Source organism: Vibrio amylolyticus (assembly GCF_023145695.1).
Taxonomy (GTDB): Bacteria; Pseudomonadota; Gammaproteobacteria; order Enterobacterales; family Vibrionaceae; genus Vibrio; species Vibrio amylolyticus.
This window is the reverse complement of record NZ_JAJHVV010000012.1, coordinates 1-57,671: the sequence shown is the minus strand read 5'-3', so window position 1 is coordinate 57,671 and position 57,671 is coordinate 1. Positions and strand designations below refer to the sequence as shown.

General features: G+C 42.4%; 41 protein-coding genes and 4 tRNA genes. 24 read left to right on the top strand and 21 right to left on the bottom strand.

The window, feature by feature from the left end:
• Positions 1-156: 156 nt before the first annotated feature.
• The gene (locus tag KP803_RS17705; RefSeq protein WP_248010195.1) at positions 157-2,964 is read left to right on the top strand and encodes a sensor domain-containing protein; all 2,808 of its coding nucleotides are present in this window, start codon (positions 157-159) and stop codon (positions 2,962-2,964) included.
• Positions 2,965-3,067: 103 nt separating this feature from the next.
• Here KP803_RS17705 and KP803_RS17700 read toward each other — a convergent pair.
• From KP803_RS17700 to uvrY, 7 genes are all read right to left on the bottom strand, one after another.
• A tRNA-Gly gene (locus KP803_RS17700) sits at positions 3,068-3,143 on the bottom strand.
• 37 nt (positions 3,144-3,180) lie between these two features.
• Positions 3,181-3,267 (bottom strand) — tRNA-Leu (locus tag KP803_RS17695).
• A 95-nt stretch (positions 3,268-3,362) separates the two neighbouring features.
• A tRNA-Gly gene (locus tag KP803_RS17690) sits at positions 3,363-3,438 on the bottom strand.
• Positions 3,439-3,441: 3 nt separating this feature from the next.
• Positions 3,442-3,515, bottom strand: a tRNA-Cys gene (locus tag KP803_RS17685).
• A gap of 232 nt (positions 3,516-3,747) precedes the next feature.
• Positions 3,748-4,305: a CDP-diacylglycerol--glycerol-3-phosphate 3-phosphatidyltransferase gene (pgsA, locus tag KP803_RS17680; RefSeq protein ID WP_248010194.1), complete on the bottom strand. Its 558-nt coding sequence runs from the start codon at positions 4,303-4,305 to the stop codon at positions 3,748-3,750.
• A gap of 48 nt (positions 4,306-4,353) precedes the next feature.
• Complete coding sequence (gene uvrC / locus KP803_RS17675) at positions 4,354-6,186, bottom strand: excinuclease ABC subunit UvrC (RefSeq protein WP_248010193.1); 1,833 nt, start codon at positions 6,184-6,186, stop codon at positions 4,354-4,356.
• Positions 6,186-6,830, bottom strand: a complete 645-nt coding sequence (uvrY, locus tag KP803_RS17670) for a UvrY/SirA/GacA family response regulator transcription factor (protein WP_102403042.1) — start codon at positions 6,828-6,830, stop codon at positions 6,186-6,188. Before uvrY ends, uvrC begins: the two co-directional genes overlap by 1 nt.
• 456 nt (positions 6,831-7,286) lie before the next feature.
• Here uvrY and KP803_RS17665 point away from each other — a divergent pair, with 456 nt between their 5' ends.
• Positions 7,287-9,650, top strand: a complete 2,364-nt coding sequence (locus tag KP803_RS17665) for a DNA polymerase II (protein ID WP_248010192.1) — start codon at positions 7,287-7,289, stop codon at positions 9,648-9,650.
• Here the strand turns inward: KP803_RS17665 and KP803_RS17660 are convergent.
• Both KP803_RS17660 and KP803_RS17655 read right to left on the bottom strand, forming a co-directional pair.
• Complete coding sequence (locus KP803_RS17660) at positions 9,613-11,784, bottom strand: EAL domain-containing protein (protein ID WP_248010191.1); 2,172 nt, start codon at positions 11,782-11,784, stop codon at positions 9,613-9,615. The two genes, KP803_RS17665 and KP803_RS17660, sit on opposite strands and share 38 nt — an antisense overlap.
• Before the next feature lie 195 nt (positions 11,785-11,979).
• Positions 11,980-12,747: a nucleotidyltransferase domain-containing protein gene (locus tag KP803_RS17655; protein ID WP_248010190.1), complete on the bottom strand. Its 768-nt coding sequence runs from the start codon at positions 12,745-12,747 to the stop codon at positions 11,980-11,982.
• A 130-nt stretch (positions 12,748-12,877) separates the two neighbouring features.
• On the opposite strand from KP803_RS17655, the gene efpL reads away from it, so the two are divergent.
• Together efpL and KP803_RS17645 are read left to right on the top strand one after the other, a co-directional pair.
• Positions 12,878-13,444, top strand: a complete 567-nt coding sequence (gene efpL / locus KP803_RS17650) for an elongation factor P-like protein EfpL (protein ID WP_248010189.1) — start codon at positions 12,878-12,880, stop codon at positions 13,442-13,444.
• Positions 13,445-13,449: 5 nt separating this feature from the next.
• Positions 13,450-13,776 (top strand): HI1450 family dsDNA-mimic protein, encoded by a 327-nt coding sequence (locus tag KP803_RS17645; RefSeq protein WP_248010188.1) that lies wholly within the window; start codon positions 13,450-13,452, stop codon positions 13,774-13,776.
• A gap of 116 nt (positions 13,777-13,892) precedes the next feature.
• Here the strand turns inward: KP803_RS17645 and yqfB are convergent, their stop codons facing one another.
• Positions 13,893-14,207: a N(4)-acetylcytidine aminohydrolase gene (gene yqfB, locus KP803_RS17640; protein ID WP_248010187.1), complete on the bottom strand. Its 315-nt coding sequence runs from the start codon at positions 14,205-14,207 to the stop codon at positions 13,893-13,895.
• Between the two features lie 169 nt (positions 14,208-14,376).
• On the opposite strand from yqfB, the gene hutC reads away from it, so the two are divergent.
• From hutC to KP803_RS17610, 6 genes are all read left to right on the top strand, one after another.
• Positions 14,377-15,090 carry a histidine utilization transcriptional repressor HutC gene (gene hutC, locus KP803_RS17635; RefSeq protein ID WP_248010186.1) on the top strand — a complete coding sequence of 238 codons (714 nt, stop codon included), beginning with the start codon at positions 14,377-14,379 and terminating at the stop codon, positions 15,088-15,090.
• Between the two features lie 108 nt (positions 15,091-15,198).
• A complete protein-coding gene (hutI, locus tag KP803_RS17630; RefSeq protein ID WP_248010185.1) occupies positions 15,199-16,452 on the top strand; it encodes an imidazolonepropionase in 1,254 nt (417 codons plus the stop codon).
• On the top strand, positions 16,449-17,489 hold the full coding sequence (hutG, locus tag KP803_RS17625) for a formimidoylglutamase (protein WP_248010184.1): 1,041 nt from the start codon (positions 16,449-16,451) through the stop codon (positions 17,487-17,489). Before hutI ends, hutG begins: the two co-directional genes overlap by 4 nt.
• Before the next feature lie 89 nt (positions 17,490-17,578).
• A complete protein-coding gene (gene hutU, locus KP803_RS17620) occupies positions 17,579-19,276 on the top strand; it encodes a urocanate hydratase (protein ID WP_248010183.1) in 1,698 nt (565 codons plus the stop codon).
• Positions 19,277-19,378: 102 nt separating this feature from the next.
• Positions 19,379-20,911 carry a histidine ammonia-lyase gene (hutH, locus tag KP803_RS17615; protein WP_248010182.1) on the top strand — a complete coding sequence of 511 codons (1,533 nt, stop codon included), beginning with the start codon at positions 19,379-19,381 and terminating at the stop codon, positions 20,909-20,911.
• A gap of 169 nt (positions 20,912-21,080) precedes the next feature.
• Entirely contained in the window at positions 21,081-21,806 is a 726-nt protein-coding gene (locus tag KP803_RS17610; protein ID WP_248010181.1) for a DUF3581 domain-containing protein, read from the top strand.
• A 93-nt stretch (positions 21,807-21,899) separates the two neighbouring features.
• On the opposite strand, the gene KP803_RS17605 is transcribed toward KP803_RS17610, so the two are convergent.
• Both KP803_RS17605 and ydiJ read right to left on the bottom strand, forming a co-directional pair.
• Positions 21,900-22,361, bottom strand: coding sequence for a methyltransferase family protein (locus tag KP803_RS17605; protein ID WP_248010180.1), 462 nt, complete (start codon positions 22,359-22,361; stop codon positions 21,900-21,902).
• A gap of 121 nt (positions 22,362-22,482) precedes the next feature.
• Entirely contained in the window at positions 22,483-25,512 is a 3,030-nt protein-coding gene (gene ydiJ, locus KP803_RS17600; protein ID WP_248010179.1) for a D-2-hydroxyglutarate dehydrogenase YdiJ, read from the bottom strand.
• 209 nt (positions 25,513-25,721) lie between these two features.
• Here ydiJ and KP803_RS17595 point away from each other — a divergent pair, with 209 nt between their 5' ends.
• From KP803_RS17595 to KP803_RS17570, 6 genes are all read left to right on the top strand, one after another.
• Positions 25,722-26,405, top strand: coding sequence for a DUF3334 family protein (locus KP803_RS17595; RefSeq protein WP_248010178.1), 684 nt, complete (start codon positions 25,722-25,724; stop codon positions 26,403-26,405).
• 223 nt (positions 26,406-26,628) lie between these two features.
• Positions 26,629-27,312: a DUF2786 domain-containing protein gene (locus KP803_RS17590; RefSeq protein ID WP_248010177.1), complete on the top strand. Its 684-nt coding sequence runs from the start codon at positions 26,629-26,631 to the stop codon at positions 27,310-27,312.
• Positions 27,313-27,469: 157 nt separating this feature from the next.
• A complete protein-coding gene (locus KP803_RS17585) occupies positions 27,470-28,492 on the top strand; it encodes a J domain-containing protein (RefSeq protein ID WP_248010176.1) in 1,023 nt (340 codons plus the stop codon).
• A 183-nt stretch (positions 28,493-28,675) separates the two neighbouring features.
• Entirely contained in the window at positions 28,676-28,858 is a 183-nt protein-coding gene (locus tag KP803_RS17580) for a hypothetical protein (RefSeq protein WP_248010175.1), read from the top strand.
• Between the two features lie 212 nt (positions 28,859-29,070).
• Positions 29,071-29,460 (top strand): hypothetical protein, encoded by a 390-nt coding sequence (locus KP803_RS17575; RefSeq protein WP_248010174.1) that lies wholly within the window; start codon positions 29,071-29,073, stop codon positions 29,458-29,460.
• A 225-nt stretch (positions 29,461-29,685) separates the two neighbouring features.
• Complete coding sequence (locus KP803_RS17570) at positions 29,686-30,789, top strand: phosphoribosylaminoimidazolesuccinocarboxamide synthase (protein WP_248010173.1); 1,104 nt, start codon at positions 29,686-29,688, stop codon at positions 30,787-30,789.
• Positions 30,790-30,888: 99 nt separating this feature from the next.
• Here KP803_RS17570 and KP803_RS17565 read toward each other — a convergent pair whose 3' ends face one another.
• Positions 30,889-32,772, bottom strand: a complete 1,884-nt coding sequence (locus KP803_RS17565; RefSeq protein WP_248010172.1) for a methyl-accepting chemotaxis protein — start codon at positions 32,770-32,772, stop codon at positions 30,889-30,891.
• Between the two features lie 250 nt (positions 32,773-33,022).
• Between KP803_RS17565 and KP803_RS17560 the strand changes: the two genes are divergently transcribed.
• The gene (locus KP803_RS17560; protein ID WP_248010171.1) at positions 33,023-34,912 is read left to right on the top strand and encodes a putative nucleotidyltransferase substrate binding domain-containing protein; all 1,890 of its coding nucleotides are present in this window, start codon (positions 33,023-33,025) and stop codon (positions 34,910-34,912) included.
• A 9-nt stretch (positions 34,913-34,921) separates the two neighbouring features.
• Positions 34,922-35,638, top strand: coding sequence for a 3'-5' exonuclease (locus KP803_RS17555; RefSeq protein ID WP_248010170.1), 717 nt, complete (start codon positions 34,922-34,924; stop codon positions 35,636-35,638).
• Between the two features lie 81 nt (positions 35,639-35,719).
• On the opposite strand, the gene KP803_RS17550 is transcribed toward KP803_RS17555, so the two are convergent.
• Positions 35,720-37,297: a BCCT family transporter gene (locus KP803_RS17550; protein WP_248010262.1), complete on the bottom strand. Its 1,578-nt coding sequence runs from the start codon at positions 37,295-37,297 to the stop codon at positions 35,720-35,722.
• A gap of 418 nt (positions 37,298-37,715) precedes the next feature.
• The gene (gene gyrA / locus KP803_RS17545; RefSeq protein WP_248010169.1) at positions 37,716-40,376 is read right to left on the bottom strand and encodes a DNA topoisomerase (ATP-hydrolyzing) subunit A; all 2,661 of its coding nucleotides are present in this window, start codon (positions 40,374-40,376) and stop codon (positions 37,716-37,718) included.
• 283 nt (positions 40,377-40,659) lie between these two features.
• On the opposite strand from gyrA, the gene ubiG reads away from it, so the two are divergent.
• The 4 genes from ubiG (at position 40,660) to yfaE (ending at position 45,631) form a co-directional block, all read left to right on the top strand.
• Complete coding sequence (gene ubiG / locus KP803_RS17540; protein WP_248010168.1) at positions 40,660-41,367, top strand: bifunctional 2-polyprenyl-6-hydroxyphenol methylase/3-demethylubiquinol 3-O-methyltransferase UbiG; 708 nt, start codon at positions 40,660-40,662, stop codon at positions 41,365-41,367.
• A 474-nt stretch (positions 41,368-41,841) separates the two neighbouring features.
• Positions 41,842-44,124: a class 1a ribonucleoside-diphosphate reductase subunit alpha gene (gene nrdA, locus KP803_RS17535; RefSeq protein WP_248010167.1), complete on the top strand. Its 2,283-nt coding sequence runs from the start codon at positions 41,842-41,844 to the stop codon at positions 44,122-44,124.
• Between the two features lie 95 nt (positions 44,125-44,219).
• Entirely contained in the window at positions 44,220-45,353 is a 1,134-nt protein-coding gene (gene nrdB / locus KP803_RS17530; protein WP_248010166.1) for a class Ia ribonucleoside-diphosphate reductase subunit beta, read from the top strand.
• Positions 45,353-45,631 carry a class I ribonucleotide reductase maintenance protein YfaE gene (yfaE, locus tag KP803_RS17525; RefSeq protein WP_248010165.1) on the top strand — a complete coding sequence of 93 codons (279 nt, stop codon included), beginning with the start codon at positions 45,353-45,355 and terminating at the stop codon, positions 45,629-45,631. Before nrdB ends, yfaE begins: the two co-directional genes overlap by 1 nt.
• Before the next feature lie 33 nt (positions 45,632-45,664).
• Here the strand turns inward: yfaE and KP803_RS17520 are convergent, their stop codons facing one another.
• A complete protein-coding gene (locus tag KP803_RS17520) occupies positions 45,665-45,919 on the bottom strand; it encodes a hypothetical protein (RefSeq protein ID WP_248010164.1) in 255 nt (84 codons plus the stop codon).
• A 253-nt stretch (positions 45,920-46,172) separates the two neighbouring features.
• On the bottom strand, positions 46,173-47,408 hold the full coding sequence (locus KP803_RS17515; RefSeq protein ID WP_248010163.1) for a CinA family nicotinamide mononucleotide deamidase-related protein: 1,236 nt from the start codon (positions 47,406-47,408) through the stop codon (positions 46,173-46,175).
• 193 nt (positions 47,409-47,601) lie between these two features.
• Between KP803_RS17515 and KP803_RS17510 the strand changes: the two genes are divergently transcribed.
• Positions 47,602-48,516 carry a DUF3943 domain-containing protein gene (locus KP803_RS17510; protein ID WP_248010162.1) on the top strand — a complete coding sequence of 305 codons (915 nt, stop codon included), beginning with the start codon at positions 47,602-47,604 and terminating at the stop codon, positions 48,514-48,516.
• Positions 48,517-48,697: 181 nt separating this feature from the next.
• The gene (locus tag KP803_RS17505; protein WP_248010161.1) at positions 48,698-49,210 is read left to right on the top strand and encodes a glycine cleavage system transcriptional repressor; all 513 of its coding nucleotides are present in this window, start codon (positions 48,698-48,700) and stop codon (positions 49,208-49,210) included.
• A gap of 151 nt (positions 49,211-49,361) precedes the next feature.
• Here the strand turns inward: KP803_RS17505 and nspC are convergent, their stop codons facing one another.
• The 4 genes from nspC to KP803_RS17485 all read right to left on the bottom strand — a co-directional run.
• Positions 49,362-50,510, bottom strand: a complete 1,149-nt coding sequence (gene nspC, locus KP803_RS17500; protein ID WP_248010160.1) for a carboxynorspermidine decarboxylase — start codon at positions 50,508-50,510, stop codon at positions 49,362-49,364.
• 82 nt (positions 50,511-50,592) lie between these two features.
• Positions 50,593-51,837 carry a carboxynorspermidine synthase gene (locus tag KP803_RS17495; protein WP_248010159.1) on the bottom strand — a complete coding sequence of 415 codons (1,245 nt, stop codon included), beginning with the start codon at positions 51,835-51,837 and terminating at the stop codon, positions 50,593-50,595.
• 93 nt (positions 51,838-51,930) lie between these two features.
• Positions 51,931-54,819: a pyridoxal phosphate-dependent class III aminotransferase gene (locus tag KP803_RS17490; protein WP_248010158.1), complete on the bottom strand. Its 2,889-nt coding sequence runs from the start codon at positions 54,817-54,819 to the stop codon at positions 51,931-51,933.
• A gap of 485 nt (positions 54,820-55,304) precedes the next feature.
• Positions 55,305-57,671 (bottom strand): hypothetical protein (locus KP803_RS17485; protein ID WP_248010157.1); only part of this gene is annotated, 2,367 nt, incomplete at its 5' end.

The following is a 57,671-nucleotide window of genomic DNA, read 5'->3' as shown; positions in this document are numbered from 1 at the left end:
ATCGTTGCTCAGTAAGGTAAAAACCAGAGTTTAGCACTTCGATTAGGCTCACTAAGAGTAAAGTTGCATTGTCTTCTTGAATCTTGAACTAACCACAACTTGATATAACGTACTTGCCTACTAAGCTTTAGTCATTGCTTCCAAGAGCTAGTACCTATGATATCCCAAGCTAACGCAAGTTGGACGAAAACGCTTCGACGTAATATATACCAGCTGTTTTTGATTATTCTAATTTTATCAGCAGCTACTATTGGCTATATTTCTTGGCAGGTTCATTCATCGAACAGTGTAAAAGATCACCTAAATAGCTATCACCAAAAAAGTTCTGAACACATTCTTCGTGCATTGAAGGAAATTCGGTTATACAAATACCATGAAGCCTTCGATCTGCTTGATCAAAACAGCCAAACAAAGTTTGAAATGTATATTGGTCAACCTAATAGTGAATTTAGTAACGTGGCTTCTACCCACATAATAGAAAATGAGATCACACAGCTCTTAGAGATACACCGGCGACATTCAGAAGGCAAATTTGACTCTTTAATCCAAGAACTAGAATCTAAATTTAGCAATTTACTGAAGCACCAAGAAGACGGCGCAAAAGAGACGCTACCGTCTAAAATCATCCTCATCGACCTAGTTAGCTTAATCTCTCCCTTAGATCAACTAGGTAAATTGCATTTTTCTGAACAAGAAATCATTGAAATACAACTTGATGAAATGGAAAAAAGTCAGCTCTGGTTTTTCTATATTTTTACTTTTTTCAGCATACTCATTGGCCTTTTGATCACGAGAAAAGAGTTACGAGCAATAGAAAAACTTGTCAAACAAGAAGTTGATACCTCAGAACGAATCCATCTGCTTTCACTAGCCATTGACCAAAGCCCAGTATCAGTCATGATTACAGATGATAAGATCAACATTGTCTATGTGAATCAACATTTCCAAGATTTAACCGGGTATTCTTCTGATGAGGTTATCGGAAAAAACCCTAATATTCTGCAATCTGGCTTTACTGAGAGCAGTGTCTATAAAAAGATTTTTGAACATATTACAAATGGAGAGCCATACGATTGCGAATTAAGTAACAAGAAGAAAAATGGCGAGATCTATTATGAAAATGTTCATTTTGCCCCTATTTCAGACAGCACAGGCGTAATATACAATTACATTGCAATTAAGGAAGATATTACCGCCAGAAAAAATGCTGAATTAAAGCTAATCAAAAGTGAAGTTAGTTTAAAGAAAGCGCAACAGATTGCTCAGATGGGATCATGGGAATTCGATATCGTTGATGATCATCTTACGTGGAGTGATGAAATCTATCGCATTTTCCAAATTGACAAAAACAAATTTGGAGCAACCTACGAAGCTTTCGTTGAGACGATACATCCAGATGACCGTGACATAGTTGAACACGCTTACTTATCGTCTTTGAAATCAAAAAAGCCCTATAAAATTGAACACCGGCTGCTCATGAAAGATGGAAGAATAAAGTATGTTAGAGAAAGCTGCGAAACCTATTACGACGATCTAGGTAACCCTTTGCGTTCAATCGGGATTGTAATCGATATTACAGAACGAAGAATTCAAGAAGAGCATATTAAACACCAAGCCTACTATGACTCACTGACCAACTTACCGAACCGATTTTTGGTACTCGATAGACTTGAGCAACTCATCAGCGAGTCTAAACGAAAATCAACACTAGCTGCTGTTCTATTTATCGATCTTGATGATTTTAAAAAAGTGAATGACTCATTGGGTCACGATACTGGTGATAAGCTTCTTATAAAAGCCTCCGAACGTTTAGTAAATACAGTTCGAGGGACTGACACTGTCGCTCGTTTGGGGGGAGATGAATTCCTCGTGTTACTCACCTCATTTAAAAAAGTCTCAGACATTCAACCCGTCTTAACGAAAATCATGAAGCAATTTCGGGTTCCTTTTAAAATTGATACACGTGAATTAGTTCTGACAACAAGCATTGGTATTTCTCTCTTCCCTTCCGATGGTGAAAGCGCTTCTACTCTTTTACGTAATGCCGACTCTGCTATGTACAATGCTAAGGATCAAGGGCGTAATCGATACTCATTCTTTACTGACGATATGAACCAGAAAGTCTCGAGACGATTGGCTATCGAAGAGCAATTACATGGTGCGGTTAGCCGAAATGAATTCTCAGTTCATTACCAACCTCAAATAGATATTAAAACCGGACAGATTATTGGTGCTGAAGCGTTAGTTCGTTGGTGCAACACTATCCTTGATGATATTTATCCAGATGAGTTTATTCCTATAGCCGAGCAAACTGGTGCCATTATTCTACTTGGTGAATTTGTTATAACGCAGTCACTCAAACAAATTAGTCAATGGCAACGAACGTTAAACGAAAATTTACAAATCGCTATCAACGTTTCACCGAGGCAGTTTATCGACCCTAATTTTGTAACGTTTGTTAAAGATGCCATCATCCGTTGTAATGTCGCCCCCAGTACCGTTGAAATCGAAATAACGGAGGGAGTCCTATTAAAAGGGCATTCTAATATTAAAAATAGTCTTAATGATCTCAGAAAGTTTGGCATTAAATTGTCAATGGATGACTTTGGAACAGGCTACTCTTCATTAAGTTATTTACGGAACTATCAATTTGATGTTCTCAAAATTGATCGCTGTTTCATTTCGGATATTACCCAAAATACACATGACCAAGCATTGGTTAAAGCAACAATTGTGATGGCACATAATATGGGGCTTCAAGTCGTAGCTGAAGGAGTAGAAACAACCGAACAGCTTTCATACTTACAGAGCGAAAAATGTAATATTGCTCAAGGCTATCTCTTTAGCAAACCTGTACCACATGAGGAAATGACCAAGCTACTTGCTAACCAATACAATAACGGTGATTCGACACTCGACACCAACGTTATGAATTTCTACCAAGGTAACTCAAACCACTCTTGATAAGCCATTAAGTTAAGACACCCGCTGATCTGAATAACTACCTAAATAAGGCATACAAAAAAGCCCTAACATTTCTGTTAGGGCTTTTCGTTTCTTTCGAAATTGGAGCGATACATCGGGTTCGAACCGATGACCTCAACCTTGGCAAGGTTGCGCTCTACCAACTGAGCTAGTATCGCGTTGCTAATACTTTTTAAAAGTAAAAGACTTAATAGATGGTGCCCCGGGCCGGACTTGAACCGGCACAGCGCGAACGCCGAGGGATTTTAAATCCCTTGTGTCTACCAATTCCACCACCAGGGCACGCAAAACTTGTTGCGATGCTTCTAATAATTGCACTCTTTAGAGTGAGTTAGACACCATCTTTGATGCATTATATAAATCTACACCTTAAAATTTGGAGCGATACATCGGGTTCGAACCGATGACCTCAACCTTGGCAAGGTTGCGCTCTACCAACTGAGCTAGTATCGCAAATGGAGGCGCGTCCCGGAGTCGAACCGAGGTCCACGGATTTGCAATCCGCTGCATAGCCACTCTGCCAACACGCCGCCGTAGCCTCAATCAGCTCGCTCTTTAGAAGCGTTCCTCTTGGGTACGGGATGCATTTTACGGATTCAGCCAAATGAGTCAACCCGTTTTTTTGTTTTTTGAATCGTTTGGCTAATTTCCATTCAACACAGCTTATTTTGTACATTTTTCTTGCTGTAAACAGCTGATATAACGAAAGTAAACTAGTTAAAATTCAGATGAAAATAAAAAACGGGCTACTGCCCGTTTCTTCTATTGATGCTCTTCGCTAAGTAAATCGTCTTTAGCGGCCATCAAATACTGAATCATTGACCAGAACGTCAAAATCATCGCAATATAAATAGCAGCGTAACCTAGCCAGATCATCCAATCGTCGTATTGCCATATCAGCACCCATAGAGCAAACATCTGACAGACTGTTTTAACCTTTCCAATCCATGACACCGCAACACTCGCTCGCTTACCAATCTCTGCCATCCACTCTCGAAGGGCTGAAATGATAATCTCTCGAGCTATCATGACGACGGCAGGTATCGTGATCCAAATGGTATGGTAGTCATCAGTAATGAGTATCAGTGCTGTGGCGACCAATACTTTATCAGCTACAGGGTCTATAAACGCACCGAACCGAGATGTTTGACCTAACTTCCTGGCAAGCATGCCATCAAGCCAGTCTGTAAAGCCCGCGACCCAAAAGATCATTGCGGCAGCAAAAGGCGCCCAACTGTATGGGAGATAAAATGCTACAACAAAAACTGGAATGAGAAAAAGTCGTAGTAGAGACAAAATGTTAGGGATATTAAAACGCATATTTTTTAAAGCTCTTATTCATTGCGCGTTTATGTTGCGGGATTTTTGCTATTGTTTCAATGCTTGATAAATGTTTTCTGCCAAAGAATGGCTTATACTCGGCACTTTGGCTATTTCTTCTACAGTTGCGCGCTTTAATTCTTGCAATCCGCCCATGTACTTTAATAACGCTTGGCGACGTTTAGGTCCAACCCCTTCAATTCCTTCCAATGCACTGGTTTTTCGAGTTTTACCACGTTTCGCTCTGTGACCCGCAATTGCGTGATTATGACTCTCATCTCGTATGTGCTGCATTAAATGAAGAGCAGGAGCATCACTTGGTAAATGAAACTCTTCTCCGTCTGTTGTAATTAACGTTTCTAAACCAGGCTTACGAGTTACACCTTTAGCGATGCCCAGTAATTTCGGTTGTTTAGGCCAGTCTCCCCAGTATTGACTCACTATCTCTAACGCTCGGTTGAGTTGTCCCTTACCACCATCAATAAAGATAATGTCGGGAATTTTCTCTACATCAAGCTGCTTAGAATACCGGCGGTCTAGCACTTGGCCCATCGCTGCGTAATCATCTCCACCGGTAATCCCAGTAATATTGTATCGGCGATACTCTTGTTTAACGGGCCCTTCATGATTAAAGACAACGCACGATGCAATCGTACTTTCCCCCATAGTATGAGAGATATCGAAACACTCCATTCTAGAAATAGAATCGAGATCGAGAACCTCTCTTAACGCTTTAAAACGTTGAGAAATCGTCATCTTATGATTGATCTTTGTGGTAATTGCAGTCAACGCGTTAGTATTAGCCAGTTTTAGATAACGGCCTCTTACACCAGTTGCGTTAAGATGAAAATTCACCTTTCTCCCCGCTATATCCGCAATCGCTTCTTGAAGAGAAGCCGTATCAGAGACCAAACCACCATTAAAGACAATACGATTAGGGACGGAACGTGCTTCATTATGGCTCAAATAGTACTGACTTAAGAAGCTGTAAAAGACTTCTTCTTGTGTCGTATTATTAGGGATTTTAGGGAAATGGCTACGACTTCCTAGAACTTTACCTTGTCTAATCATCAAGATATGGATGCAAGCGATACCGTTCTCTTGAGAGAACCCAAGTACATCCATGTCTTCCATACTGTCGTCTGAGACAAACTGCTGCTCTTGAACACGGCGAATCGCTTGAATTTGATCGCGAAATTTAGCTGCATCTTCAAAACGAAGTTGTGAACTCGCCTTCTCCATTTTTTGAATTAGAAGCTCTAAGACTTGCCCGTCTTTTCCCTGGAGGAATAAACGCACGTAATCGACAATCTCATCATAATCATCTTTTGAAATGATACTGGAGACACACGGGCCAGCACAGCGACCAATCTGATACATCAAACACGGGCGTGTTCGGTTACTGTAAACCGTATCTTCGCACTGTCTTACGGGAAAGATTTTTTGTAGAAGATGAAGTGTTTCTCTGACGGCCCCTGATTCAGGATAAGGCCCAAAGTACTCTCCTTTTTTCTTTTTCGCCCCGCGGTGAATCGATAACCGAGGATGCTTATGAGCACTGATAAAAATATAAGGGTATGACTTATCGTCTCGTAATAACACATTATATTTGGGCAGGTACTGCTTAATATAGTTATGCTCGAGAATGAGGGCTTCGGTCTCAGTATGAGTAACCGTTACATCAATTTTATCAATGTTAGATACGAGAGCTTTGGTTTTCTCACTATCTACATTTTTACGGAAGTAGCTCGTAAGGCGTTTTTTAAGATCTTTTGCCTTACCAACATAGATCACGACAGCCTCGGTGTTATACATTCGATAAACACCGGGCTGATCAGTCACTGTTTTCAGAAAAGAAACAAAATCAAAAGATTGGGGCACTATAATGTCTCTGTATCGAGCATCCCGTGCCTTATCGCTAAATGTGTCAGCTCTACATCGCCACTAATATCTAACTTACTAAAGAGGCGATAGCGATAACTATTGACTGTTTTAGGGCTTAAATTCAACTGCTCTGAAATGTCGGTAACCTTCTGACCTTTGGTGATCATCATCATAATCTGAAGCTCGCGCTCAGATAAATCGGCAAAAGGGTTTTCAGACGCTGGAGAGAATTGACTCAATGCCATCTGTTGTGCAATTTCAGGGGAAATGTAGCGTTGACCGCTATTTACCATACGAATTGCATTCACCATTTCATCGGGGCCAGCACCTTTAGTCAGGTAACCTGCAGCTCCGGCTTGCATCACTTTCGTTGGAAACGGATTCTCTGTATGAACAGTCAAAACAATGATTTTGATATCTGGATTAAAACGTATAATTTTCTTGGTTGCTTCAAGGCCACCAATACCAGGCATATTCATATCCATTAAAATGACGTCAACATGATTGTTGCGACACCATTTTACTGCATCCTCACCGCTTTCAGCTTCCCCTGCTACGTTCATACCACGGACGTCTTCAATAATACGTCGTATCCCTGTGCGAACCAGCTCGTGATCATCTACAAGGAAAACACTTATCAAACTTGTATCTCCACACTCGTTAATTGGCTCTGCACCCACCGATTTCTGTGGATTACAGCTTCATTACTTTTTCAAATCTAAGTTTAACTTATTCAGAGCACTTTCGTTACTCAAAAAGCGTTATTGGCTTTAGGAAACGAAGAACAACTAGAAAGAAGTGACATCGAATATGAGCTTAAACGATAACTTTATCAAGTAGAATTTAACTCACATACTGTTGATGCACATATGAAACTAAGATTCTAAAGCCTAGACACATTAACAGAAATTTTGTAATAAAAGGGAGTTCTAGCTCTATTATTTCAACTTTAAGCGCCACATATAAATCACTTGCTTACTTATGCATCAAGAAAGTTGGTTCGGTTGTTTACCCCTTCCTCTATCGACATAGTTTGCTACTATGTGGCGCAGAAAACGTATCACTGCAGCGACACAGCGTAAGGAAAAGGACATTTTTTGAGTACATCACAAGGCTTTCTACTGACGCGTCAAGCTCGAGATATTGGAAATCAAACCCAAATAGAGTTATGGCTTTCCACTGAGCAAGGCCCAGCGCAATTAGTCATCACTCAAGAAAAACCGGTCTTCTTTATCCCTCAAACGCTTTCACAAAAAGCATTTCAGCTTTCCCAACAACATAATATTCAGATGATGTGCAAATCGCTGGATCTAAAAACCTTTGATTCTGAGCCTCTAGCCGGCTGCTACTTTCATACCACCAAAGACAGTCAGCAAATGGTCACCCTTTTCAACTCAAATGATATTCCAACTTTTGAATCTGACATTCGTCTCGCTGATCGCTACCTAATGGAGCGTTTTATTCAAGGTGGTATCGAATTTACAGGGACTGAAGCCTTGAAAAGTTCATATAGAAAAGTGACGAACACTAAATGTCGACAAGGACACTTTTCTCCAAACTTAAAGGTCGTGTCACTCGATATAGAATGTTCAGAGAAAGGCATCCTCTACTCTGTTGGGTTAGATAGTGCTATGGATAGCCGAGTTATCATGATTGGAACTAAGCAAGCTAGTGATACACCTATTGAATGGGTAGACAATGAATCTTCCCTACTAAAAGCATTAGTTCAGTGGTTTGAACGCTTTGATCCTGATGTTATTGTCGGCTGGAATGTGATTGATTTTGACTTTCGGTTGTTACATAAGCGAGCTCAATTCCACCAACTAAAGCTGAAGATTGGTCGAGGGAGCCAGCAAAGTTACTTCCGCACCTCCTCAACAACTCAGCAAAGTTTCATTACGATACCCGGGCGTGTTGTGATGGATGGTATTGATACACTTAAAACGGCCACTTATCATTTTCGTTCTTGGTCTTTAGAGTCCGTCTCTCAAGAGATGCTCGGTGAAGGTAAAGTCATTCACAATGTCCACGACCGAATGGACGAAATAAACCGAATGTTCCGCCAAGACAAAACCGCTTTAGCAAAATATAACCTGCAAGATTGTGTTCTTGTTAACCGAATCTTCGAAAAAACACATTTAATTGACTTTGCTATCGAGCGTTCACGTTTAACGGGTGTAGAACTCGATAGAATTGGGGGCTCAGTTGCTGCCTTCAGCAACCTATATCTACCACAAATACACCGAGCAGGATACATAGCGCCAAATCTAGAGCCTGAAAACTGGATGGCGAGCCCAGGCGGATACGTTATGGATTCTCAACCCGGCCTATACGACTCTGTATTAGTTCTCGATTTCAAGAGCCTATATCCATCCATTATTCGTTCTTTTTTAATCGACCCTATGGGTCTAATTGAAGGACTCAAACAAGATATTGGAACGGCTGACAATCAAGCCGTGCCAGGCTTTCGAGGTGGACAATTTCATCGGGCCAAACACTTTCTACCTCAAATGATCGAAACCCTTTGGCAAGCTCGTGATGTAGCTAAACGCAACAATGATAAAGCGTTCTCACAAGCCATTAAAATTATCATGAACTCATTTTACGGCGTACTGGGCTCTTCCGGTTGTCGTTTTTTCGATACAAGGCTTGCCTCTAGTATCACGATGCGTGGTCATGAAATAATGAAGCAAACTAAGGTGCTTATAGAAGAGGAAGGCTATCAAGTGATCTATGGCGATACAGACTCAACCTTTGTTTCGCTTAACTCCGCATGCGCTTCAGAAGACGCTAATAAAGTTGGTCAAAATCTCGTAAAGAAAATAAATGCATGGTGGACAAATCACTTACAAAAAGAGTACCAACTAAACTCGATATTAGAGCTTGAGTATGAAACCCATTATAAAAAGTTTCTAATGCCCACTATTCGAGGTGAAGAGAAAGGCTCGAAAAAACGCTATGCCGGGCTTATTGGTGACAAAGACAATGAGAAAATCATTTTTAAAGGGTTAGAAAGCGCAAGAACCGACTGGACACCTCTCTCACAGGTATTTCAACAACATTTATATCAACTCATTTTCCACGGAAAGTGTCCAAAGCAGTACGTGCGCTCTTTCGTTGAAGAGACACTCGCGGGTAAATACGATGACCAGCTCACTTACCAAAAAAGATTGAGACGTAAACTACACGAATACCAAAAGAATATTCCACCTCAAGTGAGAGCAGCCAGACTGGCTGATGAGATTAATCAGCAGCTCGGAAGACCTTTACAGTACCAAAATAAAGGTAGGATCGAATATCTGATCACCATCAATGGGCCAGAGCCAAAAGAGTACGTTAAAAGCCCTGTTGATTATCAGCACTACATCGATAAACAACTTAAGCCCATTGGTGAAGCGATTCTCCCTTTTATAGGGTTAGATTTCACTCGCTTAACCGAGCCTCAACTTGGCCTTTTTTAACCTTATTCCCTTCGTTTCGCTCACTTCGAAGAAGAGTATCTGCAACCTCAAAAACCTTATTTTTATTTTGATTGACGATATAAGCCTGCAGGTTGTCATAAGGCAACGATTTACTGTAGTACCAACCTTGAATTGAGACCCCATTTTTTCTAGGAATGTGGTTTATTTGTTCTTTAGTTTCCACACCTTCAATGACCGTCGCCAATTCTAGCTCTTCTGCGACACCCAATAGCCCATGAAAAACCTTTCGTCCTTTTTCTTTGTCTAGTGCCAGAGCAAAGCTGCGATCAATCTTAATGGCATCTATATCGTACAAGCTTAAATAACCGAGCGATGAAAAACCAGAGCCAAAGTCATCAATATAGATGCTCGCGCCTACCTCTCTAAATGCATTAATCGACTTTTGAATAGAACGATGGTCTTTCAACAGGCTCTCTTCTGTTATCTCTATATTGATGTATTTGCCTACAGGAGCTATATGACGGCAAAGCTCTTCAACCAATGCGTGGTTTAGGAGTGTTTCAGGGGTAATATTAACACTGGTTTTTAGCGCCCAACCTTGAGAACGTGCCTTTTTTACATCGCTAACGACCTGTATCACTGCCCAGCGGTCAATATCCATCATCATTCCGGCTTTCTCAAACCAAGGTAAAAAGCTGCCTGGGTACTCTTTATTACCCTGAGCATCAATCGCTCGAATTAATGCCTCACACCCAGTCACTTGATGTGTGTTAGCACATATTTGTGGTTGATACTCTAAGCAAAACTCTTTGCGGCTGATGACTTCTAGCTTTTGTTCCAGACCAACCTGACGCTGTCGAATACTACGAGCGGCCACAACTCTGTCACTTTTGAGTACGAGTGCTTCTTCTTTTCGACGCGAATAAACGGTATCAAGTGAGTTAAATTGAATTGTTTTTTCATAGTTATCACGATTCATTGCTAACACAAACGGGCTATAAACAAGTAACGAAGCAACAATATTGATCATCTGAAGCAGTGGTGCATTCGTATCACCGCCGGTGACTAGCCAAGAGTTGAACAAGATAGGACTGCTAAATGGGAGCGCTGTGATTGGAACCGATACGTAGCCTAAGGAAATGGTCATGTACGCGATAAATAGATTTAGAACCGGCGCTAATATAAAAGGAATAAACAGACGTGGATTAAATATAATGGGTAACCCAAACAATAATATCTCATTGATGTTAAGTAAGCCCAATGGAAGACTCGCTAGAGCAATTAAACGCAGCGGCTTTTGTTTAGAAAACAATAGCAAAGATAAAACCAACCCAAGGGTCGCTCCACTACCACCAACAAAAACAAACGCCCCCATAAATGAAAAATTCACCGCATAGTCAGTAATCTCGCCCAACATTGCATTGTGCTGAGCGAGGGGAATAGCTTGTTCTAATATCGATATCCAAGGAAGTAAAGCATAGTAGCCATGAATGCCAATAAACCAAAGTAAAGAGTTAACGGCCGTAAATATGACACCGAAAGACAGCGGCGATTCATCATAATTCACCTCCATAAAGGATAATAAATTCGCCGTATCAAACGCGATAACCACGGCACTGTTTAGACTGATCACGGTTAAGCCAACCAAAATTGATGGCAAAATCAAATTGAGTGATTCTCTAACAATCTGTCCAATGTGATTACTAGAAACTATTTGAAAAAATCGATGACGAAATAGAACGGCTAACAGTGGAATGGAATAAAGCGGTGTCACCACAGAAATAACCAACTCGACTACCTCCCCACTTTGAGTACCTTGAAACAGTCGGTTAAATATCGCTAGGTAAACAATAGAAATTAATGCGACTGGGGGCCGAGGTAATCGCCAATGCATGGCTAAAATATACGAGAGAGCAGCTGTCAGCAAGATAGGAAAAAGATCATTTAGATAGTGGTAGATTAGGTAACACATCTCAACCCAAGGTTGATTTGGGCCGATAATAAATTCACTTACAGAACCTACAAAAAGGAGCAATGATGAAATCATCAAGCACGGGAGAATCCAAAGTAGTCCCTCTCTAATTGCCTGAATCTGAACCGCTAAGGTGCGATAAATCTTACCAAGAGATTTCTTAGTTTCTACTTTAGAATCAGAGCCTTTCATCACATTCATTAATATGCACTTGGTTTCTATTGAAATCGGTGACACAGTAACGAATTATCTATTTTTACTCAATATATTTGCATGAAATATCAAGATTAAGACAATCCGATGTTTCCATATAGTGACCAAGTGTGATTTTGTACGCAATAATATTGCAACGTTCTCAACATAAACGCTAAGTGGAGCGCCCTTTGAAGCTAACTATTAGCCAATTCTAAACTCAGTTTTTTTATACTGCTTCACTAACCAATCCCCGAAACTGTCTAAAATCCCTACCACAGAACGTTTTGGAATCGCTCGATCCATCAGTAAGATGTTCAACCTTTCTATATCGACTGTTTTTTCCGGATGAAATCGCAGAAACTGCTTGCCACACTCGGTTGGATCGTCAAACCACTTTTTGTCGCGATGCATCACCAAAGAGTGACTCGCTCTCAGTAGTTTTTTTGCAATTATCTTTTGTGCTTTTATTTGCTCTTCTGCGGAACTAGAACGAGCAATTCGGTTTCGATATACAGCCAACCAGTCTTCGACATCCATATTCCAATGCTTGGCTATTTCCCAACTAGGCTCATAGTCACCAAAACACTCAGATAAGTCTTCACCATAAATACAGACAGAACAGTGTTTAAGCTGAAAGCCCCAAGAAAAAATACTCTCTAACGTCGCAACCTCTGAACTCAAAACCGTTTTGATCGAAACTTCGGTTATATGTTTAAAGCTCTGCTGAAAGCGCCATTTAATGGTATTGAGCAGTGTCGTTCTGGTGTCACTAAATGAACGTTTTGTCACGACGATAACATCAATATTCGACTTTCCAGGTTTCGCCGTTTTTCTTGCAACACTTCCATATAGATAAACACTGTGGAGGTTCTCTCCTAAGCCGCCACGTAAAAATTTCAATAGATCATTGATGGCTGGTTGATATTCGCTCTGAAAAGGTTGTTTCGGGTCGATAACTTGAAGAGTCATGGAAAAGGTCAATATGCTCAGTGATGAAAACAAGCTTAATGGTCGCTCACAGAAGGAATTCGATCAAGAGATTCCTTCTTGTCACTTAGTTGGTATAATGCCCCCAAACTAAATACAAAGGACCTCTCTGATGCCTAGAGCCAGTGAAATTAAAAAAGGTTTTGCCATTGAATCAAACGGTAAGACACTACTTGTTAAAGATATTGAAGTAACCACTCCAGGTGGCCGTGGCGGAACTAAGATCTATAAAATGCGTTGTACTGACATCGCAACAGGTGCTCGCGTTGATGAGCGTCTAAAAGCAGATGAAGTTATCAATACAGTTGAAATGTTCAAGCGCCAGTCAACATTCTCATACGTTGATGGCGAAGAGTATATTTTCATGGATAACGAAGATTACACTCAATACACATTCAACAAAGCCGATATCGAAGATGACCTGCTGTTCATTAACGAAGACACCCAAGGCATGCATGTGGTTATCGTAGACGACAAAGTAGCCGGCCTTGAACTACCTTCTACCGTTGAGATGGTGATCGAAGAGACTGACCCTTCAATCAAAGGCGCTTCAGCTTCAGCTCGTACTAAGCCAGCTCGTTTTGCAACGGGCTTAACGATTCAAGTTCCTGAGTACATCGCAACTGGCGACCGCGTTATTATCAATATCGCTGAACGCAAATACACAAGTCGAGCTTAATGACTATGTCTGAAGAAAACCTAATCTCATACGACGATGCTATTGATGTGGCATACGATATTTTCCTTGAAATGGCGCCTGACAATCTAGAACCTGCAGATGTGATCATTTTCACCGCTCAGTTCGAAGATCGTGGTGCTGCAGAGTTAGTGGAAACGGGCGACGACTGGGGTAGTCATGTTGGCTTTGACGTAGATAAAGAAGTCTACGCTGAAGTTCGAATTGGTCTAGTTAACGAAGAAAATGACACGCTCGATGATGTGTTCGCACGTATGCTAGTTAGCCGTGACCCAGACAACAAATTCTGTCACATGCTTTGGAAACGTGATTAATTCGTTTTTGTTTAAACGTTTATCGATACATATAAAAGCGCCAACCTTAACGTAAGGTTGGCGCTTATTTTTTGTGTTCATTATTACTCAAGCACTAGAACGTTCTAAAAAACAATCTAAGCAAGCTCGTAGCTAATCACGTAGAGCTGCTCTGTACCTGGGTATATCTCATTGATCACGCCTTTCAGCACAGCTAATGTCATATTCTCTTGCTCTGCGTGAAAGTCATTAAGTTCACTAAATAGAATAGGGTCTACAGCGTTTATCTTTAGTTTACAGAATCGACGCCCCGCTTCTAGGGTTTTTACGTCCACGACACTACCGACGCGGTAATCTCGTTCACTTTCATCTCGAATCGTTATCGTTTTCTTACCAGACAAAATATCCGCTTCGAAGCGTTCAAAAAAAGTCATCTCTGTAGGATAAGGCATCATTATCTCTCTGTTATTTTCGTTATATTTAATCGGGTAATGTCACCTTACCCATCAGCGCTAATTAAAATGCAAGACTTAAGTCGTTCATCATAATTCTCCTAACGACAGTTGCAATCTCTTATTAATTGACACACTATTTGTATAGTCAATTATTTCGAGCTTGTATATGCCTAGTTCACCGCTTTATATTCAAATCAAACGTTTTATATCAGAACAAATCGACTCTGGGCGCTGGCCCGTTGGTCATCGTATTACCACTGAAATTGAATTGACCAAGCAATTTGATGTTAGTCGTATGACGGTGAATAAAGCCATTCGAGATTTAGTGAATGAAGGAAAGCTACAACGAAAGCCTCGTGCAGGTACCTTTGTTTGCCAGAGCCCTGAAAAAGCAGAGTCTCCCCTACTCGATATTCGAAATATTGCAGATGAAGTGGCACAACGTGGAAGAAGCTACCGCAGTGAAGTCCTAAAACAAGTTGCTATCAAAGCAGATGACAGAATCGCTACTCAATTAGGGGTCATGTTCGGTAAAGACATTTACTTTAGTGAAATCATCCACTTTGAAGATAACACACCTATTCAGCTCGAACTTCGCTGGGTAAACCCCCTCTACGCTCCAAGCTATCTACAGCAAGATTTTTCAGCGATAACCCCTAATCAATACCTCTCAGACAATTGCCCTCTCAGCGCGATAGAACATACTGTGGAAGCGATCATCCCCGAAGATAATGTCAGAAACGCTTTGGCCTTAAGCTCTGTCGAACCTTGCTTGCTACTCAACAGACGAACGTGGAGCCACGACAAGCTGATCAGCACAGCATTACTCTACCATCCCGCCTCAAAATACAAATTAAGCTCTAAAATTTTACTTCAATAGAGCATAATAGACTATTGTTTGATCACATATTTATAACATCCATCTTGCCCTCATACGCGTCTTGAACTATTAATTGTATATACATTTAAATTAAGATTGAGACAGTTAATGGAATCCAGCTACGATCTAACACTTGTAAATGCTCGTTTAGTGTCGATGACACCCAACGATCAAGGCTACCAAGTAAGCTCACCTAAAACCCTTCAGATAAAGTCTGGAAAGATCGTAGCGATATCCAATTCAGAAGCAGTTTCTGCCTCTCCATTAAAACCAGAAGAGCAATCTAAAGTCGTTTACAACTGTAAGGGTAAATTAGTCACGCCTGGGCTGATCGACTGCCATACGCACTTAATCTTTGCCGGTAACCGCTCCAACGAATTTGAAATGCGCCTAAAGGGGGTTCCTTATACTGAAATTGCCAAGCAAGGCGGTGGAATATTATCAACGGTTCATGCCACCCGAAATGCGACGGTTGATCAGCTAACAGAACTCGCGGTTCCACGCTTAACTGGGCTTATGCAAACGGGAGTGACATCCGTTGAGGTTAAATCTGGTTATGGGTTAACACTTAAAGATGAAATTAAGATGTTACGATCAGCCAAAGCTCTAGAACATCATGCACATATTAAAGTTGAAACGACTTTATTAGCCGCGCACGCTGTTCCGCCTGAATTCAAAGACAATGCAGATCGGTATATAGACCTTGTTTGTCAGGAAATCATTCCGCTCGTCGCCGAGGAGAATCTTGCCTCATCGGTCGATGTATTTTGCGAGTCCATAGGTTTCAACCTTGAGCAAACCGAAAAAGTTTTCCAAGCCGCTAAACAAAATGGACTGCATGTAAAAGGCCATACCGAACAGCTTTCTAATCTAGGTGGAAGCGCTCTAACGGCTCACTATTCGGGTTTATCGGTTGATCATATTGAGTTTCTTGATTCATCTGGTGTTGAAGCTCTGGCCAGTTCCAACACGGTCGCTACCCTACTTCCTGGCGCTTTTTACTTCCTTCGAGAAACTCAACTTCCTCCTATTGAGCTATTGCGTAAACACAATGTGCCGATGGCGATCGCAACGGATTTCAATCCTGGTACCTCACCTTTCGCAGACTTGACTATGATGATGAATATGGGTTGTACCTTATTTGGCTTAACACCTGAAGAAGCACTGCGTGGCGTTACTTGTCACGCTGCACAAGCGCTTGGTCATTCAACAACCCGAGGGCAGATAAAAACAGGGTTCGATGCCGATCTGGCGATATGGGATATACCTCACCCAGCTGATCTTAGTTATCAAGTTGGTGTTCCACGCTTAGCTACTCGCATCGTAGATGGTGTGCTATGCCTAGGCGGAGAGCAATCATGAGTGAGCAATATTCAATCGACAATCAACCATTGATAACCAATCAAGATTTCCATTGGCAGGGAAGACACGATGCCGAAGACGGAGACTTAGGTAAACGCGTTCACCACGTCATTAAGAAAAAACAGGCGCACGAGCTAGCAACGATAAAGAACGCCATTAGTATTCTAGGCTTTGCCACTGATGCGGGCGTCTTGCGCAATAAAGGTAGAGTCGGTGCAAAGAAAGGCCCAGATTTAATTCGTCGCGCATTGGCAAACATGGCGTGGCACAAACCCGTTCCAATCGTCGATCTGGGTAATGTTATCTGTGAAGACGATCTACTAGAGGAAAGCCAGTCTCACACCGCAAACGTCATCACTGAAGCACTTGTCCATACCCCCGTTATTACCTTAGGCGGCGGACATGAAATAGCGTGGGCATCCTTTCTAGGACTCGCCAACCATCTAAAAATAACAAAGCCAGATTTAAAACCAAAAATTGGCATTATTAATTTCGACGCACACTTTGATTTAAGGGCATTTGAAAGCGATCACGCTGACGTTAAACCCAGCTCAGGGACACCTTTCAACCAGATTCACCATTACTGCCAACAAAATGAATGGGACTTTCACTACGCCTGTTTGGGGGTAAGTCGCGCCAGTAATACCACAGCGCTATTCAAAACCGCCGATGAGCTGAATGTGTGGTACGTAGAAGACAAACAGATGTCGCACATGAACCACATTTATCATCTCACTCAGCTTCAGCACTTTATCGATAACTGTGACTTTCTCTACCTCACTATCGATCTTGATGTGTTTCCCGCCGCCACGGCCCCCGGTGTTAGCGCGCCTGCGGCACGTGGAGTGAGCTACGAAACCTTAGCCATGTTTTTAGAACGTATTGTTCACTACAAAAACAAACTCATTATCGCCGATATTGCAGAGTATAACCCGACATACGATGTCGACAGCCAAACCGCAAGGCTCGCGGCTCGACTCTGTTGGGATATTGCTAACGCGATGGCGGAACATGTTGCTGTGCAACACACTGAATAGAAATTCTGTTCAGTAAACACGTTATATAACAATAAATAATCCAATAACTAATCACATAACTACCCTACAACCTTATTAAGGAGATTTACATGACGGAACGCCAGACTGTAGATAAGCGTCTCGACACCTCTCGAATTATTCGTGCCCCACACGGTACCAAACTTCGTGCAAAATCTTGGTTAACGGAAGCGCCGCTTCGAATGTTAATGAACAACCTAGACCCTGATGTGGCAGAACATCCTCATGCACTTGTGGTCTACGGTGGTATTGGCCGCGCCGCCCGAAATTGGGAATGTTACGATAAGATTGTTGAAGTTCTTGAGCGACTCGAAGATGATCAAACTCTACTAGTTCAATCAGGTAAACCTGTTGGCGTTTTTCCTACTCATAAAAATGCACCAAGAGTATTAATTGCTAACTCCAACCTTGTCCCACACTGGGCGAACTGGGAGCACTTTAATGAACTCGATAAGCAAGGGCTAATGATGTACGGTCAGATGACCGCGGGAAGTTGGATATACATTGGCTCACAAGGCATCGTTCAAGGCACTTATGAAACCTTCGTTTCTGTGGCTAAAAAACACTTTAATGGCGATCCGAGTAATCGTTGGATTCTCACAGGCGGCCTTGGAGGCATGGGTGGCGCTCAACCTTTAGCGGGCACAATGGCTGGCTTCTCTATGCTCGCTGTTGAGTGTGATGAATCAAGAATCGATTATCGTCTTCGCACTGGCTATGTAGATAAGAAAGCCACCAGCGTCGACGAAGCACTCGCTATGATTTATGAATCAGAAACGCCTATTTCGGTGGGTTTACTTGGTAATGCCGCTGACGTATTCCCTGAATTAGTTGAACGAAACATCACCCCTGATGTGGTTACCGATCAAACCTCAGCCCATGACCCGTTGAATGGCTACCTTCCTCAAGGTTGGAGCATGGAACACGCAGCATCTGTTAGAAAAGAAGATGAAGCGAAAGTCGTCAAAGCAGCTAAGCAGTCGATGGCGATACAGGTACAAGCGATGCTCGATCTGCAAAATCGCGGTGCTGCAACGCTTGATTACGGAAACAACATTCGCCAAATGGCACTTGAAGAAGGCGTGGAAAATGCCTTTGATTTCCCTGGATTTGTTCCTGCTTACATTCGACCTCTGTTCTGTGAAGGCATTGGCCCATTCCGTTGGGCTGCATTATCCGGCGATCCAGAAGATATCTACAAAACAGACCAAAAAGTAAAAGAACTGATTCCAGACAACCCTCAACTCCACAACTGGCTAGACATGGCGCGCGAACGTATTCAATTCCAAGGGCTGCCAGCTCGTATCTGTTGGGTTGGTTTAAAAGATCGTGAACGTTTGGGCCAAGCCTTTAATGAGATGGTGAAAAATGGTGAGTTGAAAGCACCGATTGTCATCGGACGAGATCACCTAGACTCGGGCTCTGTTGCAAGTCCAAACCGAGAAACTGAAGGCATGATGGACGGCTCTGATGCGGTTTCAGATTGGCCACTGATGAATGCTCTTCTCAATACAGCTGGCGGTGCCACCTGGGTATCACTTCACCACGGTGGCGGTGTAGGAATGGGCTTCTCGCAACATTCAGGTATGGTGATTTGTTGTGATGGTAGCGACGATGCATCAGAAAGAATAGCACGAGTGCTGCACAATGACCCAGCAACTGGCGTTATGCGCCATGCTGATGCTGGCTACGACATTGCGAAACGTTGTGCGGCAGAGCAAGGCCTCGATCTTCCAATGCTAAATGAAGAACTTCGTAAGCTTAAGTAAGCAAATTAGGCTCAACAACCACCCTACTCTTTGCAGGCTAATCAGCAACAAGCCCTATGCCTGCAAAGCATCGATAGAGAAGAAATTTAAGGACTTATGAAGATGTTAAACCTCATGCTAAAGCCGGGAAATATTAGCTTAAAAGAACTCCGCCAAGTTAGCCGTTCGCCGGTGAATTTGTCATTAAGCCCCGATGCGATTGAAGACATTGAAGCAAGTACACAGGTTGTCAATCAAGTGATTGCGGAAGACCGAACTGTTTATGGAATCAACACTGGCTTCGGCTTGCTTGCGAATACAAGGATTGCTCCTGAAGATTTAGAAACGTTACAACGAAGCATCGTACTTTCTCATGCTGCGGGTATTGGTAAACTGATGTCAGACGAAACCGTTCGCTTGATGATGGTTCTAAAGATCAACAGCCTCGCTCGTGGCTATTCTGGCATTCGTTTATCCGTTATTAATGCACTCATTGAACTGGTTAATGCGCAGGTTTACCCATGTGTCCCACAAAAGGGATCGGTCGGCGCATCCGGTGACCTTGCTCCCCTCGCCCATATGAGTACGATCCTTCTTGGTGAAGGCGAAGCCAGACACAACGGAAAAATCATGTCTGGGCTTGAAGCGCTAAGTATTGCAGGTATTTCTCCAATCACACTCGCGCCTAAAGAAGGGCTTGCACTTCTAAACGGTACGCAGGCTTCAACCGCATTTGCATTAGAAGGGCTCTTTGTTGCTGAAGATTTGTTTGCTTCCGCAACCGTGTGTGGCTCAATGACGGTAGATGCAGCACTAGGAAGCCGACGACCTTTCGACCCAAGAATTCATCGCGTGAGGGGCCATAGAACTCAAATGGATGCTGCGGAAGCCTATCGTTATATCCTCGACGGTAGCAGCGAAGTAGGTGATTCACACACCGCTTGTGAAAAGGTGCAAGATCCTTACTCACTGCGTTGTCAGCCACAGGTTATGGGCGCATGTCTGCAGCAGATTCGAAATTCAGCCTCAACGCTTGAAGTTGAAGCGAATTCGGTCTCAGACAACCCATTGGTCTTTGCAGAAGATGGTGACATCATCTCAGGCGGTAATTTTCACGCTGAACCCGTCGCTATGGCAGCAGACAACCTTGCACTCGCCATTGCCGAGATTGGAAGCCTGTCTGAAAGACGAATGGCACTTCTCATTGACAGCGCGTTAAGTAAGCTTCCCCCTTTCCTTGTCGACAACGGTGGTGTGAACTCTGGCTTTATGATTGCACAAGTGACCGCTGCTGCTCTAGCGAGTGAAAATAAAACGTTGGCTCACCCTGCTTCGATTGATAGTTTACCAACCTCAGCTAACCAAGAAGACCACGTTTCAATGGCGACCTTTGCTGCGAGAAGGCTTAAAGACATGGCCGAAAACACTCGCGGTATTTTAGCGGTTGAGTATTTGTCAGCAGCGCAAGGGCTAGACTTTAGAGCACCGCTAAAATCGTCCGAACGCATTGAAGAAGCGAAGGCCATTTTACGAAAGAAAGTATCCTTCTACGACAAAGACCGTTATTTCGCTCCTGATATTGAGCAGGCCAATGCGCTACTTAAATTAGCAGTACATAACCATTTAGTACCCTCGCAACTCTTTAACAGCTACTAGCATGACGAGATAGAGACGGAAAAAGTACACGCTCGCTTACAAAAAAGGCCCACATTGTATGGGCCTTTTTTATAACCTATTGATTTAAATCAACTCTACACTGGATGGACCAATAGAAATCTACTTTTCCTATATACTCCGCTTCAGATTTTGCAACCGATTGTAGATTATGTTTCTGACTCCTTTTGTTTCAACACAAGACCATCAATTTAAATTCACACGTGAACAGGCAAGCCACTTTGCAAAGAAAGTAGCGGGTGACTTTAATCCTATCCACGATGAAGATAACAAGCGCTTTTGCGTGCCTGGCGATTTGCTTTTTGCAGTACTGCTACAAAAAGAAGGCATCAGCAAGAAAATGCGGTTTGATTTTTCAGGCATGGTGAACGACGGTATCGCATTGAGTGTTGAAAACAAATGTGACAAAGAGAGCGCATTGGTTGATGAGAAAGGTAAAGAATACCTTCACATGAGCCGTGAAGGTGAAGTGAGCCACAACGCTGCTTTCATTGAGCATGTCGTGACTAACTACGTTCAGTTCTCTGGCATGAACTTCCCACATATCATGGTGCCTTTAATGGAAGAACAGCAGATGATGATCAACTGCCAGCGTCCATTAGTAATCTACGAAAGCATGGAAGTTGAATTTGACCGTTTAGATCTGACTCACCCTGAAGTGGATTTCACAGGTGCAACTTTTGATGTTGATGGCAAACGCGGCATCGTTACGCTTAACTTCGCATTCAAAGAAGACGGTGCGATAGTGGGTAAAGGTGTTAAACGCATGGTAGCAAGCGGCCTAAAGCCTTACGACCAAGCTTCAGTTGACGACCTAGTTAACCGCTTTAACGAACGTAAAGAAATGTTCTTAGCGCAGTTTGCAGCCGCAGCGTAAGCAATTAGCAATTAGCAATTAGCAATTAAATAGCCCGAATACTAAAACGCCCGCTTATTACAAGTGGGCGTTTTTCTTTTTAAAGTGAACGAACTAAAGCCATCGTCTCACTCGCTGCTTATACGCCATATATTCAGCACCAAACAATTTTTCCAAGGCCGCTTCTTCTGGTTTGATCTGGTAACCGTTCATATACCAAATAAAGCTAAAACTCATCAACAGACTTATCCCGTTCTGAAGCCAACAGCCAATACCGAAAAGAAAGATAAACAACCCCAGATACATTGGATTTCTAGTAAAACCAAAAATCCCACTATCCACAATAGTAGACGCGGTTTCTGGTCGAACTGGGTTTACCGTAGTGTTAACTTTTCGAAACTCTCTGACTCCAGACAGCGCAATGAAAGACGCGATAATAAAACACACCAGAAAAATAAGCTGTGAGAATGGAATCCCGAGGTGAGCGAACTGCATATTTTTGGCGATATAACTCATCATTAAAGCGACAATAAGAAACACCGCGACAGGTGGTATTTTTAACTCTAACGTATTCATTGCTACTCCCACTAAGCTCGTCATTTATGCCGAACATCAACCCTAAATAAAAATAGCCCAGATTGTTCATCTGGGCTATTTATCTAATTGAATATTGGTTACTTATACTACGTCACAAGCGCTACACGAGTTCTAGCAAGGCTTGTAATGGATGCTTCGCTTTCACCTGTTCAAAGCGTTTCACTTGGCTACGACAAGAGTATCCAGTCACTAGGCAACGCTCTGAAGGTAATGTTTCTAATCTAGGCTTCCAGCTCAATTTATAAATGTCTTCAGACATCTCAAGCTTATCTTTTTCGTGACCAAATGTACCCGCCATGCCACAACACCCAACTGGAACCGTATTAAGTTCAGAGCCAAAGCGCGTGAAGATCTCACCCCACTCTTTTTCAGCATTGGGCATCTTAGTCTTTTCAGTACAATGCGCTAGCAGATACCACGGTTTGCTTTCTGTCGTTCGATTAAGCTGAACATCATCCAATCTTGGCAATAGCCATTCATGTACCGTTAGTACATCAAATTCACCACGCTCCTTACCAAGCGCTTCTTTGTATTCATCTCGGTAACAAAGCACTAAAGCAGGGTCGACACCGACCAAAGGAATACCAAGATCGGCGACCAGTGACAAAAAGGTCGCGGTGTTTTTAGCATTAGCCGCAAACTGGCTCAAAAAACCTTTCACATGCTGCGCTTTACCATTGGGTTTGAATGGTAATAGCACGGGTGTTTTACCGAGTTTTGAAACTAAGGTAATGAAATCTTCCACGACTTCAGCGTCATAAAAGCTAGTAAATGGGTCTTGAACAATTAGGACGTGATTTTTTTTCTCTTCCGCAGAAAGGCTCGCTAAATGCTGAAGATCAAATTTGGTTGGATTGACCAATCTATCCGTTAACGTCGGAACAGACATTAAAGGTGTATCAACATAACCTATCGTTTTTTCCGTCAATAACTGAACAAGAGGAAGCTTGATGACAGCATTCACAACTTTTGGCGCTTTCGCCATCAAAGGCAACATGGTCTCAATATTCGCGACTAAATAATCTTTCGCCGGACGCTGATAGCGTGTGTGATAGAGGTTTAAGAATCGAGACCTGAAGCTTGGCACATCGACTTTAATTGGACATTGGCTCGCACAGGCTTTACAAGCTAAACAACCATTCATCGCTTCATAAACTTCATGAGAAAAGTCGTATTCATGACGTTTATTAACACGGTTACGTACACGCTCAATAAGCGACTTAATACTCAACTTTCCTGATAAGGTTTGCTTTTCTACATCGAGAATATCAATGCCCTGCTCAGTGAGTTGACGTAACCACTCTCGAACAAGCCCTGCCCGTCCTTTCGGTGAATGGCGTCTGTCTGATGTCACCTTAGCTGACGGACACATTGGTGAGGACGTATCGTAATTAAAGCAAAGGCCATTACCATTACATTCCATAGCTTGTTTAAAGCTATCACGTACTTGAACATCGATCTGGCGATCAAAGTAACCACGCTTAGTGTCTGAAACTTTGACCAACTCCGCATTGCTATCAAGCGGCGTACACACCTTGCCAGGGTTCATTCTATTCAGTGGATCGCATGCTTTTTTAACTCGACGAAGCTCGTTAAACAACACATCACCAAAAAACTCAGGACCGTACTCAGAACGATAACCTTTACCGTGCTCGCCCCACATTAATCCACCATATTTTGCCACCAACTTAACCACTTCATCAGACACTTCATGCATCAGCATTTCTTGAGCGGGATCGCATAGGTCAAGCGCTGGACGTACATGCAGGACACCCGCATCCACATGACCAAACATGCCGTAATTAAGTTCTTTTTTATCGAGTAACTGACGAAACTCAACAATAAAGTCAGCTAAGTTCTCTGGTGGTACACACGTGTCCTCAGCAAATGCAACGGGTTTGGCTTTACCTTTCGCAGCGCCAAGTAGCCCTACCGCTTTTTTACGCATATTGTAGATTTTGCCAATACTGCCGACATCACTGCACGTCTGAAAACCAATAATGCCCGCTTCACCGTTGAGCATCATGGACTCAATCTGCTCAACTAAAGAATCGACTTGATCGGCAACCTCTTGTTGATCATTACCAGCAAATTCGATCATATTAATGCCAAGCATCTCTTTATTTGGCACTTCTCGCAAAAGGTCACTCACGGTATGCCAAACGATATCTTGCTTGGCCAAATTTAGAACTTTAGAGTCAATCGTTTCGACCGACAACGCTTTCGCTTCAACCATGAAGGGAGCGTTACGCAAGGCCGCATCAAAACTTGAGTATTTAACATTAACAAGCGTTCTAGCTTTAGGAATTGGCGTTAGGTTTAACTTCGCCTCAGTGATAAATGCCAAGGAGCCTTCAGCACCACACAGGACACGAGTGAAGTTGAACTCGTCGTTATCATCAATAGCATTTTTTAGATCGTACCCGGTTAGGAAACGATTCAGTGGAGGGAACTTCTCAATGATTTTCGCTCGGTTTTCTCGACATACCTTTTCCGTTACCTCTAGTGCTGTTGAGGCTTGTGTTTCAGCATTTGGCAAACCGAGGGATAGGTCTGACTCCAACATACTGCCATCAGAGAAAACGGCTTGAAGAGATAAAACATGATCAGACGTTTTACCGTATTTTAATGAGCCTTGTCCAGATGCATCCGTATTGACCATCCCCCCTAATGTCGCACGATTACTGGTCGACAAATCAGGAGAGAAGAAGAAACCAAACGGGCGAACAGCATCGTTAAGCTGATCTTTTATGATGCCCGTTTGCACTCTTATCCAGCCTTCCTGCTCGTTGATTTCAAGTACTTTGTTCATATGGCGAGACAAATCGACCACAACACCTTTCGTCAAGGATTGACCGTTGGTACCAGTGCCCCCGCCTCTAGGAGAAAATGTTATGCGCTCATAGTCAGATTTTGAACTAACCTTACCTATAAGAGAGACATCTTGTGTGGTTCTTGGGTGCACAACAGCTTGTGGTAGTTGCTGATAAACACTGTTATCCGTCGCAACGGCTAAGCGGCTTGAATACTGTGATTCAATATCACCAGTAAAACCCGATTGTTTAAGTTCTTTGAGATAACTGAGTACGACTGGGTCGACATCAGATTGAGATTGAAGTCTTGGTAACATGTGCTTCCTGCCCCTACAGCGCTGATCCAATCAGCTATGGGTAATTGTATTTATTAATTTTTTTGAATCTGGTCACTTTACAACATTTGAAAACGTGATCAAAACAGATTCTCAATCATAAAATGAAACTAATGCTTTATTTTTTAAAACTTAAACCTAAAAATGGGCGTTGCATTCAATAAATAGCTTTGACTTAGAGTGAACTAATAATGAAAAAGAATAAAATTGTAACCACTGAGGATATTCTTCTCAAATTGTGCCAATCCGTATCTGGCGTATTAACCTCAGCAACAGACACAAAAATTTCATACTCAGCGATGGTTCAGAAAATCAACAAGACCAGTTTGAAACCAGATTTTGGTTGTTTTGTGTTATTTGACGGTGGCTTCTCTGGTCTTGTCGTTATTAACTTTACTGCTAAAGCCGCATTAGAAGTCTATACCAATTACATGCGCAACATGGGTATGCCAGAAGACGAACTGGCCGTACTACACACTTCAGATGAAGTGGGTGATGTACTTGGTGAGTTAATGAATCAACTGGTCGGCGACTTCACAAATAAGATTCGAAAAGAGCTACAAACCAACATCACTCAAAACCAACCAAAAATGTTAGCGCTAAATAAGCAAGTGATTCTGTCTGTAGATACAAACCTTGATAGACCTCAAGCTCGTCGCGTTACTTTCTCAACAGCAGAAAACAATATTTTCTATCTCGAATTGGCGATGGATAAAACTGAGTTTATTCAATTAGAAGAATTCGAAGTTGCGGAAGATGAGTGCCCTGATTCAATTTTAGAGGCGACACAAAACAACATGGGCAATAAGAAAGAGAAGAACGAAGCGCCAAGCAACGATATCGCAAACGACCTCTTAGACGAACTCGGAATCTAAAATTCACTAACCCATAGAGAGTTTTTACGTAACAGTCACTTGTCGGCTAATGAACCGCATTAGCCGATAACGACTCCCCTCTTATTACCGATGAGTTTCAATCATAAACCTCACTACACGTTAAAATTCTTATTGGTAATTTTGTCAGAGTTATTCTGTTTTCAGTCATAAAAAGGTAATATGGCAGACTTTGTAAAAATTGCATCTGCCTTGTTAATTATCGATGAATAAACAAAAAGCTCTAAAGAAAATCGCCAAGTGCTTAGAACTTGGTAACTCAGCAAACGTGAATGAAGCCGCTAACGCCATCAAAATGGCCCATAGCTTAATGCTTAAATATGGTCTGGATAAAGACGATATTGAGTTCATCAAGATGGGGAAAACTCAATCTTCTCACCTACTTCCAGCTAACATCAGTTCCACTTTGCTACGTGTTATTCGTGGGATTAACACGAAATTCGGTGTCGAAGCGGTGTTACTAAACCATAAAGGTCTTAAACGGGTCGAGTTTATTGGTGAAGCAGATAGAGCCATTTTTGCCGCTTTCGCTTTCGATATTATCTACCGAGAAATGAACGAACATACTGGCCAATTTAGAAACAGTTTTTCAGGAAGCGGCACACCTTCTGCTGAAGTCACTCGCCGAGTTAACTCCTTCGTTTCTGGTTGGGTAGAGGGCGCCTTAGAAAAGCTGCCGGTTATTACCCCTGACGATGAGTCCAATAACAAGATTAACAATTATATTGATAAAGAATTTGAAAATATCGATCGTGAAACATTCAAACAACAGTTGAAAGAAGCGATGAAAAACCTAACTGCAGACTATGAAGTTGGATTGAAAAAAGGACGCAAACTTTCGGTAAGCCGCCCAATAGATGGTGCGCAGGCTCCAAAGAAGTTGCGATAGTCCCCTGTATAGATAGAAGTGGCTTTACGCTGCCGGACGACATCAGTAACGATTTATAGATCAAGCACTATTAAATAGCACGACACAGGATAATATCGGCTAATCTTAACTATGAATGAGCGACCATCAGGTTCTATTCATTAATTAACAAAGGGATGTGAAGATTTTGAAATGGTTGTTCTCGCTATCACTATTGGTCCCGACTCTATCCTTTGGGAGTACTATTTCTGAGTTAACTCCGTTAGCCGAACAACATAATGTGCGTGCGCAATTTCAACTGGCAAACCTTTATGAGACCTCTTCGACTCAACAAGATTACGAGCAAGCCCTTTATTGGTATTTACAAGCCGCAAAGCAAGAGCATGTTCAATCTCAATTCTCTTTAGCCACTCTCTATTTAAAAGGTTTAGGTGTAGAGCCAGACCTCTCTCAAGCACTCTATTGGTTAACGAAGCTGTCTCTAGAGGGAAACATTGATGCTCAAGTCGCTATCGCGACTATCTACGAAAAAACACAAGAGAAACCGAACAATCTTGATATGGCCGAGCTTTGGTACTTGATCGCTCAACCACATAGTGAAATGGCCGACATTGGATATAGCCGAGTATTAGAAGCCAAGTTTAATCAGCGTAAAGCCCAACAAGTCTCATCACTTGATCAACTCGATATCGCTTTTGAACCAGGTAACCAAGGTTTCGATAGCACTAGTTCCAACGTCAGTTCTAAGCCATCATCAACAGCTCATCAAGCTTACTCAAACCAGCTGTTTGTTGTCATATTCATCGTTATTTCTGCTTTAATTTCACTGTTCGTAAAGCGCCGTAAAAACTCGAAGATTCTAACCGAAAAAGGTCATTCCGAAACATTAGCTGAAACCGTTCAAAGCCAAGCTAAGACGATTAAGCAGCAAAAACGTCAAATGGAAACCCTGTTCAAGCAAGTAAAACGGCTGCAACAGCCAAATCAACCAAATCAACCAAATCCACAAGAACAAAAATTAGCGATAGCATGTGCTATTTTTGGTTTCCAACCTAAGCAACTACCCGATCAAAAGAAAATTAAAACTCGCTATAAACAACTTTCAAAGGTTTACCATCCAGACTTAAGTGGAAGTGAAGACGAGATGAAGCGGCTTAATAACGCGTTGAAGATTATTTCAACCAATCTAAAACAAAAATAGCAAATGATCATAATATGTTAAATATCATTTCAGAATGTAAACCGCCCCATAACTCCCAACCAATAAGCTTGCGCAAGCGATTACGCTCTCACTAAAGTAACAAACAATTAACTTATCCTACTTAGGTATGTCATAATGCCAGTGGAAGATAGATATCGAAACTAACCCTATAGGGAGAAATGAATGTTTAGCACAGAAGGTACTTGTGACTGGTGTAAAAAACCAAGTGTACTCACTCAACTTAACTATATTGACGGTAAATCAAACCACTCTTGCGAAGATTGTATTGAACTCGCTACGTTAGACGTCCGCCAATTTAATATCGCTGAACAACGTCAGATGGAACGTCAAAGCGTTCACTGCTGATAACTATCTAACACACTTCCCAAATATAAAAGGCCGCTTTCAAAGCGGTTTTTTTGTGCCTCGACTTTCTACTGTTGCTCTTATCTGGTTCATAAACACTCGAATTAACCAATACAGTTCACATTTTGTTCGAATTTCATTCATTTTCTACTTGATCCTTATCCAAAATAAAACTACTGTATAGGCATACAGTATGTATAAAAGGACAGGACATGTTGCAACTTAGAACTAATCAGTACTCAAAATACAACACACTTGCGCAGCCAACAGCAGCGATGAACATTGACGATTCAGTGATGTCCCGATTGTCAGGGTTATCTCATAGTCATCAGTGGATTCTGTTTACTTCTGATTGTCCTCGTCCTGATTTTAATCAGTTCTCTTCTTCAAAAGTGAGCTGTAATAAAATCATTCATATGAAGCCTTCTCAATCAATGTCTGAATTAGAAACCGTAACCAAAGCGATAAAGTCAGGTAATGCCTGTGCAATTGTCGCTTCAAACAACATCGATCAGGTTAATCAAGCACTACTAAAAACATTAGCATCACACCATGAATGTGAAGTATTTTTCGTTGAAGGCAGAGGTCAAAAGTACCATTAATAAGGTCAACGTCTTTTCACACTCTTTACGCCTCACTTGTTGAGGCTTTTTTATTTCCCCTCTTATATATTCAATGTATGAAATCAAAAGGCAAACGTTTGCTTTTTAAGTGGCGAGTCACAAAAGTTCTGGTATGATGCTCAGCATATTCACTGTCTAAGTCATCTCATTTAGTCGGCTTAGACACTTTCTCAATTCGACGTTTAATAAAAGTAGGAATGTCTAATGAGCACTGCTGATCAAGTCTTAGCCGTTAATGACGATTTACCAATCCGTACCAACAAACCTGTTCACAGCGGTAAAGTCCGCTCTGTGTATTGGTTAACTGAAGATGACAGTAAGCGTCTTATTCAGGAGAAAGGTTACGATGTCGCTTCTGATGCTCCGCTGGCTATCATGGTGATCAGCGATCGTATATCCGCTTTCGATTGTATTTGGCATGCAGAAGGTGGGCTAAAAGGCGTTCCTGGCAAAGGTGCTGCTCTAAACGCCATCTCTAATCATTGGTTTGATCTGTTTAAAAAGAACAATCTCGCAGACAGCCACATACTTGATATCCCACACCCATTTGTATGGATTGTACAAAAAGCTAAACCAGTGATGATTGAAGCAATCTGCCGAAACTACATCACTGGCTCTATGTGGCGTGCTTATGAGAAAGGCGAACGTGAGTTTTGCGGCATCGAACTACCAGAAGGATTAGAGAAAGATAAAGTATTACCTGAACTTCTGATCACCCCTTCTACAAAAGGCATTTTAAAAGGAATCCCTGGCGTTCCAGAAGCGGATGACGTGAATATTTCTCGTAAGAATATTGAAGAAAACTTCAGTGCGTTCAATTTCACCAAAGCAGAAGATATTAATAAATATGAAACTCTGCTTAAAGAAGGTTTTGGCGTTATCAGTAAAGCACTTGCGGAAGTTGATCAAACCTTTGTTGATACTAAATTTGAATTTGGTTACGTCAACGATGCAGCGGGGAATGAAAAGCTTATCTACATGGATGAAGTGGGTACACCTGACTCTTCACGTATATGGGATACTAAAGAATACCAAGCGGGTAATATCGTTGAAAACTCAAAAGAAGGCTTTAGACAGTTTCTTTTAAATCATTTTCCTGATCCTGATATTCTTCTTAACAAAGAGAGAATGCCCGAGCGTGAAGCGCTTGCACGAGACAATGCCTTACCTCATGAAGCACTCATGGATATATCTAGAACGTATATCAGTATCGCTGAAAAAATCACAGGTAACGCTATTCACCTAAGTGAAAATCCAAAGCAAGAGATCATTGATGTACTGCGTAACGACTACGGATTAATTGATTGATCTTAGGAAATTATGGCTACTGTTAGCTTCATTTGTTAAATAAAAAGCGCCAGTTTAAAACTGGCGCTTTTTTGTTATCACATTTTCGATTAAGGGCGCTTATAGTTTAAAGCGGCCTATCTCTTTTTGTAGTTCTTCAGACAGCTGCGAAAGCTCTGATGCTTGTGCGGCTGCTTGCTGAGACTCTGATGAGAGTTCATTTGAAACATCACGAATACCGATCGTATTTCGAGATATTTCCGATGTTACCGTCGCTTGCTCTTCTGCTGCAGAGGCAATTTGCGTTGCCATGTCGTTAATCAAACGCACTGAGTTTTGAATCTGATCTAGGCTTACCGCTGCTAAGTTTGCGTCTTCAACACTCGTCACCGCCAATTCTCGGCTGTGGTTCATTATGCTAACGGCTTTAACGGTTGTCGTTTGCAACGTATCAATCATCGTTTGTATTTCTGTTGTTGACGCATGGGTACGTTGACTTAAAACACGGACTTCATCGGCAACGACTGCAAAGCCTCGCCCTTGCTCTCCTGCACGAGCTGCTTCAATCGCTGCATTTAATGCGAGTAGATTGGTTTGCTCCGCTACGCCTTGAATCGTCGCGATAATTGAGTTGATACTATTTGCATGAAGCTCAAGCTCTTTCATGATTTCTGTTGCTGACTGAACCTCTGCCTCAAGGCTGTTAATGGACTTATGAGTTTGAGTCACTCGATCCGTACCATGAACACAGGCAATAACAGCTTGATCAGATTGTTGAGCTGTATTCTCTGCATTCCCTGCCACTTCTTGCGTTGCTGCACCCATTTCATCAATTGCCGTCGCGACCATATTGATATCGTCTTGCTGTGACACAATACGCTGACTACGAACTTCAGATTGAGAAAGTGTGATTCTTGCTTGGTTCGATAGAGAGCAAGAAACATTGTTCAGCTTACTGACAACACCATGCATATTTTCCACGAACAGATTAAAGTCATTCGCGATTCTTCCAACTTCATCATCATAACGAGGTGTAATGCGCTGAGTTAAGTCGGCCTCACCACTTGCGATATTTTTCATCGCGTCTGACACTCGAGTAAGGTCTTTAAATAAGAAATTAACTAAGACCGATATCACGAACGCGACAAAAAGAGTCACTGTTAAAGCCGTGAATGCTAAGCTCTTCAATAGCGAAATATTTCCCGCCGCTTCGGTCTCATAGTCCATAACAATTGAAAGTATCCAACTTGTCCCAGCTACTCGATAGAAATAAACAAGCTTCTCTTTGCCATTTTCAAAGATTCTTTCTACTTGATTATTTCGAATCGCACTCTCTACGAATGGCATAGAAAGAATCGGTGATAATCGGTCTATCGATTTCAGCGTTAGGCTTTTATCTGGGTGTACTAAGAAAGTCCCATCTACAGACTCAATCAACATCGCGTAAGAATTCAAACCTACATCAAGATTGATTACATCCGAGACTAATTGATCTAATAGAACGTCTGCGCCAACCACACCTTTTAATTGTGAACCTGAATAAAGAGGCTCTGCGATCGTAACGAGTAACTCATTCGTAATCGCATCTTGATAAGCCGTTGTTACAATCTGTTGATTCGCAATAAGCGCGTCTTTATACCAAGGACGCTCTCTAGGATCGTACCCTGCTCTATTACGCTCAGGATGAGAGCGAAGCATTTCACCCTCAACCGTACCAAAGAAGATATCATCAAAACCACCAGAGACTCTAGCTTGCTTCAAGAATGGCACAACGTCTGACTGACTGCTGTTATCATTAAACGCAGAAGCAATATTTTTGCGGATATCCACCCATTCAGAAATACCTTCTGATGCCGTTGCTGCAATACTTTCCGACCGAGAATAGATATTCGAGGACGTTTCATTAAGGAGTTTTACTCCCGATAGCGTTGTTAGAATAACCGCCATCAAAACCACCGCTGCAATACTGCTTGCTGTGAGCTTTTGCTTTAGAGTTAATTTCATATCTTCTTTCATTTCAATAAAATAATGCGAGATAGTACAGATTACTTGCGGTAGATTCATTAAGTTAGATCAATAATGTTATCTCTGCGGTGTAGTTATAAATTGACATCGGTTTTATTTAATTTTTACAGATTTAAGGCGCTCTAAAACGAGCAAACTTTCGCCAGTTGCTGTTTTTCTATCTATGGCAAGATCGGCGTTAACGAATAAAATCGTGTACTATATAAAAAACACTTAATGGATTCACATAATGGAAGCTGAACTACTTGAGATTCAAAACTTTTTGTCCCAACGACCTCCATTTGATGACCTACCTGAAGATGTCTTAGAGCACGTCACAAAGCACATTGAAATCTCCTACTACCGTCAAGGCACACCAATCATCCATTTTGGGGACAACATCAATGACTTATATATTGTCCGTAGTGGCATTGTGGAAGTTTATCGGCGTAAGGGCGAGCTATATAACCGTATTGATGAGGGAGCGCTGTTTGGCCAAATGGGGCTACTCACCAATAATAAAGTGAAGCTTCCTGCTAAGGCGATCGAAGATACTCTACTCTATTGCCTACCAGATAAAATATTCCAAGAACTCTATGACAATCATGACTCGTTTGCCGACTTTGTCGAAGTGGAAGATAACGCCCGTTTAAGACAAACGGTTTCTAACACTGAAGACGAAAATGATCTTACAACCTGTAAAGTAAGAACACTTCTAACCCGTGATGTACTCTTTATTGCAGGTACTGAGACGATTCAGCAAGCGGCAATTAAAATGGCTGAAGAGAACGTTTCATCTTTATTGATCATTGATCAAAATAAGCTCGATGATGACGAAAATGACGATAGCCCTGTGCTAGGCATCATTACTGACCGAGATTTGTGTACCCGAGTGATTGCTGACGGATTAGACCCGAGTGATGATGTGGCAAGTGTCATGACCACCGAAGTCATTTCACTCGATCATAACGCTTACGTTTATGAAGCGATGTTGACGATGCTTCGTTATAACGTTCATCACTTACCTGTATTAAAAGACAGGCAGCCGATTGGTATTATCGAAGCCACTGATATCGTTCGTTATGAATCGCAGAACTCACTCCTTCTGGTAAGCAGTATTTTCCAGCAACAATCGATAGAAGAGTTAGTACAGGTTTCGGAACAAGTAAAAGACAGTTTTGTCCGTTTGGTTAACGAAGATGCCAACTCCCACATGGTGGGTACCGCGATGTCGGTAATTGGTCGAAGCTTTAAGCAGCGTATCATTGAACTCGCAGAGCAAGAAATTGGTCCAGCTCCAATTCAATACTGTTTTCTAGCCTTAGGGTCAATGGGACGTGACGAACAACTGATCGTAACCGATCAGGATAACGCCATTATTCTCGATGACAGCTACGTTCCAGAAAAACATAACGCTTACTTTGAAAAGCTCTCTAAATTTGTGTGCGAAGGGTTAGCTAAGTGTGGCTATACCTTATGTACCGGCGATATCATGGCGACAAATCCAGAATGGCGTATGACTCGCAGAGAATGGGAAGCTTGCTTCTCAGACTGGATCGATGATCCAAACCCGAAAGCACTGCTAAACTCCTCCATTTTCTTCGATTTAGATGGAGTGTATGGTCGTCTAAAATGGGCAGAACAGCTGAATAGCTTTATTGTTCGAAGAGCGAGAAAGAACAATCGTTTTCTGGCATGCCTCGCCCGTAATGCGCTTAATCGCACACCGCCTCTGGGCTTTTTCCAAGATTTTGTTATGGAAAAAGACGGTCGTCATAACAACTCAATCAACCTTAAACGTCGAGGTACTGCACCTCTAGCCGATCTCGTACGCGTGCATGCACTTGCCGTTGGCTCTCGCTCAAGAAATTCGTTTGAACGCTTAGATGACATTATCGATGCTGGAATATTGCCAAAAGGTCGAGCACAAGATCTTCGAGATGCGATGGAATTTATTTCCATGGTGCGAATTCGCCACCAAGCCTTAGATGTAGAAAATGAAATAGAACCGGATAACAATATTGAGCCGGAAAACTTATCTGATTTTGAGCGCCGTAACTTAAAGGATGCGTTTCAAATACTGAGTAACGCGCAGAATTTCCTGAAGTTCCGCTATCAAGCAAACAACAGCTTTAAGTAGGGTTTCACTATGAGTTATTTTGTCGGAAAACCAACGATTGATTGGACGCTAAAGTTAAGTAAACAATTAGCGCAGGCTAAGCATCCTGTTTTGAAACGCTTCTATGAGCAGCCTATTCCTGAAGGTACGAGCTCAATGAGTGAGGTCGAATTTCTTGCCGTGGATTTCGAAACGACAGGATTAGACCCGAAAAAAGACGATATCATTACCGTTGGTTTAGTGCCGTTTACGCTGAACCGAATCTATTTGAACCGAGCAAGGCATTGGACAGTTAGGCCACGAAAACAACTTAACGACGACTCGATTGTTATTCATGGCATCACTCATAATGATATTATCGATGCGCCAGACTTAACTGAGGTTGTAGAAGAAATTCTCGATTGCATAGCCGGAAATATTTTGGTTGTTCATTACAATCGTATTGAGCGAGAGTTTTTAGATAAGGCGCTAAGATCCCGATTTAATGAGGGAATTCAATTCCCTGTCATTGACACTATGCATATTGAATCGAATATTCAAGCTCTATGGGCTGGAGGGTTCTGGAATATGCTTAAAGGTAAAAAACCACAATCAGTAAGACTGGGTAAAAGCCGCGAACGCTACGGACTTCCCCCTTACACACCGCACCACGCGTTGACAGACGCCATTGCAACAGCTGAGCTACTACAAGCTCAAATCGCCTACCATTATGATGCGAAACAACCTATTCGTGATTTTTGGTTGTAACCATTCAACGAACAGTGACTAAAAACAAAAAACTCTAGCTAAAAAGCTAGAGTTTTTATTATATTACCAATTTTACGCTGACTAGCGGTTAAAGCGCTCGGTGCGCATACCCATCAGTAAGCTAACACACATCAATAATAGAATAATAACGAACGGTAGTGCTGTCGAGATAGCCCCCGCTTGAAGTGCCTGTACCGCTTCTGTTCCACCAATCCACAGAAGTGCAACCGCGATGGCACCTTCCATAAAGGCCCAGAAAACACGTTGCAACACAGGAGCATCAACTTTACCACCAGCGGTAATGCTATCAATGACCAGTGAGCCTGAGTCTGAAGAGGTGATAAAGAACACCAATACAAGAATTATGGCAATTACTGATAACAGTGAGCCTAGCGGTAACAAATCAAACATCTGGAACATCGCTAGTGACACATCCGTCAAACCTTCTGTGCCTAGTGCTCCAACACCTTCTTTCACTTGCTCAATGGCCATGCCACCAAACGTTGACATCCAAAGTACTGTGAACGCTGTCGGAACAAGTAGTACGGCAGTTAAGAATTCTCGAACGGTACGACCACGTGAGACACGCGCAATGAACATACCAACGAATGGCGACCAAGATACCCACCAAGCCCAGTAGAATACCGTCCAACCTTGGAACCACGCTTCATCTTCACGACCATGTGGATTACTCAAAGGAATAATATTCTCAACATAAGCTGAAATCGTTGTTGGAATAGATCCAAGTGTTACCGCGTAGCCAATCAAACCAACTAAGACAAGCAGAACAATAGCAACCAGCATGTTGATGTTACTGATCACTTTAACACCACCATCGATACCACGTAGAACCGATACGACAGCCAATAAAGTTACGATAGTAATAACAATAATTTGAAGTGTAAGGCCGGTATCAACGCCAAATACATGGTGGATACCACTCGCAGCTTGTTGTGCGCCCAGACCCAATGATGTCGCCAGACCAAACAGAGTGGCCAATACCGCAAGGATATCAACGATATGTCCTGCCCAGCCCCAGGCTCTATCACCTAAGATTGGATAGAAAATCGAACGAATCGAAAGTGGAAGGCCTTTGTTGTAGGCAAAGAACGCCAATGATAAGGCAACGACACTATAAATAGCCCAAGGGTGTAGACCCCAGTGATACATCGTTGCACCCATCGCTAACTTTGCAGCTTCAGGCGTATTAGCAGCGACATTCAAAGGCGTTTCATACCAACCAGTGAAGTAAGCAACAGGTTCTGCCACACTCCAGAACATCAGGCCAATACCCATACCTGCAGCAAACAGCATTGAGAACCAGGATACTAATGAGTAATCTGCTGTTGCATCATCACCACCTAGGCGAATTTTACCAAACGGGGAAACAATGAGAGCTAAACAAAATAGTACAAAGATGTTACCAGACCAAATAAATAGCCAGTCGAATGCACCAATAATTTTCCACTTTACGCCATCGAGAGCACTTTTTGCGGTTTCTACATCTGAGATTAATACCGCAACTAAAAATAGTGCAATTAAACCCGCGCTGATCCCGAATACTGGATTATGTACATCAAATCCCCATTTTTGGACGTTATCTTGCCCAACGGTGTAGTCAGTACTGTCGATACTGTACTTATCAATCCCTTTAGTCATCATTCCTCTCTTAAGCTTGACTTGTAGCCGTTTAAATTACGACCAGTAAAAATCACCAAAATATCTTTTTAATGGTTTCTAGTGGTGATAATTCATTTCGTTTATCTAAAGTGTGCTTACTCAATATAACAAACTGTAACACATATAATTTGACGTAATTTTACTACAAAACACAGGCCTATCTTAGGTTAAAGCTCTATTAATTTCTTTATTTCAAACATTTAACGATAAAAAATACAATTGCTTATGTAATTCTAGACGGTTACTTCCCTATCAGCAGCGATGATCACATGGCGCAACAGACACATGATTAAGGAGAGCTTAAACTGATTGGTTCGAAGTGAGACTATACAAATGACAGCTAAAAAAAAACCGAGCCATAAGCTCGGTCTTTAGAATATTGTTACCTGACTAACGATTATTTGTCATCAGACTCAGCATTAGATTGGTTCGAATCATCAGATGATTTTTCTTCTGAAGTGTTGCTGTCAACTGAAGTCGCATTCGCTTCCGAGCTTTCTTCAGACTGTTCATCATCCAAAATTTCAGCTTCTTCGACTTCATCAATACGTTGAAGACCCACTACATTCTCATCATCCGCAGTGCGAATTAGAGTAACACCTTGAGTATTACGACCCACTTGGCTGACTTCAGATACACGAGTACGAACAAGCGTACCAGCATCTGTAATCATCATCATCTCATCGCCTTCTTCAACTTGAACAGCACCAACTACTGGGCCATTACGGTCTGAGACTTTGATTGAAACCACACCCTGAGTCGCACGACCTTTCGTTGGGTATTCCGCTAATTCAGTACGCTTACCGTAACCGTTTTCAGTTACTGTTAAGATTTCGCCTTCGTTAGATGGAACAATCAATGAAACAACTTGATCGTCTTCGCCAAGTTTCATACCGCGAACACCTGCTGCTGTGCGTCCCATAGCACGAACTTTGTCTTCGCTAAAGCGAACTACTTTACCCGCTTTAGAGAACAGCATAATGTCGCTGTCGCCGTTAGTGATATCAACACCAATCAATGAGTCTTCATCACGAAGGTTCACTGCAATTAAGCCGTTAGCACGTACGTTTGCGAATTGGTCTAGTGATGTTTTCTTCACCGTACCGTCACCCGTAGCCATGAAGATGTACTTCTCAGGGCTGAACTCAGAGACAGGTAGAATGGCAGTAATACGCTCATTCTCTTCAAGAGGAAGAACGTTAACAATTGGCTTACCACGAGCAGTACGACTTGCAAGAGGCAGTTGATATACCTTCAAGCGATATGTCTTACCACGAGTAGAGAAACATAAGATGTTGTCATGAGTATTCGCAACAAGCAGACGCTCGATGTAATCCTCTTCTTTCATCTTAGTTGCACTCTTACCTTTACCACCACGGCGCTGTGCTTCGTAGTCGCTTAGCAGTTGGTACTTCACGTAACCTTCATGAGAAAGTGTTACTACAACGTCTTCACGTGCAATAAGCTCTTCCATATCGATATCGTGGATTGCCGCAGTAATTTCTGTACGACGTGCATCACCAAAGTTTTCTCTTACTAGCTCTAGCTCTTCACGGATAACTTCCATCAAGCGCTCTGTACTAGCAAGAATATGCATTAGCTCAGCAATTTCTTCTAGCAGTGCTTTGTATTCGTCTAGAATCTTCTCGTGTTCAAGGCCAGTTAGGCGGTGAAGACGAAGTTCTAGAATCGCTTGTGCTTGCGTTTCCGTTAGGAAATATTGACCATCACGGATACCGTACTCATCTTCAAGCCAATCTGGGCGAGCTGCATCAGTACCAGCACGCTCAAGCATCGACGCAACATTACCTAAATCCCAACCGCGAGCAACAAGGCCAGCTTTCGCATCTGCCGGTGTTGGTGCGTTTTTGATGAGTTCGATAATTTCGTCAATGTTCGCAAGTGCAAGAGAAAGCGCTTCTAATATGTGTGCACGGTCGCGCGCTTTTCTTAGTTCGAAAATAGTACGACGAGTCACCACTTCACGACGGTGATCAACAAAGCACTTCAACATATCTTTTAGGTTGAATAGCTGTGGTTGACCATTGTTTAGCGCAACCATGTTGACGCCAAATGTCGTTTGAAGTTGAGTCTGAGAGTAAAGATTGTTTAGTACAACTTCACCAACAGCATCACGCTTACATTCAATAACAATACGCATCCCGTCTTTGTCTGACTCGTCACGCAGTGCACTGATGCCTTCAACTTTCTTATCCTTAACAAGCTCAGCGATTTTCTCAATCAAACGAGCTTTGTTTACTTGATACGGGATTTCAGTAACGATAATTGTTTCTTTACCGTTCTTCTCCGTTTCAATGTCCGCTTTAGAGCGCATGTAGACTTTGCCGCGACCAGTCTTATATGCATCTACAATGCCCTTACGGCCACTGATTAACGCTGCTGTCGGGAAGTCTGGACCAGGAATGTAGTCCATCAGTTCATCAATAGTGATATCTTCATTATTAATGAACGCTAGGCAGCCATCGATTACTTCCGTCAAGTTATGCGGAGGAATGTTGGTTGCCATACCTACTGCGATACCAGAAGCACCATTAACCAGTAAGTTAGGAATCTTGGTTGGGAGAACTGCAGGGATCTGCTCAGTACCATCATAGTTAGGTACGTAGTCCACTGTCTCTTTATCAAGGTCAGCCAATAGTTCATGGGCAATTTTTGCCATACGAACTTCGGTATAACGCATCGCCGCCGCTGAATCGCCATCGATAGAACCAAAGTTACCTTGGCCATCAACTAGCATATAGCGTAGTGAGAACGGTTGAGCCATACGAACAATCGTGTCGTATACTGCGCTATCACCGTGTGGGTGATATTTACCGATTACGTCACCTACCACACGGGCAGATTTTTTATATGATTTATTCCAATCATTACCAAGTACATTCATCGCGAATAATACGCGGCGGTGTACTGGTTTCAGGCCATCACGCACATCAGGAAGAGCACGACCCACGATGACTGACATCGCGTAGTCAAGGTATGAACCTCGAAGCTCATCTTCTATGTTTACCGGCGTGATCTCTTTAGCTAGATCGCTCATAGAGCCATTATCCCTCTATATTTTGATCGTATATTTATACGTACAAGGTCGGAAAATATAACACACTATTTGCCTCTTCGGCATCTCTTTCCCTTACCTTTTACCATGTTGTGAGCTTGGTTGTGAATCAAGTGACGATAATTTGCACAGTTAAACTATACCCGATTGATTATCGGTCAAAAATCACTCATTCATAGGCAAAAATAGGAGAAGTTATAGTCTCTTCTTTATATGTGGTTATAATGCGGAATCAGTGTATAGGATTACCAAGTACGGATATCAGATGACAAATCAAAATGTAGACCCAAACGAAATCAAGAAATTTGAAGACATGGCTTCACGATGGTGGGATTTGGACGGTGAATTTAAACCACTCCACCAAATCAACCCGCTTCGTCTCAACTATGTTCTCGAAAAAGCAAACGGTCTTTTTGGTAAAGTCGTCTTAGATGTTGGTTGTGGTGGGGGAATCCTGGCTGAGAGCATGGCGAAAGAAGGCGCAACCGTAACCGGACTTGATATGGGTAAAGAACCGTTAGAAGTCGCCCGCCTGCATGCATTAGAAACAGGCACTACACTCTCTTACATACAAAGTACCATTGAAGAGCATGCTCTAGATAATGCCCAAAAATACGATGTCGTAACCTGTATGGAGATGCTAGAGCACGTACCAGACCCTCTTTCTGTTATTCAATCATGTGCCAAACTAGTAAAGCCTAACGGTCACGTATTTTTCTCGACGCTGAACCGTAATTTTAAGTCTTACCTATTCGCTATTGTCGGTGCAGAAAAGCTACTTAAAATCGTGCCAGAAGGGACTCATCATCACGATAAGTTCATTCGCCCTTCTGAGTTAATAAAAATGGTTGATCAGACAGATCTGGTTGAACAAGGCATCACTGGCCTTCATTACAACCCATTAACAGATAACTATAAACTCGGGGCAAATGTTGATGTTAATTACATCGTTCATACCCAAAATAAAGCGTAAACAAATCTAGTTAGTCAAAACTTTACCCAATCAACTCAACTAAGTGACATTGTATCAGTGTCACTTTTTTCATCGCTTATTGCGCGTGTTTTGTGCGTTAGATTCCATTTCATACAACTCAATTTAATCTCCAGAATTTATTAAAAGATCAAGAGAAATATTTTTGTTTATGGTTACATTTAAACCGATTACAAAACTGTAACTTTTTACAGTCAATTCCAATCTTTCTTCATCGGTAAGTAGTCACTCACTGTTTTTTTTAATTTTGTCAGTTATCCACAAGTCATCCAAGATCTCCACCTTGATAATCCTATCACATAGCACTATCTTGTAACTCGAATGACGAAGCACCCCTATATGTTGTGTTTTGAACTAGAATGAGTAGAGAGAGCTTGATCACAAAGCCGATACAATTTTTTAGTAAACTCGCAAAGAATATAGCTTTCATCAGTTTTGTTAGGGAAAGAATCCAGAATGAATCAACAACTCACTGTCACTAAGCGTGATGGACGTAAAGAAAGTATCGATCTCGAGAAACTACACCGCGTGATCACATGGGCTGCAGAAGGCCTACATAATGTCTCTGTTTCACAGGTAGAACTAAGAGCTCACATTCAGTTCTATGAAGGCATTACTACTTCTGATATCCACGAAACCATCATCAAATCGGCAGCTGATCTAATTTCAGAAGAGACGCCTGATTACCAGTATTTGGCTGCCCGTCTTGCGGTTTTCCATCTACGTAAAAAAGCCTACGGGCAATATGAGCCGCCTAAGCTTTATGATCATGTCTCGCGCCTCGTTGATACAGGTAAATACGATAAGCACCTACTAGAAGATTATACTCAAGCTGAATTTGAAGAGCTTAATAGCTATATTGATCACAAACGTGATTTAGATTTCTCATACGCGGCTGTTAAACAGCTTGAAGGTAAATACTTCGTTCAAAACCGCGTATCTGGTGAAATCTACGAGAGTGCTCAATTTCTTTATATTCTGGTTTCTGCTTGCCTATTCGCAAACTACCCAAAAGAGACGCGCCTTGGTTACATCAAACGTTTCTATGATGCGACATCGACATTCAAGATTTCTCTACCGACACCAATCATGTCTGGTGTACGTACGCCTACTCGTCAATTCAGTTCTTGTGTACTGATCGAGTGTGGTGACAGCCTTGATTCAATCAACGCAACGGCAAGCTCAATTGTTCGTTACGTATCTCAACGTGCTGGTATTGGTATCAACGCAGGTCGCATCCGTGCGCTTGGTTCTGAGATCCGCAATGGTGAAGCGTTCCACACTGGCTGCATCCCTTTCTACAAATACTTCCAAACAGCGGTAAAATGTTGTTCTCAAGGTGGTGTTCGTGGTGGTGCAGCAACCGTATTCTACCCACTCTGGCACGGTGAAGTTCAGTCTCTATTAGTTCTGAAAAACAACCGCGGTGTTGAAGAGAACCGTGTTCGTCACATGGATTACGGCGTGCAGCTGAACAAGCTAATGTACTCTCGCCTTGTGCAAGGTGGTTACATCAGTCTGTTCTCACCATCTGACGTACCTGGCCTATATGATGCGTTCTTTGAAAACCAAGACCGTTTTGAAAAGCTATACGTTAAGTACGAAAACGACCCTTCAGTGAAGCGTGAAACTGTAAAAGCGGTTGAGCTATTCTCTCTGCTAATGCAAGAGCGTGCTTCTACTGGTCGTATCTACATTCAGAACGTTGACCACTGTAATACACATAGCCCGTTTGATTCTGAGGTTGCGCCTGTTCGTCAATCGAACCTATGTCTAGAAATCGCGCTACCTACTAAGCCACTTTCTAACGTAGAAGATGACGAAGGCGAAATCGCACTATGTACACTTTCAGCATTCAACCTTGGCGCAATCAACGAATTAGACGACTTAGCTGAACTTTCTGATCTAGTGGTTCGAGCTCTCGATGCACTACTTGATTACCAAGACTACCCGCTTCCAGCAGCATACAAGTCGACAATGAACCGTCGTACTTTAGGTGTGGGTGTAATCAACTACGCATACTATCTAGCGAAGAATGGTGTTAAGTACTCTGATGGCAGTGCAAATGTCCTCACTCACCGTACTTTTGAAGCGATTCAGTACCACCTACTGAAAGCCTCTGTTGAACTCGCGAAAGAACAAGGCCGTTGTCCTTCTTTCCATGAGACCAACTACGCGAAAGGTTTGCTTCCTATCGATACTTACAAGAAAGATCTCGACCTTGTTTGTGAAGAACCGCTTCATTACGATTGGGATGAGCTGCGTACTGAAATTATGGAGCATGGCCTTCGTAACTCGACATTAACGGCATTAATGCCTTCTGAGACGTCTTCTCAGATCTCTAATGCGACTAACGGTATTGAGCCTCCACGTGGTTACGTGTCAGTAAAAGCATCTAAAGATGGTATTTTGAAGCAGGTTGTGCCTGATTTCATTAACCTAAAAGAGAACTACGAACTGCTTTGGAATATTGGTTCAAATGATGGCTACCTGCATCTGGTTGGTATTATGCAGAAGTTCGTTGATCAAGCTATTTCAGCAAACACTAACTACGACCCAAGTGTTTATGACAGCGGTAAGGTACCAATGAAGAAGCTTCTACAAGACCTTCTAACTGCGTACAAATATGGTGTTAAAACACTGTATTACCATAACACCCGTGACGGTGCTAAGGACGAGCAATCAGGTTCAGTTACTGTTGAAGAAGAAGATTGTGCAGGCGGCGGTTGTAAGATTTAATCGCTACCTATCTAGAACATTACGCAATCGACAACAACACTATGATTTAATGCCCTTCTCTTAGAAGAAGGGTTTTAAAAGGAATTGAGGCATTTATGGCTTACAGTACTTTTTCTCAAACTAAAAATGACCAATTAAAAGAACCAATGTTTCTTGGTCAATCCGTTAACGTTGCACGTTACGACCAACAAAAATTTGAGATTTTTGAAAAACTCATTGAAAAGCAACTTTCATTCTTCTGGCGACCAGAAGAAGTAGACGTATCTAGTGATCGAATCGATTACAACAAGTTACCTGAGCATGAAAAACACATTTTCATCTCAAACCTAAAGTACCAAACTCTACTCGATTCTATTCAAGGTCGCAGCCCTAACGTTGCCCTACTTCCTCTTGTATCTCTTCCTGAAGTAGAAACTTGGATTGAAACTTGGTCATTCTCAGAGACGATTCACTCACGATCTTACACGCATATTATTCGAAATATCGTTAACGACCCAAGTGTCGTGTTTGATGATATTGTTGAGAATGAACACATTCTTAGCCGAGCTAAAGATATCGCTCGTTATTATGATGAACTCATCCAACTAACCAGTGATTACCATCGCTTAGGTGAAGGCACTCATGAGGTAAATGGAGAAACGATTACTGTTACTCTTCATGACCTTAAAAAGAAACTTTACCTTTGTTTGATGTCTGTAAACGCTCTTGAAGCGATTCGATTCTATGTTAGCTTTGCTTGTTCATTTGCCTTTGCAGAGCGTGAGCTTATGGAAGGTAACGCAAAAATCATCAAACTGATTGCTCGTGATGAAGCGTTGCACCTTACGGGTACTCAGCACATGCTGAACATTCTACGTAACGGTCAAGATGACTTCTCCTTCATGCAGATTGCTGAAGAGTGTAAACAAGAGTGTTTCGATCTGTTCAAAGATGCGGCAGAGCAAGAAAAAGAGTGGGCAGAGTACCTATTCAAAGATGGCTCGATGATTGGCCTGAACAAAGACATTCTTTGCCAGTACGTTGAATACATCACAAACGTTCGCATGCAGGCGGTTGGCCTTGGTGTCGCTTACCCAGAAGCAACGTCTAACCCAATCCCTTGGATTAACGCTTGGTTATCATCTGATAATGTTCAAGTGGCACCACAAGAAGCAGAAATCAGCTCTTACTTGGTGGGTCAAATAGATAATGAAGTCAATGCCGACGACTTTGAGGATTTCGAACTGTAATGGCTCAACTAAAAATCAACAAGCTCACTACCATCGAATCTAACGCGTCGAACACGCTATTAGAGTCGCTAGAGTTAGCAGGGCTAGAGCCTGAGTATAATTGTCGAGATGGGCACTGTGGTGCTTGTCGCTGTACATTGGAATCGGGTGAAGTAGAGTTTGTTGGTTTTGCTATGGCCTATACAGATAAGAATGAAATTCTACCTTGTATCTGTAAAGCCAAAAGCAATGTTGAATTATCTAATGTTCGTTACCGACTTAAAGAAAAACGAGCGTAGAGTTTGAACATTATAAGTTACGCGGGAGGTCAGCTATAAGCTGGCCTTTTTTATTCCATCTAGAAAAGCATCGGCAGTAAACATAGATACTGGCTTATCTGCAATCTCACGACCATCATCATCAAACAAAGATAAGCGATACCCTTGTGCAGCTTTGCAATCTTCATCACTTGGTGCGCGGCGCCAGTCTGAAACCACGTCACAGTTTTCACTGCTAAGCGCCTCTCCTAAAACAACTTTTTGGCTGGCCACTTGATACCACACTAAAATTTTCGATTGAGAAAACATACTAACCTCCTTGATAGAATGCTTGGATGAGGTGTTAGTGTACAAGTAAATTTGAACAAATGTAGCCTCAAAAGTGGGACGTTTTATGTCGACCCTTTAAATCATCGACTTACATTTAGACGATTTACTTATAAGAAATAAAAATGAACTGGACTAGGTAATAAGGTTTAGATTCATCACTTTATTACTGCACGGCGCTCTGTAGAGATTTGACAAAGGCTACTTTTGATATAAGTAGCCTTTAACTTGTTGATTAGATGAGAGTTGAAGGGATGAACATATCCTTGAGGCTAGTGACTGAACTGTACTGTACGAACATTGGCTTGCTGGATAAATAGCGTCGAAGCATGTCGGCGGTAATCGTTGCAATCAGCTCTTTTTGCTCTTCCTTTGAATAGTGTCGATTGAATTGAAGAGTTTGCCCCCACTCTCCTTTCGATGTCGACAAAGCAATAGAAAATTGCTCATCTTCTAGTTTACCAGTCACTAAAGAAATATCTGTCGCACATTTTTCTCTTGTTGCCCCCGCGAGTGCAAAGGCCGCAGCCAAAGGGTTCTTCTCTTGGCTTGAAACATCCAATAAGCTGCTCATCACCCAAGAGTGACCGCAATATGGATTCGCGTCTGAGTTTGAGTGCAGCCAGTTAGACAGCCAACCTTGTGTCGACTGCTCAGAAATAGAGACCGATTGTTTCTTCTCAGCAATTAAGTGACCCAAGTGAGCCAGCATATTCTCATCGACGCTAACAACATTCGACTCAATCAGCTTGTAAATCATCTGAAGCACACGAACTCGAGTATCGAGATCCCCTTTCGGAGCAAACAACTTCACTTCAATAAAAGGAAGGTATGATCGATAACCAATCATATACTCTTCGGGAAGCTGAATCTTATCAAGCTTGTCTGACAGTACTGACTCTGAGGTACCTAATGTGTATAAACGGCTGCAGCTCATGCTTTTGCTGTCTGGGTATCTCTGTTGTAAATCGGGTAAAATTTGAGTTTCAACCATCAGCTCAAACTCTTTTGGTACACCTGGCGTAAAGTAGAACAGGCAATCGTTTATAAGCATTTGAAAACCGCAAGCGGTCCCAATTGGGTTATCGACTATAGAGGCATTACTAGGTAGCATAGCCTGCTTAACATTGCTTTCAGGCATTGTCACACCACGAGCGTTAAAGAAAGCGGTCAACCTATCAAGCCATTCTGGGAACAAAACTAACTCTTCATTGGCCGATGCGGCGGCAGCTTCAGCGGACAGGTCGTCACTTGTTGGCCCTAAACCACCATTTACGATAACAACATCACAATTAAAGCTGAGCATTAAAATTTCTTCTTTTAACGCTACAAGGCTATCGCCCACCGTAGAGCGCTTCGTTAAAGAGAATCCACTTTCAAAGAAGGTTCTTGATAACCAAGCGGCATTGGTATCAACAATGTCCCCATAAAGGACTTCTTCTCCTGTGCTAAGCATTGCAATTTTTGTCATTGATTTTTCCTAACCCCCATAACTCGTTCCCTTATCATCACATACTTTTCTTAAAACTATGTAACGAATACTGGTACTTCGGCCAAATAATTCTTATAAGTAATTAAAATAGTTCATTTTGTGGTTTCTATTGACCGCCCTTTATATGATAATTGTGACTAGGATCTTAAAAAACTAGAATAATGGAGCCACCGTGCTTAAGAAAAACATTGCTGCCATGATGTTATCGTTTTCCGCTTGCGCTAACGCCAACAACTTTAACGTCAACCAACATATCGAGTTTTCCTACACGGTCGATTGTAAACAGAGTTATTGTTTTCAAGATGATACTCCTTCATACCAATCTAGCTCGCTATATACTCAAGAAAGTTTCATGCTCTCGCTTAATGAGCCTGAACTTAAGGTTGAAGATCCTGGACTTCCAAAATATCTCGTGATGCAAGACGAAAAGGACTGGGATTACCTAATGGGTCAGACCTATACAATCTTGGGCTTAAGCGTTGCGACGGTTGGTTTGATGACACTACTTCCTGAATCCATCACTAAGTGGGATGAAGACGCTCGTGACATGAGTAAATTAGGTCAAAAGTGGAAAGACAATATCAGTGCCGGCCCTGTATGGGATCGCGATGAACATTTCCTTAACTATGTCATGCACCCGTACTTTGGTGGTGTTTACTATACAACGGCAAGACACGCCGGCTTCAATGAATTCGAATCATTCCTATATTCCGCTACTATGTCGACTTTCTTCTGGGAAATGGGTGTTGAAGCCTTTGCGGAAGTGCCTTCATGGCAGGATATTTTCATCACGCCATTCTTTGGTGCTGTCGTCGGTGAAATGATGTTCGAAGCAGAGCAAGACATTGTTCATAATAACGGTGGTGAAGTTTGGGGCTCTGAAAGAATGGGCAGTTTCACTCTATTTTTCCTAAACCCTGTTGGTCATATCCATGGTTGGGTAACCAATGCTTGGGGTGGCAGTGCTGAATTCCAATACAGTAGCACGCCTTGGTTCGGAAACTCGAATGCTGCTGCGTTCGCAATGGACGCTGGTGCCTCTTATGACCGTCAGTTCTACGGCGTAGAATTTAAGATCGGCTTCTAGCGTCTAGCCTCCCATTCAAAAAGCACCTGTTCATAGGTGCTTTTTTTGTGTCCGAAGCCCCGTTCTAGCAAGCTGGTAAATTCTTTATTTTCAAACATTGACCTCCATCAAGTCTTTCCTAATATTTACTTCTACACTGAAACTATCAATTATTTTAGTCACTTGGCGTAGGAGTACCCTCATGAACACTACCTTTATCGTGAATTTTGTCGGCAAAGCCACGCCTGCAACCATTAAAGAGCTTGCTTCTGTTACTCATGAAAACGGCGGGAAATGGTTAATCAGTAAAGTTAACTTTATTGAAGATCAAGTCGCTGCGGTGATTAAGGTGCAGCTACCAGAAAAGAATGCAGACCTAGTAAGAAACGCTTTTCAGTCACACGATGAACTGCTGGTACAGATAGTCGACTCAGATGCACTTCCTCACCGAGAAGAAACGATTTTTCAGCTTCGATTAGATTCCAATGATAGAGCGGGAATCGTCAATGAAATCACTCACGTTCTTGATGGACAAGGAATCAGCATTTTAGATATGGACTGTCAGCGCGTCTTTGTCGCGGGAGGGGGAGGTGTCAGCTCTAGTCTATTTACCGCGAATATGGCGGTTCGCTTACCAAGTGAAATGCAAATTGAAGACGTAGCAAATGAACTTGAATCCCTCAGCGAAGATACCCGAGTAATCCTAGAAGTTTAATTTCAACGGATTAGCTTCAAACGCTTAATTTCAACCGAAGTGTCGCTTTAGTTCTATAAATAACGTTTGCATTTAGCACCCATTAAAAAGAGCAGCAAACGCTGCTCTTTCTCATATTTATCAATTGGTTTATTTATACTGATTGATAAAACTAGTTCACACTCCATTGTGAAAGTGAGCGCTTAAAGTCTGAATAATTGAACTCATTCAGTTTTTGAATATCGCCACTGCTTCGCTCACAATAGATGGAAGGCATCTTTAAACCGTTAAACCAATTCAGCTTAACCATCGTATAACCAGCACTATCCAATAAATGAAGCTTTTGACCGATCTCTAATGGTGCATCAAAACTCGCTTCACAAAACTGATCGCCCGCCAAACAAGAACAGGAACCAATCACGTAATCATGCTCACCGTCTTCTGTCGCTTCTAAAACAGAAGCAGGCTCATCGTAGATTAACGTATCAAGACGGTGTGCTTCCGTTGCAGAGTCAACGATGGCCGTTTTCTTCACGTTCTCAACAATATCAACGACAGTAACAACAAGATCCGTTGTTTTCGTAATGATCGCTTCACCCGGCTCTAAGTACATTTGAACGCCGTGCTTTTCAGCAAAAGCTTTCAAAGCTAAACCTAATTTCTCGATATCGTAGCCTGGCCATGTGAAAAATACGCCACCGCCCATGCTCACCCAGTCCAACTTATCTAGGTACTCGCCAAACTGTTCTGAGATTGAATCAAGCAATCCGATAAATGCATCAACGTCTTTGTTCTCACAGTTCATGTGGAACATCACGCCATTAATCTCGTTAAAGATTTCAGGTTTGATGTGATCCGCTTGTACACCTAAGCGAGAGAATTGACGCGCAGGGTTTGCAAGATCTTGTCCTGCATAGCTCACGCCTGGGTTCAAACGCAATCCAATAGATGCTTTACCTTCAACAATGTGGCGATGCGCCGCTAGCTGTGTTTGAGAGTTAAAAATCAACTTATCGCAGATGTCCGCAACTTCACGGACGTCATCTTCGCTGTAACCAACGCTGTAAGCGTGAGTTTCACCACCAAAGGTTTCATGGCCAAGCTTCACTTCATACGGGCCAGAGCTTGTCGTGCCATCCAAATATGGTTTGATGATGTCAAACACACCCCAAGTTGAAAAACACTTCAAGGCAAGAACAAGCTTCACGCCTGAGATCTCTTTCAGTTGCTTGGCTTTCTCAAGATTGGCAATCAACTTATCTTCATTAATCATAAAGTACGGTGTTTTTAAATCACCTACTTTGAAATCTTTAGTATTCATTTTTCAATCACTTATAAATTGAACAAAGCCGACGCTAGTGCATCGGCTTTCATCTAAATCACTCTATTGATGGCTCGTAGAGTTACTTCAGTTTATGGATTACTGGCTGCCCAGGAGTAAGCTCCTGTACATGCCAATCTAGACCAATTTCCGGCATTGTCTCTAGGAACGGATCTGGGTCCAGTTGTTCCATATTAAACACGCCTTTATCTGCCCATTTTCCACGGAAGAACTGCAGTGCCGCCGTAATAGCAGGAACGCCCGTTGTATAAGAGATCGCTTGGTGTTCAACGTCTTTGTAAGCAACTTCATGGTCCGCGTTATTGTAGATGAAGACACTACGCTCTTTGCCATCTTTCTTACCTTGAACCCAAGTACCGATACACGTTAAACCTGTATAACCCGGCGCTAAAGAAGTTGGGTCTGGCAGCAGAGCTTTAAGTACGTGTAGCGGCTGAACCACAGTACCGTCATGCAGCGTTAGTGGATCTGGGCTTAACAGACCAATATCGCGCATACAGTTGAAGTAGTTTAGGTAAGCATCACCAAAGCCCATCCAGAATTCGATACGCTTAGCAGGGATAAACTCCTTCATTGAGCGTACTTCATCGTGCGCCATTGAATACACTTTATGCGTTCCACAGTTCGGGAAGTCAAACTCAAGCATACGTGCATGACACGGTACTTGTTTCCACTCTTCGTTTTCCCAGTAGAATGAGTCACCTTGGATCTCAAGCATGTTCGTTTCTGGGTCAAAGTTTGTCGCAAACTTCTTACCGTGATCGCCAGCGTTAACGTCCATGACATCAATCGTATCGATTTCGTCAAACAGATGCTTAACCGCATACGCTGCGAAAACTGAAACAACACCTGGATCAAAACCTGCGCCCAAAATACCTGTGATACCTGCTTCTTGAAACTTCTCACGGTAAGCCCACTGCCAATCGTAAGCTTGTGGTACTTGCTGGCCTTCTGAACATAGATCTACAGCAACAGACGTATCTAGGTAGTTAACTTTTGCTTGGTAACACGCTTCCATAATGCCCATGTTTACCCATGGAGGACCCGCATTAATAACAAGATCTGGCTTCACTTCTTTGATTAACGCAACCAAAGAGTCAACGTCATCGGCGTTTACTTCACGCGCTTCTAGTTTTTTAGACGTGTCTTTAAGGTTATTTTTTCCCTTAATTGACTCAATGATTTTTTCACACTTACTTAGGGTGCGAGATGCGATAGTAATGTCACCAAGAACTTCATTATTTTGAGCTGCTTTATGCGCAACAACCCACCCAACACCACCTGCACCAATTTGTAGAATTGCCATTGTTATCTTTACCTTATTCTTTCAATTTAATTACTTTAAAGAGGCTCTCTACTCATTGAACGAGCCTCTTAAGTGATTCATATATTCTAAATATTAATCCGCAAGCTCAGAAACTAGCTGGTTGATATCACTAATTAGTGATTCAAAATCTGCCAATGTGAGGCACGGATTTAAAATCGTAAACTTCAGTGCCGATTGCCCTTTAACAACCGTCTCACCCAGAACTGCGATACCACGAACTAAAGCTTCAATTCGAACCTTCTGATTCAGCTTGTCTGCAGAACCTTCACAAGTACGAATCGAGCGGAATAAAACCGTCGAGAGCGATGGTTCAGCGAGCAGCTCAAATCCATCATGTGAACGGATCAACTCAGCCACTTCAAGGGTCTGGTCAATGATGTGGTCATACATATCACCCAGCGCTTGTGGACCGACATTTTGCATGGTCATGAACACTTTCAATGCGTCGAAGCGTTTCGTTGTAGCAATTTGCTTGTCGACTAAGTTTGGCAGTTCATCATGTTCACGGTTTAAGTAATCCGCATGGTGAAGTAAGAACTTAAACTGGGACTTATCTTTAAGTAGCAACGCACCACAGCTGATTGTTTGATAGAACAACTTATGGAAATCAACACTGATAGAATCGGCACGTTCAATACCCGCTATACGATCTTTATGGCTACTTAAAATCAACGCGCCACCGTAAGCACCATCAACGTGAAGCCATAATTCGTTTTGTTCCGCTAAGTCGGCTAAAACCGTTAAATCATCAATCGCACCATGGTCGGTTGTACCTGCGGTTCCAACCAGAGCAAATGGTATCAATCCTTGCTCTTTTAAATCAATAATCGTTGATTCTAAAGCGTCAGTATCCATTGTGCCGTTAACGTGTGCAGGTACAGTCACAACTGATTGTTCACCTAGGCCCATCCACGAAGCTGATTTTTGCACCGTAAAGTGTGATTTCTCAGAGCAGATAATACGCAGTTTATGTGCGTACTCAGGTAAGCCTAACTTTTGAATAGAGTGCTGTGACAATTTGTCAGCAATCCAATCTCGAGCAAGCAGTAAACCCATTTGGTTACTTTGAGTACCACCACTGGTGATAACACCATCCGCTTGATTGCCCAGCTCGTATTTACCACATAACCAATCCACAACGCGCTGCTCTACATAGGTAGCAGAAGACGCTTGGTCCCAAGAGTCCATTGATTGGTTCAACGCAGCAATCATTGCTTCAGCAGCAATAGCTGGCATCATTGGTGGGGTATGAAGATGAGCGATACAGTTCGGATGCTGTGTGAAGATAGAGTTCTTCACTACAAGATCACTCGTACTATCGATCACCTCTTTCAAGCTAGCGTTCGCTGAATCTAGGCAGACTGAGTTGATTTGCGCTTCCAAAAGCTTCGGATCGATACCAGTGTATGGCTGTTCAACCTGTTCAAAAATTTGCTTTAACGCGTCAGTAGCGTGGTTCATCACAGAAGCAAATTCATCCGAGCCATTTTTACCCGCATGAATGAAGTGCTGTTTCCACTTTTGGTTGTCTTCAACGGCTTCACGTCGGCCGCCACCTGCAGCAATAATCGCGTCTTCCATCACGCGAAGTGCGAAGTCAATTTGCTCAAATGAAATAATCATTGGTGGCAGGAAGCGAATAACTGAACCTTCTCGGCCGCCTTTTTCTACCATTAAGCCACGCTCAAGCGCCGCACGTTGAATCGCTAACGTTAATTCGCCATCAGCTTCTGGTTCACCAAACTTGTTGGTTGAACCGTCTGCTTTTTGAATTTCCATCCCGAGCATTAGGCCTTTGCCACGAACCTCAGCGACACAATTTACACGCTGTTGAATGCTCTCAAGACCCATGCGAAGGTATTGGCCAGCTATGTTTGCATGTTCAACTAGGTTGTCGCGTTCAATAATTTCTAACGCTTTCGCACCTGAAACCATCGCAAGTTGGTTACCACGGAACGTACCCGTGTGCTCGCCTGCTTTCCATGTATCAATCTCTTTATTGAATACAAGGATCGACATTGGTAAACCGCCGCCAATCGCTTTAGACAAACATAGAATATCTGGAGAAATGCCGGCTTCTTCAAAGGCAAAACGATAACCTGTTTTACCGACACCACATTGAATCTCATCAAGGATAAGTAAAATCTCGTGTTCATCACAAATACGGCGAAGCTCGCGAAGCCAAAAAGCAGGAGCCGGGATAACACCGCCTTCACCTTGCACTGGCTCAACGATAATGGCTGCAGGCTTCATGATGCCCGCTTCGTCATCATTAAGTAGGCGTTCCATATAGCGAATACTCGCCTTCGCGCCTTCATCACCACCTAAACCAAACGGGCAACGTAGGCTATATGGAAACGGCATGAAGTGAACATCTGACATTAAGCCTGTACGGCGTTCTTTGGTACTTAGGTTACCCATCATACCCATGGTGCCATTGGTCATACCGTGGTAAGCCCCACGGAAAGCAAACATAGTATTGCGACCTGTTGTCTGCTTGGCTAACTTAATCGCCGCTTCTACGGCATCTGCGCCAGACGGGCCACAAAATTGAATAGCAGAATTATGAGAAAACTCTTTTGGTAAAAATGCCTTCACTCGTTTCGTAAACAAGTCTTTTGCACTCGTCGTCATATCAAGTGTTTGGTATGGCAAACCAAGATCAAGCTGCTCTTTTAGTGCTTGATTAATTTCTGGGTTGTTATAACCCAAAGACAGAGTACCTGCACCGGCAAGACAGTCCAAAAATAACTGTCCACGCGTGTCTTCAACTAACGCACCGTGCGCTTGTTTGATTGCGATAGGCAAGCGTCTTGGGTACGAGCGAACTTCAGACTCATGCTCTGCTTGATCAAGCAAAATTTGGTCTGGCGTAAGATCATAAAGACCTTCTACGTGAGGTACTTTGGTAGAAAAAGTGGTTGCGATAAGCGTGTTATCGACTTCAAAAGCTGAGCTCATTGTAATTCCCTAAAAATAGAGGATTTGCGCTCTTTTCAACACCAGTTGATAAAACAAGAGGCAAAGCAATACCTTCCGAAAACATCCATACGTTCGGGATTTAGATAGTGACCATTAGAAATGGTTAATTTGGAGTGCTGGAATTCAGGGTTCGGTGATGCTACTGACGTGAAGCACAGTGCATTTAGGAAGTACGACGCTGATTAGACTGTATAAGTTAAAAGTGTTCACTGTTGGGTTTCTCTCTCGTCTGTTGCATTGGCAACAAAGTTATCCCGTCTATCAGCAAATGGCTTGCTGATACCTACCCTACGCAACGATACAATCAGCCTGAATGTTCGTTGCGCGTATCCCCCAGTGCCGCTTCAAAATTAGGCTCCGAGATTGCGCGGAAAAGTATCATAATTTCAAAGAGTATGGCAACTGTTTTTACTAATGATTTTATAAATAAAAAGCTGGCACAGTGGCCAGCTTTTTGATGGCTGCTAAGCAGCGTCTGTCTTGAGTATTTGTGACAAGAGTTCCATCTGATCTAGATCGCTATTAATAGGGACATAATCCTCTAGAATCGTCGCTCCATCATCGATAACGATAGTTTGAGTCACTTCATCGCCCTCGGAGTTCTCCGCATCGATAGTGAGCACTACATCATCATTAACAACTTCCGCTTCAACAATATCCATGAGGTCATGAATACTCACGCTAGAATCATCATCAAGAACCCCGGTTAAATCGATAAGGTCTTCATAAAGCGTGAAATTCTCAATGGTATCTTCTCCATTATTAATCGTCGCATCACTCCACTTAAAGGCATCGGTATCTTCAGTACCTGACAGCAGTTCATCCTCTAAGCTAGCTGCATGTTCAACATATGGAGGAATCGTTACTGTGGCTTCTTCACTAACGACACCGCCCGAGTCGATAGCTAGGTAGTCAAAGCTATCATCTGAGGTTATTGCTTCCTCACCAGATAGATCTCTTAATACCCAGTTACCACCTGTACCTTCCATCACCATTTCAGTAACAGGGTTGTCTTCGGAAGAGTAAGTAAATTGTTCATAAAAATCTTTAACACCAAGGTCAGAATCTTTATTGTATACCACAGTCTCTTGCGTACCGTCTTGAAGGGTATAAGTGACGACAATTGAAGAACCATTACTAAAGTTTTGCCCCATACCATCAATACCAAAGGTAACGCTCTCCAACGGATTCTCAGATAAATCAATAACTATCTGTTCACCAGGATTCATCCCCTGCCCATGGTTCTCAGCTAAACCAAAGCCTTTATGGTTATCTGGTTGATCGTACTGTTTAAACACACCATTCTTATTATTGGAAATCAACGAAATAAATATCGCTGTACCATTCGCTAAATTGACTTGTCGTTCCGTTCCTGACTCACCAACTGCTACCCCCCAATTATAGAAGCCATCGACAAGTTCAAGATCATCAGGCATTCCACCAATTTCAAAAGTATCGCCTTCATCTTGCTCGTATTCGACTTTGCTAGGGTCAAGAATGGTTCCACCGCCGCCTTCAGTGTAAAGGTCTAGTTCAGTTAGGGCTCTTCGCTCTCCTTCTTCATCGGTGTAATACAAAGTACCAGTGGTTGGCAAAGAGGTAATCATGACCATAACTGTTTCAGTATTTCCTGGTATGGTTTCGTCGAAATCCCAAATATGATCAAACTCAGGATCATCGGAATCAAAAACAATTGGAATTGGTGAATCTGGATCTCGTAGGTAAGCCTCAAAGTCTTCCGCTTCAGGAATCGCGTTTTTGTTGATGATAGTGCCATTACCACTGGCATCTAGATTGAGTACATCCGGGACGTCACCTATATTACCTGATACATTAACGTCAAGAGCGAAGGTCTCATCTCCTTCGAAGATACCATCGTAATGAGTTCCAACACTGACTGAAAGGCTTAGAACATCCCCAGGGATAGACAGACTTCCTCCGTTTGCAATATCCATCGTGTGTTCAACATTATTGCTGTCAGTATAAATAACAGTTAGTGCACCACTATCGGCCATATCTGATAGTTCAGCACTACCGTCAAAGTTTAGAGTAAATGTATACTCGAGTTCCCCATCCACTTCATTACTGAGTGTGACAGCAAAGACTGAGTTATCTCCTTCAACTACATCCGCTGAATCAGCGACAGTTAGCGCTGGCTTGTCATCATAGTCCGGTGCATTCTCATCAATAATGGTCGCACTGCCGTGACCATCAAGGGAAAGTACATCTGGCACATCCCCAATGTCTCCGTCAACATGTACATCCAAACCAAAGCTTTCCGTTCCTTCAAAGATGTCGTCATCAAAGGTATCCACACTGACTGAAATGTCCGTGGCATTCCCCGGTATCACTAACGTGCCTCCGTTGACCACCGGTGTTGAGATAGGATCCCCATCTCCCACGGTGTACGTCACTGTGAGCTTACCGCTGGCTAAGAAGTCCGCCATTTCGGCGCTGTAACTGACTTCATCGTCCCCTTCACCATAACCCTCGACATTCAGGTTAAAGGTATAAGTCAAATCGCCATCCACTTCTTTATCTAACCCAACTAAGAACGTAGCCGGGGATTCATTATCACCCTCAATAGTTTCCGCATTACCTACCGTCAGTACCGGTGTATCGGCGTTATCTTCACCATCCAGATCATCAACAATCGTCGTATTACCCGCACCATTTAGGTCGAGCACTTCACCTTCGTCACCTATCTCACCATAGACATTTACATCAAGGCCAAAGCTCTCTACCCCTTCAAAAATCTCATCGTTCAACGTGCCAAGACTGACACTGATTTCTGTGGCATCACCCGGTATGACGAGATTGCCCCCGTTAGT

What these genes read in the sequence shown, in the direction of transcription:
- KP803_RS17590 (WP_248010177.1), top strand. Translation starts at nt 26,629, where the DNA reads ATGAATAAACAAAAAGCTCTAAAGAAAATCGCCAAGTGCTTAGAACTT.
- KP803_RS17565 (WP_248010172.1), bottom strand. Translation starts at nt 32,772, where the DNA reads ATGAAATTAACTCTAAAGCAAAAGCTCACAGCAAGCAGTATTGCAGCG.
- yfaE (WP_248010165.1), top strand. Translation starts at nt 45,353, where the DNA reads ATGGCTCAACTAAAAATCAACAAGCTCACTACCATCGAATCTAACGCG.
- ydiJ (WP_248010179.1), bottom strand. Translation starts at nt 25,512, where the DNA reads ATGTTACCAAGACTTCAATCTCAATCTGATGTCGACCCAGTCGTACTC.
- efpL (WP_248010189.1), top strand. Translation starts at nt 12,878, where the DNA reads ATGCCTAGAGCCAGTGAAATTAAAAAAGGTTTTGCCATTGAATCAAAC.
- ubiG (WP_248010168.1), top strand. Translation starts at nt 40,660, where the DNA reads ATGACAAATCAAAATGTAGACCCAAACGAAATCAAGAAATTTGAAGAC.
- nrdA (WP_248010167.1), top strand. Translation starts at nt 41,842, where the DNA reads ATGAATCAACAACTCACTGTCACTAAGCGTGATGGACGTAAAGAAAGT.
- KP803_RS17705 (WP_248010195.1), top strand. Translation starts at nt 157, where the DNA reads ATGATATCCCAAGCTAACGCAAGTTGGACGAAAACGCTTCGACGTAAT.
- KP803_RS17560 (WP_248010171.1), top strand. Translation starts at nt 33,023, where the DNA reads ATGGAAGCTGAACTACTTGAGATTCAAAACTTTTTGTCCCAACGACCT.
- KP803_RS17555 (WP_248010170.1), top strand. Translation starts at nt 34,922, where the DNA reads ATGAGTTATTTTGTCGGAAAACCAACGATTGATTGGACGCTAAAGTTA.
- KP803_RS17580 (WP_248010175.1), top strand. Translation starts at nt 28,676, where the DNA reads ATGTTTAGCACAGAAGGTACTTGTGACTGGTGTAAAAAACCAAGTGTA.
- KP803_RS17550 (WP_248010262.1), bottom strand. Translation starts at nt 37,297, where the DNA reads ATGACTAAAGGGATTGATAAGTACAGTATCGACAGTACTGACTACACC.
- hutH (WP_248010182.1), top strand. Translation starts at nt 19,379, where the DNA reads ATGTTAAACCTCATGCTAAAGCCGGGAAATATTAGCTTAAAAGAACTC.
- gyrA (WP_248010169.1), bottom strand. Translation starts at nt 40,376, where the DNA reads ATGAGCGATCTAGCTAAAGAGATCACGCCGGTAAACATAGAAGATGAG.
- KP803_RS17515 (WP_248010163.1), bottom strand. Translation starts at nt 47,408, where the DNA reads ATGACAAAAATTGCAATGCTTAGCACAGGAGAAGAAGTCCTTTATGGG.
- KP803_RS17575 (WP_248010174.1), top strand. Translation starts at nt 29,071, where the DNA reads ATGTTGCAACTTAGAACTAATCAGTACTCAAAATACAACACACTTGCG.
- KP803_RS17520 (WP_248010164.1), bottom strand. Translation starts at nt 45,919, where the DNA reads ATGTTTTCTCAATCGAAAATTTTAGTGTGGTATCAAGTGGCCAGCCAA.
- KP803_RS17595 (WP_248010178.1), top strand. Translation starts at nt 25,722, where the DNA reads ATGAAAAAGAATAAAATTGTAACCACTGAGGATATTCTTCTCAAATTG.
- KP803_RS17495 (WP_248010159.1), bottom strand. Translation starts at nt 51,837, where the DNA reads ATGGCAATTCTACAAATTGGTGCAGGTGGTGTTGGGTGGGTTGTTGCG.
- KP803_RS17655 (WP_248010190.1), bottom strand. Translation starts at nt 12,747, where the DNA reads ATGACTCTTCAAGTTATCGACCCGAAACAACCTTTTCAGAGCGAATAT.
- KP803_RS17570 (WP_248010173.1), top strand. Translation starts at nt 29,686, where the DNA reads ATGAGCACTGCTGATCAAGTCTTAGCCGTTAATGACGATTTACCAATC.
- KP803_RS17490 (WP_248010158.1), bottom strand. Translation starts at nt 54,819, where the DNA reads ATGAGCTCAGCTTTTGAAGTCGATAACACGCTTATCGCAACCACTTTT.
- KP803_RS17660 (WP_248010191.1), bottom strand. Translation starts at nt 11,784, where the DNA reads ATGAATGTGATGAAAGGCTCTGATTCTAAAGTAGAAACTAAGAAATCT.
- hutU (WP_248010183.1), top strand. Translation starts at nt 17,579, where the DNA reads ATGACGGAACGCCAGACTGTAGATAAGCGTCTCGACACCTCTCGAATT.
- hutG (WP_248010184.1), top strand. Translation starts at nt 16,449, where the DNA reads ATGAGTGAGCAATATTCAATCGACAATCAACCATTGATAACCAATCAA.
- pgsA (WP_248010194.1), bottom strand. Translation starts at nt 4,305, where the DNA reads ATGCGTTTTAATATCCCTAACATTTTGTCTCTACTACGACTTTTTCTC.
- yqfB (WP_248010187.1), bottom strand. Translation starts at nt 14,207, where the DNA reads ATGCCTTATCCTACAGAGATGACTTTTTTTGAACGCTTCGAAGCGGAT.
- KP803_RS17605 (WP_248010180.1), bottom strand. Translation starts at nt 22,361, where the DNA reads ATGAATACGTTAGAGTTAAAAATACCACCTGTCGCGGTGTTTCTTATT.
- KP803_RS17505 (WP_248010161.1), top strand. Translation starts at nt 48,698, where the DNA reads ATGAACACTACCTTTATCGTGAATTTTGTCGGCAAAGCCACGCCTGCA.
- hutI (WP_248010185.1), top strand. Translation starts at nt 15,199, where the DNA reads ATGGAATCCAGCTACGATCTAACACTTGTAAATGCTCGTTTAGTGTCG.
- nrdB (WP_248010166.1), top strand. Translation starts at nt 44,220, where the DNA reads ATGGCTTACAGTACTTTTTCTCAAACTAAAAATGACCAATTAAAAGAA.
- hutC (WP_248010186.1), top strand. Translation starts at nt 14,377, where the DNA reads ATGCCTAGTTCACCGCTTTATATTCAAATCAAACGTTTTATATCAGAA.
- KP803_RS17645 (WP_248010188.1), top strand. Translation starts at nt 13,450, where the DNA reads ATGTCTGAAGAAAACCTAATCTCATACGACGATGCTATTGATGTGGCA.
- KP803_RS17610 (WP_248010181.1), top strand. Translation starts at nt 21,081, where the DNA reads ATGTTTCTGACTCCTTTTGTTTCAACACAAGACCATCAATTTAAATTC.
- nspC (WP_248010160.1), bottom strand. Translation starts at nt 50,510, where the DNA reads ATGAATACTAAAGATTTCAAAGTAGGTGATTTAAAAACACCGTACTTT.